This window comes from Tabrizicola oligotrophica (genome assembly GCF_011008935.1).
Classification (GTDB): Bacteria; Pseudomonadota; Alphaproteobacteria; order Rhodobacterales; family Rhodobacteraceae; genus Tabrizicola_A; species Tabrizicola_A oligotrophica.
Window position 1 is genome coordinate 1 of sequence record NZ_JAAIVJ010000003.1, and the last position, 54,174, is coordinate 54,174.

The following is a 54,174-nucleotide window of genomic DNA, read 5'->3' on the forward strand; positions in this document are numbered from 1 at the left end:
AACCCCGATCCTCGATCTGGGCCACGGCATCGCGCTTGAACTCGTCTGTGAATTTAGCTCCGGACATCTTGTCCTCCTTGCTTCCAAAATTACCAAGCAAGGCGTCTACAAATCTAGGGGCGATTCAACCTCTTGCCCCAGGGTCATCTGCGGCAGGGTAACGGTTGGTTCAATGCCACCTTCGCCGTCAAGCCCGAAGAGCGGCAGCGGCGCGGGGCCGCTCAGCCCCTTGGCGGCCCAGAGCGCCTCGCGGCGGTTGAGGCCAAGCGGGGTGAAGGCGTCGGCCTCGGCCAGCCGTTCCAGCGTCTCCGGCCCCACCCCGGCGCGGCGCCACAGGCTTTCGACATCGGGATAGCCATTGCCGCGCGCCGCCGCGATCCAGTCGGCATCTTCGGCCCGCATCCCCTTGATCTGCCGGAATCCGAGCCGCAGCGCCAGGGCGCCATCGGGTCGTGCCTCCAGCGTGCAGTCCCACTGCGAATGATCCACCGACACCGGGCGCACCTCGACCCCATGCTCGCGGGCATCACGGACCAGTTGGGCGGGGGCATAGAACCCCATCGGCTGGGCATTCAGCAGCGCGCAGGTGAAGACCGCCGGGTGGTGGCGCTTCAACCAGGCGGAAATATAGACCAGCCGGGCGAAGCTGGCGGCATGGCTTTCGGGGAAGCCATAGCTGCCGAAGCCCTCGATCTGGGCAAAGCAGCGGGCGGCGAAATCGGCCTGATAGCCGCGCGCCAGCATGCCGGAGACGAAACGGTCGCGGAACGAGCCGATGGTGCCCATGCGCTTGAAGGTGGCCAGAGACCGGCGCAGGCGGTCGGCTTCGGCGGGCGTGAACCCGGCCGCCACCACGGCGATCTGCATCGCCTGCTCCTGAAACAGCGGCACGCCATAGGTGCGGCCCAGCACCTCCATCATCGCCGGGCCAAGATCTTCGACCGGTTCCTTGCCCTGACGGCGGTTGATGAAGGGATGCACCATGCCGCCCTGAATCGGGCCGGGGCGGACGATGGCGACCTCGCAGACCAGATCGTAGAACTGGCGCGGGCGCATCCGGGGCAGGAAGTTGAGCTGCGCCCGGCTTTCCACCTGAAACACCCCGATGGCATCGGCACGGCACAGCATGTCATAGACCTGTTTCCGGGCAATGTTCCCGGGGCTGTCCCCGGACGGGTCGGCCTTGTCCGGATCTGGCGTCAGGGTCGCCAGATCCATCTGGATCCCGCGATGATCTTTCAGCAATTGAAATGACTTGCGGATGCATGTCAGCATCCCCAGCCCCAGCACATCCACCTTCAAGAGCCCCAGCGCGTCGATATCGTCCTTGTCCCATTCGATGACGGTGCGGTCCTCCATCGCGGCGTTCTCGATGGGGCAAAGCTCATCAAGGCGCCCCTGCGTGATGACAAAACCGCCGACGTGCTGGGAAAGGTGGCGGGGAAAGCCGATAAGATCCCCGATCAGCTGCAGGGCCAGTTGGGTTTTCCATCTCATGCGTCCTGCAAGACTGGTAAGGCTATCCGGGGACAATCCGCCCTTCGAGCCCGATCTCGATTATGCCGCCACACTATCAGATGGTCGACTGCAAATTCCGCCCGACACCATCAGCCGCCAGGCTATCCGAGCGAACTTGTTGGCCAGTGCCACCGCGACCAACTTCGGTGGTTTGCGCTCGAGCAGTGCCGCGAGCCAGTTTGTTGGCTTGTGGCGACCAGCCCTGATATGCCTAAGCAGTGCCGTGGCACCCACGATCAGAACGGATCGCAGGGCAGCGTCACCGGTCTTGGTGATGCCTCCGTGTCTCATACGCCCGCCTGTGGAATGATCCCGGGGTGTCAGACCGATCCAGGCTGCGAAGTCTCGGCCGGATCGGAAGCTCTCGGCCGGCGGTGCCTTCATGCTGAACAGCGTCGCCCCGATCGGTTCTATCCCAGGAATTGTCGCGATGCGTCGGCTGGCCTCATTCTCGCGGTGCCATTTCATGAGCCTGGCTTCGATCTCTTCCAGGCGTGCTTCGACCGCGGCATATTCCTTGGCCTGAAAGCGGAAGAGCTCCAGTGCCAGTTCAGGCAACGACTCATCCTCCAGAACGCGTTGTATCAGCGCATTGACGTTCTGCCGACCGGCGGCCCCAACAATGCCAAACTCGGCCGCATAGCTGCGGAACGCATTCGAGAGCTGTGATTTGACCGAGACCAGGGCTCGCGCACGGTCATCAGCATACACGCTGCCTGCTGTTCCTTCGACTTGATTGGCACGAAGCGCATGCTCGGTCGGGTGACTGCTTCACAAGGAGCCTCTGCATCGGCAGCATCGTTTTTGCCCCGCTTCACGTAGGGCTTTACATATTGCGACGGTATCAGCCTCACATCATGGCCAAGCGAAGTGAGCAACCGCGCCCAGTGATGCGAACTGCCGCAGGATTCGATGGCGATGAGCGCAGGCGGCAGCGTCTCGAAATAGTGGATCATCTCGGATCGCCGGAACGATCTGCGGACGACGACAACTTCGTCGGCGTCTCCCCCGTGCAACTGAAAGACGGACTTGGATGTATCCATGCCGATGCGGACTGGTGGGTTCTTCATCGCTCTCTCCTCCGTTTCGTGGCTGCGGTTCCAAAGACCATAGCGCAGGCGGGTGAGGAGCCGTCCACACCAGCACATGGGCGACTCCGGGGCGGCTCGGCAGAGTGTTTATCGGAACAATAGTGGAACAAATGCCCGGTTGCAAACTGCGCACCAAGCGTGAGGGAGGGGTGGCTCTCGGGCAAAGCCCCTCTCGCAAACCCGGCGCCGCACCGGGTTCGACCGGCTTTCCCGCCAACGTGACAGGGCCGGAGGCTTGCTCTATGCTGTTGCAAAACGGGCCGTTAAAGGTTGCAGGCAGGCATGAGCAAGACCCCCTTTGTCATCGTCACCCTGCCCCGCAGCGGGTCTTACCACCTGCGCGCGCTTCTGGATTCCGCCCCCGACATTCGCTGCTATGGCGAGATCTTCAAGGGCAGCGAGGTCGAGCTTCCGCCAGAAGACCTGGTGCTGGTCGGGCTTGGTAAGAAGGACACCCAGAAGCGCGACGAGATGGGCATGGCCGTACTGAACCGGCTGCGCAAGAAAACCGACGCGGCAGAGCAGATCCTTGGCTTCAAGGATTTCCGCTTCAACCTGACGCGGGCGAAGATCTACCAGCAGATCACCAACTCGAAAGGCTGGCGCAAGGTCTTCCTGTTCCGCAATCCGGTCGAGCGCTACATCTCGATGGAGCGCGCCGACCTGACCGGGGTTTTCGTGGTCACCGAACGGAACAAGGACGCCGGGCTGGATCTGAAACGCCCGATCCGCTTTGACGCCGAGCGGTTCGAGAAATCCATGGGCAGCCACCGCAACCTGACCCGGGACGCGCAGACGGCGCTGGAGAAAAGCGGCCCCGATCTGGTGCATGTGCTGGATTACGCCCAGCTCAACACCGTGGAAAGCCGCAAGGCGCTGATGGGTTTTCTCGGCTCGGCGGGGGACGGGGCGCTTCTGGCCTCGGATCATGTCAAGCAGTTCACCGCGCCTTTCGAAAGCGGGGTCGAGAACTGGCCCGAAATGGAAGCCTATCTGCAAGAGACCCGGCAGATGGACCTCTTGCCACCGCGCTGAGGCGACCTAGAGATCAAAGCTGGCAAAGACCGGCGCGTGGTCGGAAGGCTGCTCCCAGCCCCGCGCGGCGCGCAGGATGCGGCTGCCATGGGCGGCGGCGGCGATATCGGGCGTGGCCCAGACATGGTCCAGTCGGCGGCCCTTGTCGGCGGCGTTCCAGTCGGCGGCGCGGTAGGACCACCAGCTGTAAAGCCGGCCCGCGGGAATGTCGGCACGGGTCACGTCCACCCATTTGCCCGCGTCTTGCGTGTCTGCCAGATGCGCCACCTCGATGGGGGTGTGGCTGACGATCTTCAGCAGCGCCTTGTGGTCCCAGACATCATCCTCGCGCGGGGCGATGTTCAGGTCGCCGACCAGAATGGATTTCGCCGGCGCATCAGCCCGGAAGGCATCGCGCATCTCGGTCAGGAAATCGAGCTTCTGGCCGAATTTCTCGTTCTCGCTGCGATCGGGAATGTCGCCACCTGCCGGCACATAGAAGTTGTGGATCGTGACGCCGTTTTCCAGCCGGGCCGCGACATGGCGGGCGTGGCCGAGGCTGGCGTAATCCTGCCCGCCCGCGTCGGTGATCGGCAGCTTCGACAGGATCGCCACGCCGTTGTAGCCCTTTTGCCCGCGCGCGACCATGTGGCTATAGCCCAGCGCCCGGAACTGCTCGACCGGGATCTTCTCGACCGGGCTTTTGCATTCCTGCAGGCAAAGGATGTCGGGAGCTTCCTCGGCCATCAGCTTTGCCACCAGACCTTCGCGCAAGCGGACCGAATTGATGTTCCAGGTGGCGAGGGTGAAGGGCATGGGCGATCTCCTGTTCGGGTCGTCCCCTTATGCCGTCTTGGGCGGAAAAAGAAAGCCCGACCAAACGGGGCCGGGCGCAGTCCAACAGGGAGGTGGATTCTGTATATCACAGAATCAGCGTTCCGCGAATTGACCGAAATCAAAAGCACAGGCGTCATGGTTTTTCGGTCACAATCGAGGGTTGCGCCACAAGTTGACGCGGACGCAGCGGGCGGTCATGGTTCGGCCATGACCACAAGTCTTTGGAAAAGCCGCAATTATCGCCTGCTGTTTGCCTCAGCCGCGGCAACCAATATCGGCGACGGGCTGGCCGCGGTGGCAGTGCCATGGCTGGCCACCCTGCTGACCGGGGATCCGCTGCTGATCGGCCTTGTTGCCGCGGCCCGGCATCTGCCGTGGTTCCTGTTCGCCCTGCCCGCGGGCGTAGTGACCGACCGGTACGACCATCGCCACATCCTTATCGCCGCCGACACGCTGCGCGTGGGGCTGGTGACGGCCTTGGTCGCGCTGGCGCTGCTGGCTGGCCCCGGCACCGGCCCGGTCTTGCTGATGGCGGGTCTGACCTTCCTTCTGGGAACAGCCGAAGTGCTGCGCGACAACACTGCGCAGACCTTCCTGCCCTCGGTCGTCGCAAAGCCCCAGCTCGAGCGGGCGAATGGCACGCTCTGGGCGACCGAGCAACTGGCGGGGCAATTGTTGGGGCCTCCGCTGGCGGGGTTCCTGATCGGGCTGGCGGTGGCCCTGCCCTTTGGCATTCAGACCGGGCTTCTGGTGGCGGCCATCGGGTTGACCGCCGCGATGCGGCTCGGCCCGCGCGAGGGCGGGCAGGCGGTGCTGCCCCCGATCGCCGCGTTGAAGGAAGGCATCCTCTGGCTCTGGCGCGACCGCGAACTGCGGCGGCTGGCCTTTCTGCTCGGCGGGTTCAACTTTCTCGGCTACGGGTTCTGGGCGGTCTTTGTGCTTTATGGCCAAAGGGTGCTGCGGCTTGACGCCTTTGGCTATGGCACCCTGTTGACCGCCGCCGCCTGCGGCGGGCTGGCGGCAACCCTCATCGGCCCCTGGGTGTTGCGCCACATGGCGCCTGCCACGGCCATCGTGACCGGCATGGCGGGGTTTACCGTCGCCTCGGCCACGCTGGCCCTTGGCGCCCCCTTGTGGCTGGTCGCCGGGGTGCTTGTGCTGGACGGCTTCACCGGCATGCTGTGGAACATCGCGCAGGTCAGCTATCGCCAACGCCATATCCCCGGCCCGCTGCTGGGGCGCGTCAACAGCGCTTTCCGCTTCCTCGGCACCGGGCCGGCGGCCTTTGGCGCCTTTGTCTTCGGCGCGCTGATCGCCCTCGGCGAGGGGGCGGGCGCAGTGCTGCTGCCCTATGGGCTGGCTGCCCTTCTCGCCGCGGCGCTGACGCTCTATGCCGCCTTCCGCCTGCGGCTGGAATAAAAAAACCGGGCGACAAGCGCCCGGCCAGTTCCAACAGGGAGGGATGCCGTGTCATGACCCCGACACGGCGAGGGGAAGGAAGGCGGGATCAAGGGAGGAGGTCACCCGCTGATCCCAAGATAGGAAACGATCTGGGCAACAATAAGTCCCAGACCGTTAATTTTTCGCCAATTACGCCACCAGCTTGTATCCGCCGCTTTCCGTCAGCAGAAGGCGGGCGTTCGACGGGTCGGCTTCGATCTTCTGGCGCAGCCGGTAGATGTGGGTTTCCAGCGTATGCGTCGTCACCCCGGCATTGTAGCCCCAGACCTCGTGCAAGAGCACATCGCGCGCCACCACGCCCGATTGCGCCCGGTAAAGGAACTTCAGGATGTTGGTTTCCTTGTCGGTCAACCGCACCTTCTTGTCCTTGGCATCCACCAAGAGCTTCTGCGCCGGCTTGAACGTATAGGGGCCAAGCTGGAACACCGCGTCTTCCGACTGTTCATGCGTGCGCAGCTGCGCCCGGATGCGGGCCAGAAGGACCGGAAACTTGAAGGGCTTGGTCACATAGTCATTCGCCCCCGAATCCAGCCCCAGAATGGTGTCAGAGTCGGTGTCATGCCCCGTCAGCATCATGATCGGGCATTTGACGCCCGATTTGCGCATCCGCTTGCACAGCTCGCGCCCGTCGGTGTCAGGCAGGCCGACATCAAGGATCACCAGATCGTAAAGCCCCTGCTTCACCTTCTCCATGCCCTCGGCGCCGTTGCGCGCCTCGAACACGTCGAAATCCTCGGTCATTACCAGCTGTTCCGAAAGCGCCTCGCGCAGGTCGTCGTCGTCGTCCACCAGCAGGATTTTCCGCAGCGTTGCCATTCATGCCTCCATCGGGCGCCTGCCCTTGCGCCACAGATGCGCCCCGCTTCCCGGTCTGGCAAGAATTGCAACAAATCCCTCACGCGGTCGTGTCGGGATGCGGCCCTGTGTTTCAATTCCGTAACGTCCGGCCTATGTAATGGGCAAGGAGAACGACATGACCCTAGGCCCCAACCAGACCGAAACGCTGGCCCGCGCGCGCGGCGATTTGCGGCTGGGCCTGCCGGTCGTGCTGGTAGGCGCGGGACACGCCATGGCCGCCGTCGCCGTCGAGGCGCTGACGGCCGAGCGGCTGGCCCAGATGCGCGCGCTTGGGCCGTTGGATCTTGCCCTCACCGCCCGCCGGGCCGAGACGCTGAAAGCGCGCGCCTATGACGACGACCTGGCCCGCATCGCCGTGCCGGAGGGCGCCGATCTGCGCTGGATTCTGGCGGTGGCCGATCCGGCGGATGATCTGCGCTTGCCGATGAAGGGGCCGCTGGCCAGTCGGCGCGATGGCGATGCCGGGTTGCACCGTCTGGCGCTGGCGCTGGCGAAATCGGCGCAGCTCCTGCCGGCGGCAGTGTTGGTGCCGGTGCCGGACGGTCTGGCCTTTGCCGCCACCCATGGCCTGACGCTGGTCTCGACACAGGACAGCGCCGCGCTTGACCGGCTTGCGCCCTTTGCGCCGGTGATCTCGGCCCGCCTGCCGATGGTGGCCAGTCACGCGGGGCGGGTGCATGTCTTTCGCCCCGACGACGGCGGGGCCGAGCATTACGCCATCGAGATCGGCCGCCCCGACCGCGACAAGCCGGTGCTGGCGCGGCTGCATTCGGCCTGTTTCACCGGCGACGTGCTGGGCAGCCTGAAATGCGACTGCGGCCCGCAATTGCGCGCCGCGCTGGCACAGATGGGCGAGGAAGGCGCAGGGGTTCTGCTTTACCTCAATCAGGAAGGCCGGGGCATCGGCCTTGCCAACAAGATGCGCGCTTATTCTCTGCAGGATCAGGGCTTTGATACGGTCGAGGCCAATCACCGCCTTGGCTTCGAGGATGACGAACGCGACTTCCGCATCGGCGCCGAGATCCTGAAACGCATGGGCTTTTCGCAGGTGCGGCTTCTGACCAACAATCCGAAGAAGCTGGCGATGCTCTCGGCCTGCGGGCTGACCGTGGTAGAGCGGGTGCCGCTGAAAGTCGGCGAGACGCGCGAGAACGCCGCCTATCTCGCCACCAAGGCCGCCAAGTCCGGGCATCTGCTGTGACGCCCTTTGATCTGGTCGTCACCCCGATGGGTGTGCGCTTCATGGGCCGGGTATTTCCTTGCATGCTGGGGCGCGGCGGCATCGTCAAGGCAAGCGCCAAGCGCGAGGGCGATGGCGGCACCCCGACCGGCACCCATCGCATCACCGGCATGCTCTACCGCCCCGACCGCATCGCCCCGCCGCAGCCTTGGGCCGTGCCGATCGGGCCGATGGACCTTTGGTCGGATGACCCCGAGGACAGCGACTATAACCAGATGGTCCGCGCGCCGCATGGTTTCAGCCATGAGGCCCTGCGCCGCGCGGACCCGCTGTATGACCTCGTCCTGCTGACCGACTGGAACTGGCCCCATGCCGTGCCGGGTCGCGGCTCGGCGATCTTCCTGCACCGCTGGCGGCGCATGGGCTATCCCACGGCCGGCTGCGTGGCCTTCGCCCCGCGTGATTTGCGCTGGATTGCCAGCCGCATCACCCCCGGCACAAGGCTGATCGTACGCTGACCCCTCCTCGAGTACGTCGTACACTCGTCGGGAAAGCCCCGGCGAGGAGTGCATGACATGCTCGACGAGCGCCCCGTCAGACCCGTTCGATCAGCACCGCCGTCCCTTGCCCGACGCCCACGCACATGGTGGCAAGCGCGTAACGCCCGCCGGTCCGGACCAGTTCCAGCGCCGCCGTGCCGGTGATCCGCGCCCCGGTCATGCCGAGGGGATGCCCCAGCGCAATGGCCCCGCCGTTGGGGTTCACGCGCAGGTCGTCGTCGGCAATGCCAAGGCCGCGCAGCACCGCCAGCCCCTGCGCGGCAAAGGCCTCATTCAGCTCGATCACCGACAGATCGGCCACGCTCAGCCCATGCTGCGCCAGCAGCTTTTGCACCGCCGGCACCGGGCCATAGCCCATGACGCGCGGCGCAACCCCGGCGCTGGAGGCCCCCAGAATTCGTGCAATCGGCTTCAGCCCTTGGGCCTTGGCCACCTCTGCCGAAGCAATCAGCAGCGCCGCCGCCCCGTCATTGACGCCACTGGCGTTGCCCGCGGTGATGGTGCCATCGGCCCGGGTGATCGGCCGCAGCCTGGCCAGGTCTTCCGGTCGGGTGTCGCCGCGGGGGTGTTCGTCCTGCGTCACCTCCACCGTCTTGCCGCGCCCCAGATCCACTGTCACCGGCACGATCTCGGCGCCAAACCGTCCGTTGGCCTGCGCCGCCCCCGCCAGCCGCTGCGAACGCAGTGCAAAGGCATCCTGATCGGCGCGGGAAATGCCATACTCATCCGCCAGATTCTCGGCGGTTTCCGGCATCGAGTCGGTGCCATAGGCCGCCTGCATCTTCGGATTCACGAAGCGCCAGCCAATCGTGCTGTCGGCCACCTCGGCGGTGCGCGCGAACGCCGTGCTGGCCTTGGGCAGGATCATCGGCGCACGCGTCATGCTCTCGACCCCCCCGGCAATCGCCAGCCCGATCTCGCCGGCCTTGATCGCCCGGGCGGCGGCCGACACCGCCTCCATCCCCGAGCCGCAAAGCCGGTTGACCGTGGCACCCGGCACGGTTTCCGGCAGCCCGGCCAAGAGCAGCGCCATGCGCGCAACGTTGCGGTTGTCCTCGCCCGCCTGATTGGCACAGCCCAGCCAGACCTCCTCCACCGCCGCTGGGTTCAGGCTGGGATTGCGCGCCAGCAGCGCGGCCAGCGGGATTGCCGCCAGATCATCGGTGCGCACCTGCGCCAAGGCCCCGGCATAGCGGCCGATCGGCGTGCGGATGTAGTCGCAGATATAGGCGTCGGTCATGGCGGCCTCCTTCGGATTGGCCTATGGTCTTTCAAGTTTGAAGGAATTGCAAGCGCCTCACGCGGCAGCCTCGCGCAGGGCGGCAATCAGGGTTTCGGCGGCCGGGGACAGACGCGCACCCCGTCGGGTGGAAATGCCGATCGGACGGTGGGTTGCGGGCAGCGCCACGTCCAGGGCGGCCACCCGCCCCTGCGCCGCCTCGAACCGCGCCAGCTGCACCGGCCAGATCACCAGATAATCGGCCAGCAGCACCAAGGAGCGGTTGGTCAGGATCGACACTGACTCGACCGAGTTCGCCGGGGGCGGCAGACCTTCGGCGCGAAACGCCTCGTCAATCTGCCGCCGCATCGAGGTTTCCTGGCGCGGCAATATCCAGGGTTCGTCCAGCAGGTCCGCCAGTCGCAGCCCCCGACGCGACAGCAAGGGATGCCCGGCCCGCACGACGATCTGCGCATGGTCGTCGCACAGGGTTTCCTCGGCAATCCCGGCACCGCTGGAAAAGCCGGGCAAACGGCCGATCACAAGGTCCAGTTCCCCGGCGCGCAACAGGGGCATCAGCACGTCATTGGTGCCCTCGATCACCTTGACCGCCAGATTGGGCCGCGCTTTCCGAACCTGCGCAATGGCGCGGGGCAGCAGCGTGACCGCCGCCGACACCAGCACCCCCACCGCCACCCGCCCGCCAGAGCCCAGGCGCATGTCCTCCAGTTCCTGCCCGGCATGGCGCAATTGCGTCAGGACAAGGCGGGCATGGGCAACCAGCACCGCGCCGGCCTGCGTGGCGCGGACACCCCGGTTGGTGCGGTCAAACAGTCGGGTGCCGACGATGGCCTCGGCCTCTTGCAGCGCCTTGGTCACTGCCGATTGGGTAAGCCCAACCTCTTGCGCGGCGGCCAGCAGGCTACCCTCGCGGGCGATGGCGTCAACGAGGGTCAGAAGCCGCAGGCTGAGATGGGTTTCAAGGCGAAGCGGACGTGGGCGGGAGGCCATTTCAATATTCCATTCAGGAATAGTCAAAGCCTGATACTTCATTTGCCTTCAATATGCCAGTGCGGATTAATCGCGGCAGGCAACTGACAGGCCCCGCAATGACCGACTACCCCGAGCTTCAGCTTTTCATCGACAACCGCTGGCGCAAGGCGGCCGAGACACTGCCCGTCCTGAACCCGGCGACCGAACAGGAGATCGGCCGCCTGCCGATTGCGCGCCGGGCGGATCTGGACGATGCGCTGGAAGCCGCCGAGCGTGGCTTCAAGATCTGGAGCCGCACCGCCCCCCGCATCCGGGCGCAGATCATCCTGAAAGCGGCCAGTCTCATGCGGGAACGCGGGCCGCAAATCGCGCCGTCGATCACCCTGGAGAACGGCAAGCCGCTGGCGCAGGCCGGCATGGAAGTGGTCCGCGGGGCGGAGTTCTTCGAATGGGACGCGGGTGAGGCGCAGCGGCTTTATGGCCATGTGGTGCCCTCGGCCCCCGGCATCCGCTATTCGGTGATCCGCGAACCGGCCGGCATCGTGGCGGGGTTTGCGCCGTGGAACTTCCCGCTGAGCCAGCCCGCACGCAAGGTGGCCGGCGCACTGGCCTCGGGCTGTTCGATCATCCTGAAGGCGGCCGAGGAAACCCCGGCGGGCGCCATGCACATCGCGCGGGCCTTTCAGGATGCGGGGTTGCCTGCCGGGGTTCTGAACCTTGTGTTCGGCAACCCTGCCGAGATTTCCAGCTATCTGATCCCGCAGGACCGGGTGCGGGTGGTCGCCTTTACCGGCTCGACCTCGGTTGGCATCCACCTGACGGAAATGGCGGCACGGGCAATGACTCCGGTGCTGATGGAGCTGGGCGGCCACGCGCCGGTGATCGTCTGCGATGATGTCGATCCGGCGGCCGCAGGCACCATGTCGGCGGTGCGCAAGGCGCGGAATTCGGGGCAGGTCTGCACCTCTCCGACCCGGTTTTTCGTGATGGAGAAAAGCTATCAGGCCTTTGCCAAGGCCTTTGCCGACCGCGCCGCAGCGGTGCGGATGGGCAATGGGCTGGACCCGGCAACCGAGATGGGGCCGGTGGCCAACCATCGCCGGATCGCCGCGCTGGAGGCGCTGGTCGAGGATGCCCGCGCCAAGGGGGCAAAGGTTCTGGCCGGCGGCACGCGCCCGAACGGGCCGGGCTATTTCTTCCCCGTCACCGTGCTGGCCGAGGTGCCCGACGATGCCCGGGTGATGCGGGAAGAACCCTTCGGCCCACTGGCCATCATCAACCCGGTGCGCGACCTTGACGACGCCATCGCCCGCGCCAATTCCCTGCCCTTCGGCCTTGCCGCCTATGGCTTTACCCATTCGGCGGCCAATGTCGACCGGCTGACCCAGGGGATCGAGGCCGGCAACCTGTCGATCAACACGCTGGAGGCCAGCGTGGCCGAGGTGCCCTTTGGCGGGGTGAAATACTCAGGCCATGGCCGCGAAGGCGGGGCCGAGGGGCTGCACCATTACACCGTGACCAAGACCATCTCGCACAAGATGGAGCTTGACCATGAGCCAACAGTTTCAGGAGCCAAGCCGTGAAATACGCCCGCCACGACGCCAAGTCGCATGCCTTTGCCCATATGAAAGGCATCTGGGCCGCCGCGCTGATGCCCTTTCGTGACGATCTGTCGATCGACGAGGAAGGCTTTGCCGCAAATATGGATCACTGGATCCGGGATCTGGGGATCGACGGCTTCTTCATCGCCGGCAAGCAGGGCGAGTTCTTTGCGATGTCGCTGGAGGAGCGCAAGCGCGCCTTCGATCTGGCGGTGAAGGCGGCGGATGGCCGGGCGCAGACCATCATGTCCTGTTCGGATCAGAACATGGATGTGGTGATTGATCTGGCCAGACACGCCCAGTCTTGCGGCGCCGATTACATCGTGGTGCACGCCCCGGTGCTGCATTTCTACAAGGCGCAGGACGAGACCCTGATCCGCTATTACGAAACGATTGCCGGCAAGGTCGACATCGGCATTGCGCTCTGGTCGCATCCCGACAGCGGCTATCTGATGCCGCCTCAGCTCTGCAACCGGCTGGCCGATATCGAAACCGTTGTAGCGATCAAATATTCGGTTCCAAGGCCGATGTATGCAGAGCTTTCACGACTGGCTGGCGATCGGATGATCGTTTCTACGGCCTCGGAAGAGGAATGGCTGGAGAATATTCTGGAACTGAACTGGCGGCTCTATCTCTGTTCCTCGCCGCCCTACCTGCTCCAGACCGCCGCCGACAAACGGATGCGCGCCTATACCGATGCGGCTTTTGCGGGCCGCGTGGAAGAAGCGCGGGCCATTCGTGACAGTCTGGAGCCCGTGCGCCATGCGCTGAAATCCACGCGGCCCGCAGAAAAGCCCCATGCCCATCAGAAATACTGGCAGGAGCTTTTGGACCAGGTGGGCGGCCGGGTGCGCCCTCCCAGTCTGGAGCTGACCGAGGACGAAAAGACCCTGACCCGCAAAGCCTTTGAAACCTGCGGCCTGAAACTGGCCTGACGAGGGGAGAGCCACATGACCCGCCTGAGCGCCTTCAATTTCCAGACCTGGATCGACGAGCACAAACATCTCTTGAAACCCCCGGTGGGCAACCAACTGGTGTTCAAGGACGCCGACCTGATGGTCACCGTGGTCGGCGGCCCGAACGAGCGTTGCGACTATCACGACGACCCGGTGGAGGAGTTCTTCTACCAGCTCAAGGGCGACATGCTGTTGAAACTGCATGATACGGCGACGGGCGAATTCTATGACGTGCCGATCCGTGAGGGCGACATCTTCCTGCTTCCCGCCCATATGCGCCACTCGCCGCAGCGGCCGCAGGAAGGCTCCATCGGCCTTGTCATCGAACCCGCCCGCCCCGAGGGCGCTCTGGATGCGATCGAATGGTATTGCTTCGGCTGCAGCGCCCGCGTGCATCGTGCCGAGGTGGATCTGGAGTCGATCGTCGATGACCTGCCGCCGATCTATGTCGCCTTCTACGCCGACGAGGCGCTGCGCACCTGCCCGAATTGCGGCGAATTGCACCCCGGGAAAAAGCCTCCGGCGGGGTGGGTGAAGCTGTAGATATTTTAGACTTGAAATAATTTTCAAGCCTGTCACAGTGACGGCAACAACAAGAACAAGATTCCATCGTTAACCGGGAGAATGAGATGCAAAGACTTTTGACCACCGCCAGCCTTCTTGTCGCGCTGGCCGTGCCGGCCTATGCCGAAGGCACAAGGATTGGCGTCATCACCACACTGTCGGGCCCTGCGGGCTATTTGGGCGAACAGATCCGCGACGGGCTGACGCTGGGGCTGGAAGCCTCGGGCGCGGCGTTTGAGCTGGTGGTGGAAGACGACGGGCGCGACCCGAACACCGGGGTTCAGGTGGCCGACCGGATGCTGAACGAAGAGGGCATCAAGCTTTTGACCGGCATCGTGTTCTCGAATGTGTCGGGCGCGGTTGTGCCCGAGGCGCTGGATGCCGGTGCGATCTATGTCAGCCCGAATGCCGCCCCCTCGCCGCTGGCGGGTGAAAAGTGCCATCCGAACTATTTCGTCGTCAGCTGGCAGAACGACAGCCTGCACGAGGCTTCGGGCGCTGCGGCCAAGAAACTGGGCTATACCACGGCGGTCGCCCTCGCCCCGAACTATCAGGCCGGCAAGGACGCCATCGAGGGCTTCAAGCGCGAGTTTGGCGGCGAAGTGACCGAAATCTACACCGGCGTCGAGCAGTCCGATTTCGCTGGCGAAATGGCGCAGATCCGCGACAAGGCCCCGCAGGTGGTGTTCCAGTTCCACCCCGGCGGTCAGGGCATCGCCTTCCTCAAACAATATCAGCAGGCAGGGCTTCTGGGCACCGTTCCCATGGTGCTGTCCGAGCCCTCCTATGATGCGGTGATCCTCAAGGCCGTAGGCCCGGCGGCCGTCGGTGTGACCGGCACGACGCACTGGAATGCCGACTTCGACAACGAAGCCTCGAAGGCCATGGTCGCCGCTTGGGCCGCGGCCCACCCGGACGTGCCGCTGACCACCTATGGCCAGCAGGCCTATGACACCGGGCTGCTGATCGGTTCTGCGCTGGTCAAGGCAGGCGGCGACGGCGACGTGGCCGCGCTGCAAGCCGCGATCAAGGCGGCCGAGTTCGCCTCGACCCGCGGCAGCTTTGCCTTCGGCCCGAACCAGCATCCGGTGCAGGACTGGTACATGACTGCAATCGAGGCGGACGAAGCCGGCAATCCCAAGGTCGTGACCAAGGAAAAGATCCGCGAAGCGGTGGGCGACGTCTACGCTGCCAACTGCAAGATGTGATCTGTCGATCCTGGCCGGGCCGGAAGGGTGTCGCCTTCCGGCCCGTTTTCTCAACCTGAAAACATGACCGGCGCGGCCGGGAGCGGGGGCAGATGATCCTCTTGTTCGAGCAGCTTCTGAACGGGCTGCAATACGGTGTCACTCTGTTCCTGCTGGCCGCCGGGCTGACGCTGATCTTCGGGATCATGGGCGTCATCAACCTCGCGCACGGCGCACTTTACATGGTCGGCGCCTTTGCCGCGAGCTGGGTGGCGATCCAGACCGGCAGTTTCTGGGGCGGGTTGGTGGCTGGGCTGGTTGCCTCGGGCCTGATCGGGCTTGTGGTGGAAACCGCCGTGATCCGCCGGCTTTATGCCCGCGACCATCTCGATCAGGTGCTGGCAACTTTCGCGCTGATCCTGATCTTCAACCAGACCACCGTGCTGATCTTTGGCCGCCAACCCCTGTTCACCACCCTGCCCGAGATCTTCTCCGGCTCGGTCGAGATCATCCCCGGCCTGCCCTATCCAACCTACCGGCTGTTCGTCATCGCCGTGGGTCTCGCCGTGGCGCTGGGGCTGTATTTCCTCATCAACAAGACCCGTATCGGCATGCTGGTGCGCGCCGGTGCCACCAACCGCCAGATGGTGCGGGCGCTGGGGGTGAACATTCAGGGCCTTTACACCGCCGTCTTTGCGCTGGGGGCGCTTCTGGCCGGGCTGGCGGGCGTCATGGCCTCGCCCATCGTCTCGGTGCAGGTCGGCATGGGCGACGAGATCATCCTGGCCACCTTTGTCGTGGTGGTGATCGGCGGTGTCGGATCGGTCAAGGGCGCCTTTGTCGCCGGGATCGTGCTGGGCCTGTTCGACACCATGCTGCGCGCCTTTCTGCCCGCCACGCTGCAACAGGTCATGCCGGGGCCAGAAGCGCAGGCGCTGGGGGTGGGGATTTCATCGATGGGCATCTATCTGATGATGGCGCTTGTCCTGTTGGTCCGCCCGCGCGGCCTGTTCGCGGCACGGGGGTGAACCGATGAAACGCGACAACCTTGTCCTTCTGGCAGTCCTTATCCTGCTGGCGCTGGTGCCCTTCGCTGCCGAATTCACCGGGCAATCAAGCTGGACCAAACTTGTCGGCCAAGCGCTGATCTATGGCATGGCGGCGGCCAGCCTGAACTTCATCCTCGGCTATGGCGGCATGGTCAGCTTTGGCCATGCGGCGTTCTTCGGGATCGGCGGCTATGTGGTGGGCATCCTCTATCACCACTTCGACGCCGGCACCGCGTTCCTCGGGATCATCCCCGGCACCGACCAGATGCTTGTCACCCTGCCCGCCGCTGTCCTTGTCGCCGGCCTCGCGGCGGCACTGGTGGGCGCGCTGTCGCTGCGGACGGGGGGCGTGCAGTTCATCATGATCACGCTGGCCTTTGCCCAGATGTTCTTCTTCCTGTTCATCTCGCTGAAGACCTATGGCGGCGAGGATGGCATCATGGTGCGCCGCACCAATGCCCTGCCGGGGCTGAACATGAAGGACAAGGCCACGCTCTACTGGGTCGTGCTGGCCTTCGCTGCCGCCTATTACCTGTTCCTGCGCCGTCTTGTGCGATCGTCCTTCGGCCAGATCATCGCCGGCATCCGGCAGAACGAGCGGCGGATGGCCGCCATGGGCATCTCGACCCTGCGCTACAAGCTTTACGCCTTCATCCTGTCGGGCATGGGGGCGGGTCTTGCGGGCGCACTGATGGTCAACTTCCTGCGCTTCGCCTCGCCCGACATGATGCACTGGACCCGTTCGGGCGAGCTGATGGTCATGGTCATTCTGGGCGGGGTTGGCACTCTGGCCGGGCCGTTCATCGGCGCCGGTGCGCTGTTCACGCTGGAAACCACGCTGGCGCGCTATACCGAGCACTGGATGCTGCCGGTCGGCATCCTGCTGCTCGTCGTGGTCCTCACCTCGAAAGGCGGGTTGATGGCGCTGATCGCCAAGCTGAAGGGAGGCGCGAAATGAGTCCTGTGCTGGACATCGCGGGTCTGGTGAAAACCTTCGGCGGGCTGACCGCCACCGACCATGTGTCGCTGACTGTGGACACCGGCGAGATTCATGCCCTGATCGGCCCGAACGGCGCGGGCAAATCGACCCTCATCAACCAGATCTGCGGCGAGATCATTCCGAACGCCGGCCAGATCCACCTCGCCGGCCGCGACGTGACGCGCCTGCCCCCCGCCGGCCGGGTGGCATTGGGGCTGGGCCGGACCTTCCAGATCACCTCGCTGCTGGACGACATGACGGTGCGCGAAAATCTCGGCCTTGCCATTCAGGCCCGCGAGGGCGGAAATTTCCGCATCTTTGACCGGGCCGCCAAGCGCAACGAGGTTTGGGACGAGGCCGACAGCGTGCTTGCCGGCTCGGCGCTGAGCGCGCGGGCCGGGGTCAAGGTCGCCGATCTTGCCCATGGCGAGAAGAAGCAGCTGGAGCTGCTGATGGCCCTGTCGCAGCGTCCCCGGGTGCTGCTGCTCGATGAGCCGATGGCGGGCCTGGGGCATGTGGAAAGCCAGCAGATGATCGAAGCCTTGAACGCCGCGCGCGGCGAGTGCGCCATGCTGCTGGTCGAGCATGACATGGAGGCGGTCTTTGCGCTGGCCGACCGGATTTCGGTGCTGGTCTATGGCCGGATCATCGCCGCCGGCACGGCGGAGGAAATCCGCGCCAATCCGGCAGTGCGCGAAGCCTATCTGGGAGAGGAGGACGCCTGATGCTGTCGGTTCAGAATCTGCAAGCCGGCTATGGCGCCTCTCAGGTCTTGTTCGACATCTCGCTCGACATCCGGGAAGGCGAGGTTGTCACGCTGATGGGCCGCAACGGCATGGGCAAGACGACCACCGTGCGCACCATCATGGGGCTGCTTGGCCCGCGCGGCGGCGTGGTGGAATATGATGGCCGCGCCATCGGCGGCCTCGCGCCGGAAAAGGTGGCGCGGCTGGGCTTCGGACTGGTGCCCGAAGGCCGCCAGATCTTCCCGACGCTGACAGTGCGGGAAAATCTGGTCGCCACGGCGGCGAACCGGCTGGGGGCAAAAGGGCCCTGGACGCTGGCCCGGATCTACGATCTTTTCCCGCGGCTGGGCGAACGGGCCGGCCAGCTTGCCGGCACGCTGTCGGGGGGCGAGCAACAGATGCTGGCGGTCGGTCGCGCGCTGATGACCAACCCGCGCCTGCTGATCCTTGATGAGGCGACCGAAGGTCTGGCTCCGGTGATCCGCGCCGAAATCTGGCATGTGGTGGAGCGGCTGAAGGCTGACGGCCAATCCATCCTGCTGATCGACAAGACATTTTCGGTACTGAAGCGCCTTGCCGACCGGCATTTCATTCTGGAAAAGGGCCGCACGGTCTGGACCGGCACCGGCGCAGACCTGACCCGCGACCATGACCGCGTGCAGGGCTGGGTGGGGGTTTGATGCGGTTGGTGCTGGTTGGCTGGGGCGCCATCAGCGCCGAAGTGGCGCGGCTTCTGGCCGCCCGCAAGGCGCCGGTCAAGCTGGTCGGCGTCGGGCAGCGCACCCCCGTGCAGAACCTGCCCTATCCGGCAATCGCCACACCATCCGACCTCGCCGCCTTTCACCCCGATCTGGTGGTCGAGGCCGCGGGCCGCTCCGCCGTTCTGCCCTGGGGCGAAGCCGCGCTTCAGGCGGGCGCCGATTTTGCCCCGGCCTCGACTTCGGCCTTTGCCGAGGACGCGCCACTTGACCGCCTGCTCACCCTTGCCCGCTCCCGGGGGCGGCAGGTGCTGATTCCGTCCGGCGCCCTGGGGGGTCTGGATGCGCTTTCCGCCGCCGCACGACAGCCGCTTGCCTGTGTCATCCATGAAATCACCAAACCCGCCCTGGCATGGCGCGGCACCGAGGCCGAGGCGCTGTGCGATCTCTCCACCCTGACTCACCCGCACATCTTCTTTGAAGGCCCGGCACGCGAGGCCGCCCGGCGGTTCCCGCAGAATGCCAATGTCGCGTTGATTACCGCGCTGGCAGGCGTCGGCCCGGATGCAACCACCCTGCGGCTGGTCGCCGACCCGGCGGCGACAGGGAACCGCCACCGGCTGCTGGCAACCGGTGATTTCGGACGGATGGAGGTCACGCTCGACAATGCCCCCTTGCCCGGCAATCCGAAATCCTCGGCCCTGACCGCGCTGTCGCTGGTGCGGTTGATCGAGAACCGCGCAAGCCCTCTGGTGATCTGATGCTGCAAGACGAAGCCCTGCTGCCCCGCGCCGATCTGGACGCCGACTACACGGCCCGCGCGACGGTCACGGATGCCGAGTTCACCGCCATCATCGGACGTTATCAGCGCCTGACCGAAGCGGCGCAGGCCCAGTTGGCCGATTGGTCCGAGATCGAATTCAGCCGCGAGTCCGGCCTGAAACTCGACCTCTACGGCCGCAAGACCGGCGAGTTGCGCCCTTTGGTGGTGTTTATCCACGGCGGCTACTGGCGTGCGCTGGGGCGGGAACATTCGGGCTTTGCCGCGCCGATGCTCGCAGCCCACGGCATTGCCTGCGCGGTTCCCGATTACCGGCTAGCCCCTGCAGTTTCAATCACCCGGATCATCGCGGACTGTCGCCGCGCGATTGCCCATCTGTGGACGAACGCCGAAGCCCTTGGCATAGACCGCGACCGCATCGTGGTGACAGGCTCGTCGGCCGGGGGCCATCTGGCCGCCGCCATGGCGCAGCCCGGCTGGCAAGCGGCGCTTGGCCTGCCCGATCAGCCCTTGCATGGTTGCCTGCCGGTTTCCGGCCTGTTCGAGCTCGCCCCCCTCGCCGCCAGCCATGTGCAGGACTGGATGCGCTTTACCGCCGAGGAACTTGGTCAAAGCCCGATGCGACATCTGCCGCAAGGTCTGCGGGGCGTGGTGGCTCTCGCCGCCGACAGGGGCGAGAGCGCCGGGTTTCACCGCCAGTCCGAAGCCTTTGCCGCCCTGACCGGCTGGCCGCTCCTGCAGATCGCAGGGCGCAACCATTTCGACGTGATCCTTGACCTGGCCGATGCCGAGTCCGCGCTTTTCAAGGCGCTCGTCGGGCTGACCGCCTGACAATCTGCACCGCAAGACAAGCAGCCGGGGTTGCACTGGCATCATATAAATTCTACTTCGTGAATGTTTTTTGGGGCACCTGCCCCGCCGCCCCCGATCTGGTGACATGACCGATGCCGCATTTGCCGCCCTCCGTTCTTGACCGCGTTCTGCCAATCCGGAGCTGGGCGCGGGTCTATTCCCGGCAGGATCTGTCACGCGACGGGCTTGCCGCGGTGATCGTCACGGTCATGCTGATCCCGCAGTCGCTGGCCTATGCCATGCTGGCGGGCATGCCACCCGAGGCCGGGATCTATGCCTCGATCCTGCCGATCATCGCCTATGCGCTGTTCGGCTCCAGCCGGGTGCTGGCAGTGGGGCCGGTTGCCGTGGTGTCGCTGATGACCGCCGCCGCGCTGGGTGAGGTGGCGGAGGCCGGAACCGCCACCTACGCCAGCGCCGCCTTGACGCTGGCCGCGCTGTCCGGGGCGATGCTTCTGGCCATGGGTCTGATGCGCATGGGCTTCGTCGCCAACTTCCTGTCCCATCCGGTGATTGCAGGGTTCATCACCGCCTCGGGTATCCTGATCGCCATGGGCCAGCTTGGACCGCTTCTGGGGATAGGGGTCAAAGGAGCCTCTTTGCCCGAGTTGCTGGACGGTATCGGCGGCAAGATCACGGGCCTCAGTTGGCGCACCACCCTGATCGGGGGCCTGTCGCTGGCGTTCCTCACCTGGGTGCGGCGGCACATGAAGGCCACGCTGCGCGGGGCGGGCGCCGGACCGGTTCTCGCCGATGCCCTGGCCAAATCTGGCCCGGTCCTTGCGGTCGTCGCCTCTACCCTCGCCGTCTGGGCGCTGGAATGGCAGGACGCGGGCGTTGCCGTGGTGGGCCACGTTCCCGCCGCACTGCCCCCCTTCACCCTGCCCGGATTTTCCCTTGCCCTGATCCGCGAGCTTGCCCTGCCCGCGCTGCTGATTTCGGTGGTGGGGTTCGTCGAATCCGTTTCGGTGGCGCAAACCCTTGCAGCGCGCAAACGCCAGCGCATCCAGCCGGATCAGGAATTGATCGGCCTTGGCGCGGCCAATCTTGCCGCCGGCTTCTCGGGCGGATTTCCGGTGACAGGCGGCTTTGCGCGGTCGGTCGTCAATGCCGATGCGGGGGCCGTCACGCCGGCGGCGGGCATCTTCACCGCCCTCGGCCTGGCCTTTGCCGGGCTGGTGCTGACGCCACTGCTCCACTTCCTGCCCAAGGCCACACTGGCCGCCACCATCATCATCGCCGTTCTGGGTCTTGTGGACCTGTCGATCCTGCGCCGTGCCTTCGGCTATTCCCGCGCCGATTTCACCGCGGTTGCCGGAACCATCCTTGTCACCCTGCTTTTCGGCGTCGAGGCCGGAATTTCCGCCGGCGTCCTTCTGTCCATCGGGTTGCACCTGTGGCGCTCTTCGCGCCCGCATGTGGCCGAGGTCGGACTCGTCGCAGGCACCGAGCATTTCCGCAACATCCTGCGTCACCGGGTCATCACCGACCCCGCAGTCGTCACGCTGCGCATCGACGAAAGCCTGTATTTCGCCAACACCCGCTATCTGGAAGAGCTGATCCTGCAGCGCAGCGCCAATGCGCCTGGCCTGCGCCACGTCATCCTGATGTGTTCGGCGGTGAACGAAATCGACATGACTGCGCTGGACGCGCTGGAGGCGCTGAACCATCATCTCAGGGACCGGGGCATCTCGCTCAACCTGTCCGAGGTCAAGGGCCCGGTGATGGACCGGCTGCAACGCACCAGTTTCCTAGACCAGCTGACGGGGAGCGTGTTTCTCAGCCAGCATGAGGCCTTCCGGGTGCTGACCACCCGCGCCGGAGAGGGGCTGGACGCCCGGCCCGGCCCAAGGCAATCTGGCGGGGCAAGGGGGGCATGCGATGGACCTGAATTCCGATCTGGGCGAGGGCTTTGGCCCCTGGGCAATGGGCGATGATGCGGCGATGCTGGGCATCGTCACCTCGGCCAACATCGCCTGCGGCGGCCACGCGAGCGATCCTGACACCATGTTTGCCACGCTGCGCATGGCGGCGGAAAAGGGGGTCTGCATCGGGGCGCATCCGGGCTATGCCGACCGTCTGGGCTTTGGCCGCCGGGTGATCCCGATGGAGCCGGCCGAGATTGCCCGCATGGTCGCCGCGCAGGTTGGCGCGTTGCAGGGCGTGGCGGCCTTGGCCGGGGCGAAAGTGGCCTATGTCAAGGCCCACGGCGCCCTGGCCAATCTGGCCGCCGACCGGCGCGAGGTGGCCGATGCCATTGCAGGCGCCGTCAAGGCCTTGCCGGGCGGGCTGGCCATCCTTGCGATTTCCGGCACTGAACTGGAGGCTGCCGGCCGCGCCGCCGATTTGCCCACCTTCTCGGAAATCTTCGCTGACCGCGCCTATCTGCCCAACGGCCGCCTCGTGCCGCGATCGCGTCCCGACGCGATGATCCTTGGTGCGAAAGCCGCCGCAGACCGGCTGATCGACTTCCTGGACAGCGGTCGGATGCCGGTGATCGGGGGCGATCCGATACCCTTGGCCGCGCAATCAATCTGCGTGCATGGCGACAGTCCCGAGGCGGTGGCCATGGCCGCCGAGATCCGCGCCCGGCTGACGGCGGCGGGGGTGAAGCTGGCCCCGTTCCGGGCATGACGCAGGCTCCCCTGTTCCGCCCCGTGGCCGAACATGGCCTGCTGGTCGAATTTGGCGACCGGCTGGAGGAGGCCACACATGCCGCCGTGCTGCGGCTTGACCAGGCGCTGGCGGCCGACCCTTTCCCCGGATTTGCCGAGGCTATTCCGGCCTATGTCAACCTTCTGGTACGGTTTGACCCCTTGGTCACCGACCATGTCCGGGTCGCGGCCCACCTTCAAGCCCTGTTGCGCCAACCGGCGGGCGCGGCGCAGGCCGGCGCGCTTCGCACCGTGGATGTCGTCTATGACGGCCCTGATCTGGCCGAGGTCGCAGCGCTGAGCGGCCTGACCACCGGACAGGTGATTGCCACCCATCTTTCGGGCGCATATCGCGTCGCGCTTTACGGTTTTGCGCCGGGTTATGCCTACCTTTCCGGCCTGCCCGATCCGATCCGCCTGCCGCGGAAAGAGGCCGCCATCCGGGGAGTTCCCGCCGGGTCGGTCATCATTGCCGCGGGGCAATGCATCGTCACCACGCTGACCATGCCCACCGGCTGGTGGATCATCGGCCATTCGCCGACACCGATCCTTGATCCGAACGGCCCGCGACCTTTCCTGTTCGATGTCGGCGACCGGGTGCAATTCCGGCAGGTAACGGCATGACGGCGCGTCTGCAGATCCGCTTTGCCGGGCCGCATGTCTCGGTGCAGGACGGCGGGCGCCCCGGTCTTGCGCGCTTTGGCGTGCCGCAGTCGGGGCCGATGGACCGCACCGCACTGGCGGCGGCCAATCTTGCGCTCGGCAATCCGGCAGGGGCGGCCTGCATCGAGGTATCGCTGGGCGGCCTGACGCTGGAGTGCCGCGAAGGGCAGGTCAGCTTTGCCATCGCCGGAGGAGGATTCATCGTGGAGCATGCCGGGCGCAAGTCCGGTGCGTGGCAGGTCGCCACCCTGCGCGCGGGCGAGATCCTTACCCTGCGCCCCGGACCTTGGGGGGCGTGGTGTTATCTCGCCTTCGCCGGAGACTTGCAGGCCCCCACCTGGTTGAATTCCCGGGCCACCCATTCGCAATCGGGTTTCGGCGGCGGCAAACTGACGACCGGCGGCACGGTTGACATTGCTGCGCCCCGCCTCGTGCCCCACCTTGCGCCCGACGCCCCGCTGCCCTGCCCGCCGTTCGTCCGCCCGTTGCGGGAAATCCGCGCCACGCTTGGCCCGCAGGACCGGTTCTTCACCCCCGACCAGATCGCAGCCCTCGAAGGCGCGGTCTGGCGGATGTCGGGCGCCTATGACCGGATGGGCGTGCGCCTGTCGGGGCCGAAGCTGCCCCCCGATGCGCCTTTGGACATGCCCTCCGAACCCGTTGCGCGTGGCTCGGTACAGGTGGCCGGGGACGGCGTCGCAACCGTGCTTCTGGCCGACCACCAGACCACCGGAGGCTATCCGAAGATCGCCACTGTGCTGGATGCCGATCTTGACCGCTTCGCCCAGTTGCGCCCGGGCGAGGCGTTCCAGTTTCGTCTGGTTTCCCCCGCCGAGGCCGTTGCCCATGCCCGTCTCATGGCCCGCCTGCGGACAACCTGGCTCGCCTCGCTTGGCCGTCAGCGATAGAGCCCGGCCTGCGCCCCCTCTCGCGCCAGCTGCATCAAGAGATCCAACGCCGGCGACGTCGCCCCCGCCTGCCGCCGGGTGATGCCCACCGCTCCGGCGAGATAGCGGGCGTCGGTCGGCAGAACTGCAAGATCGCCGCGGTCAAGGTCTTCGGCCACCACCCCGCGCGAGATGAACCACAGCGCGTCGGACCCCAGCAGAACCCCGCGCGCCAAGGGCAGCGCGACGGCCTCGATCGCAGGCCGGACCAGACCTAGCCCGAGACTGACCAGATAGTCATCCACCGCCCCCCGGATGATCGCGCCTTCGGGCGGCAGGATCAGAGGGCAAGCGGCCAGCGCGGCGCGGGTGTCGCCGATCAACGGATGGCCGGAGCGGGCAACCAGCACGATCTCTTCGTCATAAAGATGTTCGAATGCCAGCCCCGCCACCTCGCGCGCACCGGGCAGACGGCCAAGCATCAGGTCGATGGTGCCATCGCGCAAAAGCCCGGTCAGATAGCTGTGCGGGCCGGTGATGACCGACAGCAGCACCTCGGGCGCCAGATCACGCAGGCGCAAGGCGATGCGGGGGAACAGCCTTGTCGCGGCGGTGGGCAGGACCCCCACCGTCAGCCGCCCCTGCCCTGCGCCGGGATGCAGCGACGCCGCCGCGGTCTCCAGCGCCTGCAAGGCAAGGCTCGCATGCTGGCGAAAGCGCCCGCCCTGTTCGGTCAACACCATCCGCCGGCTCTCGCGCCGAAACAGCGGCACACCCAGCAGCATCTCCGCCTCGGCAAGCGTCCGGGACAGCGCGGGCTGGGTGATGCCCTGAGCCCGGGCGACCTGCGACAGGCTTCCCGTTGCCGCAATATCCAGAACTGCACGGATATGGCGCAGTTTCAGGCCGGGGTGTATGCCCGTATGGTTATGCATATTTGCCAATTTTGCATTATCCCGCGCCAAGCTTGCTTGTTAGATTATGCATCAAGGGGAGAGACCCATGCAAGTTCTGACACGGCCCTGGGGGGCGATGCATTACCGGCTTGATGGCGCAGCCACGGGAAAGACTGTGGTGTTCGCCAATTCGCTTGGCACCGACCTGCGGCTGTGGGATGCGCTTGTGCCGCTTTTGCCAAAGGATTTGCGGCTGGTGCGCTATGACAAGCGCGGGCATGGGCTGTCTGATCTGGGCGGGCCGGTCTCGGCGGCGGACCTTGCCGACGACGCCGCCGCGCTGATCGACCATCTCGGCGGGCCGGTGGTGTTCGTCGGCCTGTCCATCGGCGGATTGATTGCGCAAGCCTTGGCGGCGCGGCGGCCTGACCTGCTGCACGCCGTGGTGATTTCCAATTCCGCGGCGAAACTGGGCACGCCGGACAGTTGGCGGGCGCGGATTGATGCCGTCCGCGCCCACGGCCTTGCCAGCATAGCCGATGCGGTGATGGAGCGCTGGTTCGCCCCTGCCTTCCGCAACAGCCCGGCCGTAATCCCTTGGCGCAACATGATGATCCGCACCCCGGCCGAGGGCTACATCGCCGCCTGCGGCGCCTTGGCAGCGGCCGACCAGACCGAGGCCACGCGCGCCCTGCGCCTGCCGGCGCTGGTGATTGCGGGGGCCGAAGATGGCTCCACCCCGCCCGATCTGGTACGGGCCACGGCAGCGTTGATCCCCGGCGCGGAATTCCACGTCATCCCCGGCACCGGGCATCTGCCCTGCGTCGAAAACCCCGCCGCCTATGCCGCGATCCTTACCCCCTTTCTCAAGGCCCACGCATGACCGCGCTTTCCGAAATGGCCATGAAGACCCGCCGCCGCGTTCTGGGCGATGCCCATGTCAATCGGGCCGAGGCCGCCAAGACCGCCTTTGACGCGCCGTTTCAGGCGCTCATCACCGATGCCGCCTGGGGCCATGTCTGGAGCCGCGACACCATTTCCCTGCGCGAACGCTCGATGCTGACGATTGCGCTGCTGGCCGGGCTGGGGAACGACCACGAGCTTGCCATGCACATCCGCGCCACGGCCAACACCGGGGCATCCGAGGCCGATGTGATGGAGGCCCTGTTGCACGTCGCCATTTACGCCGGCGTGCCGCGCGCCAATCATGCCATCAAGATCGCCAAGGAAACCTTTGCCGCCATGAGGGAGGCCCCATGAAACCCGCCCCGAAGCCCGCCGAGTTCTACCAGCGTGACCGGCTCTGGCAGCCCCCCGCCCATGCGCCGAACTACAAGACCTCGGTGCCGCGCAGCCCGCGGCAGGCGCTGCTTTCCCTGCAAGGCTCGATGTCGGAAATCACCGGGCCGGTCTTTGGCCATGACGACATCGCGCCCTTGGACAATGATCTCCTCAAGAACTACGCCAAGACCGGCGATCCGGTGGGCGAACGGATCATCGTTCATGGCCGGGTGCTGGACGAAAACGGCCGCCCGGTGCCGAAGACGCTGGTGGAAATCTGGCAGGCCAACGCCGGCGGGCGCTATCGGCACAAGAAGGACAGCTACCTTGCCCCCATCGACCCGAATTTCGGCGGCTGCGGGCGGACGCTGACGGACGAGAACGGGTTCTACTATTTCCGCACGGTCAAACCCGGCGCTTACCCGTGGCGCAACTGGGTGAACAACTGGCGCCCGGCGCATATCCATGTCTCGGTGTTTGGCACCGCCTTTGCCCAGCGGCTCATCACCCAGATGTATTTCGAAGGCGACCCGCTGATTGCCAGATGCCCGATTGTGCAGACCATCCCCGACCCCAAAGCGATTGAACAACTCATCGCGCCCCTCGATATGAACGCGGCGATCCCCTTGGACAGCCTCGCCTATAAATTCGACATCGTGCTGCGGGGCCGTCGGTCGACGCTGTTCGAAAACCGGCTGGAGGGGAACTGAGATGCCGCAGCCATTGAACTATCTGAAAGAAACCCCCTCACAGACCGCAGGGCCTTACGTTCATATCGGCCTTGCCCCCGGCGCGGCCGGATTCCAGATCTTTGAACGCGAGCTTGGTTGGGACATTGCCGGGCCGGATGCGCCCGGAGAGCGTATCCGCGTCGAAGGCGTGGTGCTGGATGGCACCGGCGCGCCGGTCAAGGATGTGATGCTGGAAGTCTGGCAGGCCGACGCCAATGGCATCTACCCCCACCCCGAAGACCCGCGCGCGGCCGAGGTGGCCAAGGGCTTTCGCGGCTGGGGCCGGGTGATTACCGATTTCGAGACCGGGGTTTGGGGCTTTGACACCATCAAGCCCGGCGCGGTGACGGGCCGCAACGGCCGGATCATGTCGCCGCATCTGAACCTGTGGATCGTGGCGCGCGGCATCAACATCGGCCTCAACACCCGGATGTATTTCGAGGATGAGGACAACGCCGCCGACCCGGTGATGAACCTCATCGAACAGGCCCACCGCCGCGAAACCCTTCTGGCGCGCAAGGTGGCCCCCGGTCAGTACCGCTTTGACATCTGCCTGCAGGGTGACGGAGAAACCGTGTTCATGGATATCTAAATGGCTGATGTAAAAGGCAAACCCTGCGTCATCTGCGTGGCGATCACCGGCTCCTTGCCGACCAAGGCCAACAACCCCGCGGTGCCGATCACCGTGGCCGAGCAGGTCGAAAGCACGCATGAGGCCTTCGAGGCCGGCGCGAGCATCGCCCATTGCCATGTGCGCGACGACGAGGGCAAACCCACCTCGGACCCCGAGCGGTTTGCCCGGCTGAAGGAAGGGATCGAGGCGCATTGCCCCGGCATGATCGTGCAACTGTCCACCGGGGGACGGTCGGGCGCGGGGCAGGCGCGCGGCGGCATGCTGCCGCTGCGTCCCGACATGGCGAGCCTGTCGGTCGGGTCGAACAACTTTCCGACCCGGGTTTATGAAAACCCGCCGGATCTGGTGGACTGGCTCGCCGCCGAGATGCTGCGCCATGGCGTCAAGCCCGAGATCGAGGCGTTCGACCTGTCCCATATCCTCAGGGCGCATGAGATGCAGCAAAAGGGCCAGCTTGCCGGCACGCCCTATGTGCAGTTCGTCATGGGCGTGAAAAATGCCATGCCCGCCGACCGCGATGTGTTCGACTACTATATCCGCACTGTTGAACGGCTGTTCGGAAAAGACGCGCCCTGGTGCGCGGCGGGCATCGGGCCGGCGCAGATCGTGCTGAACGACTGGGCGGTATCTTCGGGCGGCCATGCCCGCACCGGGCTGGAAGACAATGTGCGGCTGGACCGCGACAGGCTGGCGCCTTCGAACGCAGCCCTTGTGGCCCGGGTGGTGGCGCTTTGCGAGAAATACGAACGCCCGGTTGCGGATTGGCGGCAGGCGCGGCAGATACTCGGCCTTGCCGCCCCCATGTAAGGACCGCCCATGCCCGCCGCCCCCGCCGACAGCCCGCTTTACGCCCGCCTTTTCGGCGATGACGAGGCCGCGCGGCTGTTCTCCGACAGCGCCGAGGTGCGGGCGATGCTGCTGGTCGAGGGCGCCTTGGCCAAGGTGCAGGGTGAGCTTGGGGTGATCCCGGCGGAAAGTGCCGCCTTCCTGCACCGCTCCTCCTTTGAGGTGCAGATCGACCCTTCGGCGCTGGCGGCGGAGACGGCGGTGAATGGGGTGCCGGTTCCGGCGCTGGTGACCGCGTTCCGCAAGGCCTGCAACGCGCCGGACCATGCCGCCTTTGCGCATTGGGGCGCGACCAGTCAGGACATCATGGACACCGCCTTGGCACTACGGCTGAAACGCCTGATCGAGCTGTGGGAAACCCGGCTGGAGGCGCTGCTGTCGGCGCTGGCAACGCTGGCGGACACCCATGCCACCTTGCCCATGGCCGCCCGCACCTATGGTCAGGCGGCCACGCCCACCAGTTTCGGCGCGGTTGTGGCGGGATGGGGCTGGCCTCTCGTGGCCCAGCGGCAGGCGCTGGCCCTTCTGCGGCCCGCGCTTTTGCGCGTCTCGCTTTCCGGCGCGGCCGGCACGCTTTCGGCGATGGGCGACAAGGGGCCAGAGGTCCGGGCGGAGCTGGCAAAGGCGCTGGGACTGGCCGACCCCGTCCACAGCTGGCACAGCGACCGCACCGGGATCGGCGCGCTGGCGGGCTGGATGGCGACCACGTCTGCCGCGCTGGGCAAGCTGGGCGAGGATCTGATCCTGATGACGCAGTCCGGGATCGGTGAGGTTCAGATTTCAGGCGCGGGTGGGTCGTCGACCATGCCGCAAAAGCAGAACCCGGTCGGCCCATCGGTGCTGGTGGCGCTGGCGCGGCAGGTCACGGGACTGGCGGCAACCTTGCAAGGCGCGGGCGCACACCGCCAGCAGCGCGACGGGGCGGCGTGGTTCACCGAGTGGCTGACCCTGCCGCAGATGGCCATTTCGACCAGCCGGGGGGTCGGGCTGGCCTTGGATCTGGCGGGACGCATCGCGCCTGATCCCGCCGCGATGTCCCGCAACCTGAACGATGGCGGCGGGCTGATCCATGCCGAGGCCTTGAGCTTTGCCCTGGCCGAAACCCTGCCCCGTCCCGAGGCGCAGGCGGCCGTCAAGCGGCTCTGCCAAGAGGTGATGGAAACCGGCACGCCGCTGGCGAGCCTTGCCATCCGCGACTTTCCCGGCACCGACTGGGCGGCGCGGCTGGCCTCAGCCGGGCTGGGTCAAGCGCCCATCGAGGCGCGCGCCTTTGCCTACAGCGTCGCCGCCAGCCGCGCCCCCTGATCAATCGCGCGCTTGGCGTCCAGTTCCGCCGCCACATCGGCCCCACCGATCACATGGGCCGTGACGCCCGCCGCGATGAGCCGGTCATAAAGTCCGCGCTCGGGCAACTGGCCGGCGCACAGCACCACGTCATCGACCGGCAAAAGCTGCGCGGTGCCGTCGCGGGTGATCCACAGCCCTTCGGCTGTGATCCGGTCATAGCTGACCCCGCCGAGCATCTTCACCCCCTTGGCCTGCAGGGCGGCGCGGTGAATCCAGCCCGTCGTCTTGCCCAGACCCCGCCCAGGCCTTTCCGCCTTGCGCTGCAACAGCCAGACCTCGCGCGCCGGCGGTTCGGGCAAGGGGCCAGCCAGCCCGCCGGGAGTGATCGCCGGATCACCGACGCCCCATTCGCGCCGCCACTCCTGCGGATGCAGCGTGGCGGAATGGCCGCCCGCCACCAGATATTCTGCCACGTCAAACCCGATGCCGCCTGCGCCAATCACAGCCACCCGCTTGCCAACTGCGGCGCCTTTCAGCACGTCGACATAGCCCAAGGCCCGGGCCTGTCCCAGAATCTGCGGATCGCGCGGCGTGATGCCGGTGGCCACGATCACTTGGTCAAAACCCGTCAGATCAGCGACATCGACCGGGCGGCCAAGCCGGGTTTCAATTTGCAATCGTCTGATTTCATTTAAAAACCATGCCACAAGCCCGTCAAACTCCTCCTTGCCCGGCACCTGCCGCGCAAGGTTCAACTGCCCGCCAAGCGCATCCGCCCGATCGAATAGCACCACCTTGTGCCCGCGCTCTGCCGCGACCTTGGCTGCCATGAGTCCGGCCGGCCCCGCACCGACGACCGCAAGGCGGATCGGGGTTTCAGCGGGCGGATAGCGCAGAACCGTTTCGTGACAGGCGCGCGGGTTCACGAGGCACGAAGTCAGCCTGCCAGCGAAGGTATGGTCAAGACAGGCCTGATTGCAGGCGATGCAGGGCGCGATCTCGGCCGCGCGGCCCGCCGCCGCCTTGGCGACAAAGTCCGGGTCAGCAAGGAAAGGCCGCGCCATGCTGACCATGTCGGCCAGGCCGCGGGCCAGCAGGTCTTCGGCAACATCAGGCGTGTTGATCCGGTTCGAGGCGATGACCGGAATCGTCACCGCATGCCGCAACCTTGCCGTCAGGTGGGCAAAGGCAGCCCGCGGAACGCTCGTCGCAATCGTTGGCACCCGCGCCTCGTGCCAGCCGATGCCGGTGTTGAGAAGGCTGGCCCCCGCCGCCTCAATCGCGCGGGCCAGTTGTTCCACCTCGTCCCAGGTAGAGCCGTTGGGGATGAGATCAATCAGCGAAATCCGGTAGATCAACAGCGCCTCTGGCCCCATCGCAGCCCGCACGCGGGCCACCACCTCGACCGGCAGGCGCATGCGGTTTTCATAAGACCTGCCCCAGCGGTCGGTGCGGCGGTTGACATGGGTGACAAGGAACTGGTTGAGGAAATAGCCCTCGGACCCCATCACCTCCACCCCGTCGTAGCCGGCCTCGCGGGCTCGTGTTGCGGCGGTGACGATGTCGGAAATTTGCTTCTCGATGCCCGCTTCGTCCAACTCCTGCGGCACGAAAGGCGAGATCGGCGATTTCACGGCGCTGGCCGAGACGCAGTCCTTGCCATAGGCATAGCGGCCCGCGTGCAGGATCTGCATGGCAATCTTGCCGCCGGCCTCATGCACCCGGTCTGTGACAAGCCGATGGTTTTCAATGTCTTTGCCGCTGAACAACCCCGCCGCACCGGGAAACACGCCGCCTTCGCGGTTCGGCGCCATGCCGCCCGTCACCATCAGCCCCACCCCGCCGCGTGCGCGGGTAGCGTAGAACTCGGCCACCCGGTTCCAGTCGCCGGTTTCCTCCAGCCCGGTATGCATCGACCCCATCAGCACCCGGTTCTTCAGGGTGACAGGGCCAAGGGTCAGCGGCGCAAGCAGGTTCGGATATGCGGTCATGGGTGTCTCCTCAGGCGCCCAAGATGCAACGCGGCCGGCCCCCTGTCACGCTCAACGCCGCGTCACGCCCAGCGCCGCGTCACGCGGTTGACCGCATCCGCGCATCCCCCTATCCAAGCGGCGAACTCCGGGGGACCGATGCCAGACCTTTTCGCCTATACTGACGGTGCCTGCTCGGGCAATCCCGGCCCCGGTGGCTGGGGCGTGCTGATGATTGCCCGCGAAGGCGGCGCGGTGGTCAAGGAACGCGAATTGTCTGGGGGCGAGCCTGCCACCACCAACAACCGCATGGAGCTGATGGCGGCAATCTCGGCGCTTGAAGCCCTGAGCCGCCCGGTCGACATCACCATCGTCACCGACAGCGCCTATGTGAAGAACGGCGTGACCGAATGGATCCATGGCTGGAAGCGCAACGGCTGGCGCACGGCGGGCAGGGACCCGGTGAAGAACGCCGAGCTGTGGCAGCGGCTGGATGCGGCACAGGCCCGGCACAAGGTGGTGTGGAAGTGGATCAAGGGCCACGCCGGGCATGCCGAGAACGAACGCGCCGATGCCCTGGCCCGCGCCGGAATGGCGCCATTCAAACCCTGAACCTCCTCGAGCATGTCATGCACTCGTCGGGTCGCCCCGCGAGGAGGGCATGACATGTTCGACGAGCGATCGGTTCAGATCCGGAAGATGGGCTGCAACAGGCGCGGCAGCAGCGAGATGAAGCGCAAGGGCGCGTCGGTGGCGGCAAGGCAGATGCAAGCGTCGCCAGTCTCGGCCACGGGGGTATGCTCGTCCGACTCATCGGCAATTTCCACGTCGCCCGGCCCGAACCGCGCCCTGGCATCGTGGAACGCCCCTTGCAGTACCAGCGTCAACTCAAGACCGCGATGGCCATGGTCTGGCACGCCTTGCCCGGCGGGGATGTAGAGCAACCGCGCCGAGGCCCCCTTGGCTGTCGGCAGGATCGCCTGCCGCACGCCCATGCCGAGCGACCTCCAGCGCACCTTGTCCAGATCGCCACCGACATAATCCGCCAGAGGCGACGGCAACAGCCCCCGGCGCGGGGCGGGTCTGTGCGGGGTATCGGGCTGGCCAAGTCGGGCAAGACAAGCCTCCAGGCTGGCCTCGCCCATCTCGGCGGTCTCGGTTTCCAGCACGGCGCCGCCGATCGCCTCATAGGCTTCGATCCGGATGCGGCAGTCGTCACACAGCGAGACATGGGTGGCGGCCACCAGCGAGAAGGCTTCGGGCAAGCTGCCTGCCGCGTAGGCGATCAGGAGTTGGTCGGAAAGGTGATGTGTGATCGTCATGGTCTCAGCTCATCTTCATCCGCAGCCGGTCAATCGCCAGCCGGATTCGCGATTTTATGGTGCCCAGGGGAAGGCCGGTCTCCGAGGCGATCTCGCGGTGCGAAAGCTCGCCATAGAAGGCCCGCGCCACCAGCGCGCGTTGCGCCTCGGGCAGGGATTGCAGGGCCGCGGTCAGGCGCGCGGCGTCTTGCGCGGCCTCATAAAGATCCGCCTGATCGGGTTCGTGGACATCGCCGCCCCACTCCAGCACCTCGGGCTCGGGGCGGCGGTCGCGGCGGGCAATGTCGATGCGGCGGTTGCGGGCGATGGTGAAAACCCATGTGCCGACAGAGGCCCGCGCAGGATCAAAGAGATGCGCCTTCTGCCAGACAGTTGCCAGCACATCCTGCGCGCAATCCTCGGCCAGCGCCGCTTCGGTGCCGGATTTCATCAGAAAGGCCTTCACCCGCGGTGCGAAATGGCGAAACAGCATGGCGAAGGCGGCCCGGTCCTGCCGGTCCCGCACCGCAACCATCAATGCCGCCCAGTCGGTTTCGTCCGTTGCCGCCAATCGCCTGCCCTGCACCGCCTGCTTTGGCCCAGCATAGGCCCTAGGCAGGTCTGCCGCATCGGGATTTTGCAGGGCGATGGCATGGCTCATCATGCAGATCTTACGCCAGCCAAGCCAATCCGGATCACCGCGCCGGTGATCCAAATTCAACTTGCCTTCGCAAGACCTGAAACTCCGACCCGGGGGGCAGACCATGCCGTTCGAGGCTTTCGGCCCTTCGCCGCGTCGCAGTGCCATTGGTGGCGCGGGCACGGCCCGGCTTTGGCGCCGGGATCCGCCCGAAGTCGCCAGTCGTCGCCATCCGGTGCGCGGCCAGGGGGGTGATGCTGCGGGCAAAGGCGGGGGCGGGCGTGCAGAAGATCGCCTGCCGCTCACCCCTTCAGCCGCTTGGTCCCGCCCGCTTACCCCACTTGCAGGCAGGCCATGAAGAACCCGTCCATCCCGCCCTTTTCCGCCCAGTGATCAGGCCGCAGCCGCAGCCCGCCCTCGGAGGTGATCCATGCCGGGTCGAGCCCCTGAACCGTAGGCGCGATCACCCGCAGGCCGGGATTGCGGGCCAGGGCAGCGGCAAGCTGGGCCTCGCCTTCTTCGGGCAGAAGCGAGCAGGTGCAATAGACCAGCCGCCCGCCCGGGCGCAGCCAGCCCAGGGCGCGGTCCAGCAATTTCGCCTGCAGCTCCACCAGCCCGGCGATTTCCGAGCCATCCTTCACGAAGGGCAGGTCGGGATGGCGGCGGATGGTGCCGGTGGCCGAACAGGGCGCGTCCAGCACGATGGCATCGAACGGCGTAGCGGGGGCCCATTGCAGCGCATCGGCCACGACGCAGTCCGCCGCAAGCCCGGTGCGGCCAAGGTTCTCCTGCACCCGTGTCATGCGGGGGCCAGAGATGTCCAGCGCCGTCACCTGCGCGCCGGCAGCGGCAAGCTGCAGGGTCTTGCCACCGGGGGCCGCGCAAAGGTCCAGCACCCTGAGACCCTGCACCTTGCCCAGCAGCGGCACCGCCAAGGCTGCGGCAGCATCCTGCACCCACCAGCCGCCTGCCTCGTACCCCGGCAGGGTTGAGACCTGCGCCCGGTCGGCCAGGCGCAGACTGCCCGTCGGCAGGGCCTCACCCTCGGGAGGTTCGGCACCTGTGCGCAGCGTCAGATCCAGCGGCGGTGCCATGGCCTGCACCGCCTCGATCGCGGTCACGATCTCGCGCCCATAGGCATGCACCAACGGTTGCCGCAGCCAGCGCGGCATTTTCTGCACCGGGGTCAGGGCAAGCTCTTCGGGCAGCTGCCGCAACACCGCGTTGACCAGCCCGGACAGATGACCCGTCTTGCGGCTGGACCGCGCCAGCCCGACGGCTTCGTTCACCACGCCATGCGGGGCGGCGCCCCCGGCAAGTTCCACCACGGCAAGGCGCAGGATGTTCAGCACCGGCAAAGGCGGGGCCTTGCGCAACAGGGGTTTCAACACCTTGTCAGCCGGTTCGATGGCGCGCAGGGTCTCGGTTGCAAGCCGCTGGGCGCGGGCGCGGTCGGCCGGCGAAAGCCCAGCAAAGCCCGGCTCGTCCAGAGCTTGCGCCAGAAGCCGGCCCTCGCCCAGAACGGCGTTCAACAGCGCCACCGCCCCTGCCCGTGCAGAACCCGGTCGTGCCGATCCGGTCTTTCCCTGCGCCATTACATGTCCTTGCCGCAATCCCTGACCCGACCTATATCACCGGAACCGCCCGAAGGGATAGACCATGTCCGAAGCCCCCGAACTGCCGCCCGCCGCCCAGCGCGCCCTGGCCGAGGCCGAGGCCCGCCGCAAGGCCGCCAAAGCCGCCGAGATGCCGCCCGAACTTGGCGGCCGCGACGGGCCGGAGCCGGTGCGCTTTGGCGATTGGGAGAAAAAGGGGCTGGCGGTGGATTTCTGATCCGCAGCTCACAGACCCAGAACATCCATCATGTCATAGCGCCCGGGCTTCTGCCCCTGCCCCCACAGCGCGGCGCGCAGTGCGCCACGGGCAAAGATGGTGCGGTCGGTCGCCACATGGCGCAGGATGATCCGCTCGCCTTCGCCCGCGAACAGCACGTCATGCTCGCCCACGATATCCCCGCCGCGCACCGCCGAAAACCCGATGCTGCCGCGTTCGCGCGCGCCGGTGATGCCATCGCGGCCCGAAACCTTCGCCGCCTCCAGCGCCACGCCGCGCCCCTCGGCCGCAGCCTGCCCCAGCATCAGCGCTGTGCCCGAGGGCGCGTCGACCTTCATCCGGTGATGCGCCTCGATCACCTCGATGTCCCAATCGGCATCAAGCGCCGCCGCCACCTTCTGCGTCATGCGCGCCAGCAGGTTCACCCCGAGGCTCATGTTGCCGGCCTGGATGATCACGGCGTGACGGGCGGCGGCATCCAGCCGCGCATGATGCGCGGGCTCCAGCCCGGTGGTGCCGACCACATGCACCGCGCGGGCCTGCGCGGCAAGCGCCGCGAATTCCACTGTCGCGGCGGGGGCGGTAAAGTCGATCACGGCCTGCGCCCGGGCAAAGGCCGGCAGCGGATCATCGGTCACGGTCACGCCTAGGGCAGCCCCTCCCATCGCCTCTCCCACATCCCGGCCAAGCCAGGGATTTCCGGCGCGCTCCACGCAGCCCACCAGCCGCGCTTTGCCCGAGGCGGTGATGGTCTTGACCAACATTTGCCCCATCCGGCCCGAGGCCCCGGTGACGACGATTCCCGGCAGGTTTTCCATGGCGCACCCCTTTGTTCCAACGCCCGTTTAGCGCCCTTCGGCGCATGCGGAAAGCCCGGCGTTGCGGGCAGGGCCAAAAGGGCTTACATGGCGCTCATGTCCAACAAGCGCTTCCATTCGGCCAATGGCCCCTCGCAACGCCAACTTCGCGTCGGTGAACTCATCCGCCGCACGCTGTCTGACGTGTTGAACCGGGCCGAGATCCACGACCCCGAGCTGAACGCGATGTCGATCACCGTGGGCGAGGTGTCCTGCTCGCCCGACCTGAAGGTGGCGACGGTCTATGTCATGCCGCTGATGGGGTCGGTCCCGGTCGAAAATGCCATCGCCGCGCTGGCCCGCAACAAGGCCGAATTGCGCCACCGGGTCGCGCAGGAAATGACGCTGAAATACGCCCCGGACCTGCGGTTCCGCCCGGATGAAACCTTTGATCGGCTGGACGAGACGCGGCGGATGTTCTCCGACCCCTCGGTGCTGCGCGATCTTGGGTCCGAGACCGACGGCGATGAGGATTGAGGCAGTCCTTCTTGCGCTGTGCCTGCCGGGCATGGCGCAGGCGGTGACCTGCCGGGACGACAGCTTTGAGGGTGCGTCCTATTCGGTCTGCGCAGTCAGCCCCGAGGAAGATCTGCGCCTGTTCCTGAACGGGCCGGAAGGCCCCTATGGCAGCTTCGCGGCGGTGGAGACCGCGCTTGCGGCCAAGGGGCAAAAGCTGGCCTTTGCCATGAATGCCGGCATGTTCCACAGCGATCTGTCACCGGCCGGGCTTTATATCGAGAACCGCCAGCAGAAGATGCGGCTTATCACCTCCGAAGGGCCGGGGAATTTCGGCCTCTTGCCGAACGGCGTATTCTGCGCGGGCGAGGGTTTTGCGATCATCGAAAGCCGCGCCTTCAAGGCGTCCCCGCCGGAGTGTCGCTATGCCACGCAATCCGGCCCGCTGCTGGTGATCGACGGCGCGTTGCATCCCATGTTCGTGCCGGGGTCAGACAGCTTCAACTACCGCAATGGCGTCGGGGTGGCCGAGGATGGCCGGGCGCTGTTTGCCATTTCGAACGACGCGGTCAACTTCCACGCCTTCGCCCGCTATTTCCGCGATGTGCTGGGGGTGAAGAACGCGCTTTTCCTTGATGGTTCGATCTCGCGGCTGTATGCGCCCGAGCTTGACCGCGACGATATGGGCTTTCCGATGGGGCCGATCGTCGGCGTTGTGACGGCAAGGGATTAGGATGGCACGCGGCAAGAAGGGGCGGCCGGTCAATGGCTGGCTGGTGGTGGACAAGCCTGCGGGGGTTGGCTCTACCACTGTGGTAAACAAGGTGAAATGGGCGTTTGGCGCCCAGAAGGCGGGCCATGCCGGCACGCTTGACCCGGCGGCGACCGGGGTGCTGGCGGTGGCCCTGGGCGAAGCGACCAAGACGGTGCCCTATATCACCGACGCGCTGAAATGCTACCGCTTCCGGGTGACGCTGGGGGCCTCGACCACCACCGATGACGCCGAAGGCGAGGTGCTGGACACCCGCGAGAACCGCCCGTCAGACGCCGAAATTGAGGCCGCCCTAGTGGCGTTCCGCGGCGACATCGCCCAGGTGCCGCCGCAGTTCTCGGCCGTGAAGGTGGATGGCGAGCGGGCCTATGACCTTGCCCGCGAGGGCGAGCTGATGGACCTTGCCGCCCGTCCGCTCTGGGTCGAGCGGCTGGAGGTTCTCGGTCGCCCCGACGCCGATCACGTCGATCTGGAGATGGTTTGCGGCAAGGGCGGTTATGTCCGCTCCATCGCCCGCGATCTGGGCCGCGCCTTGGGCTGCCTTGGCCATGTGCAATGGCTGCGCCGCGAATGGTCGGGGCCGTTCAACGCGTGCGATGGCGTGTCGCTGGAGGAGATCGACCGGCTGGCCAAGACGCCCGAGATCGACGCCCTGCTGCGCCCTCTGACACTGGGCCTTGCCGATTTGCCGGAGCTGCCCTGCACGCCGGAAGGCGCCGCGCGGCTGCGCAATGGCAATCCCGGCATGGTGCTGGCCTCGTCCGTTCACTATGGCGATGAGGCCTGGGCCAGCTATCAGGGTCACCCGGTGGCCGTCGGCATCTACAAGGCGGGCGAGCTGCACCCCTCCCGCGTGTTCAACCTCGACTAGGATGGTCCGGCGATGATCCGGCGCACGCATCAAAAGCACGATGCGACCAGCGAGGCGGTCTATTCCGATTGCACGGCCTATCGCTATGCGCTGACCCGTCAATGGGCGGCGGGGCGACGGTTGCTGTGGGTGATGCTGAACCCCTCGACCGCCAGCGAGCAGGCCAATGACCCGACCGTCGAGCGCTGCGAGCGCCGGGCGCGGGCCATGGGGTTTGGCGGGTTTCGGGTGGTGAACCTCTTCGCCTTTCGCGCCACCGATCCCCGCGCGCTGGGCCGCGTGGCAGATCCGGTCGGGCCGGGCAATGACGCGGCCGTGGCCGAAGCGGCCGACTGGGCCGATGCAGTGGTTTGCGGCTGGGGCGGGCATGGCGCGATGGGCGGTCGGGATCTGGCCGTCACCGCGCTGTTGCGGCGCTCCGGCAAGCCGTTGTCGCACCTTGGTCTGACGCGGGGCGGACAGCCGAAACATCCGCTTTACATCGGATACGCGGTCCAGCCCGTGGCATGGAGCGCCTGACACCGGTTCCGGGTATGTCCCGCCCTCTCAGGCTGCCTGCAATCGCACCATTGCCAGATCCAGCGCCGCACCATTGGTCAGACTTGCCAGCGGCACGCCATCCAGCATGAGGAGCGTCGCCCCGCCCCCCAACCCAAGCGTCAACTGCGGGTCCGGGTGCAAGGCGGCATCATAAATCACCACCAGCTGGTCTTCGGCCGGATCGAAATCGGTGATCTGCACCACGGGCTCCCCCGGCGCGAAATCCTGCAGGGTGAAGGCATCGGCGCCCTGACCGCCGTTGCCATAATCGCCCGCACCGAGATGCAGCGCGTCGTCCCCCCGGCCGCCGTTCAGGAAGTCCGGCTCGGCATCCGGCCCGCCGTCGCCGTCGCCGTCGCCGTCGCCCCAAAGCGTGTCATTCCCCGCCCCGCCTTCAAGTTCGTCCACGCCATCGCCACCGAACAGGGCATCGTGGCCGGTCCCGCCATCGACCAGATCATCGCCGGACTGACCGGCGAGACTGTCATCGCCGGTGCCGCCGATCACGCTGTCATCGCCTTGATCACCCCGGGCGCTGTCGTCGCCTTCGCAGCCGGCAACCAGATCATCCCCGGCATCGCCGGTCAGCGCATCCCCCCCTGCATCGCCCCAAAGGCCATCGTCGCCATCGCCGCCGGCCAGCACATCCTGCCCCTCGCCGCCATAAAGCTGATCCTGCCCCTCGGCCCCGATGAGCGCGTCCGCTCCCCCGCGCCCTTGCAGGACATCATCCCCCTTGCCGCCGGAAAGCGACAGGTCGGGCTCGGGCGGGTCCGGAACGTCGTCGGAAACCGGCTGACCGTCTGGGTCCGTGCCGCCGGTATCGGCGGGGTCGGCATCCATGAAGGCTGTCGAGACTGCCCAGTCCGCATCTTCGGGGGGCGAATCTTCCGCCTCGCGGCCGCCGTCCTGTTCGACAGAGAGGCTGTCCATCGACATGCCGGCAATCAGCACGCCCAGAAGACCGACCAAACCAAGCATCATGCAACCTTGAGCTGCTTTCCGGTCGCGCGGTGGCCCGGAAAATTAACCATATGCCGCGGGGATCACGGCAGAATTCCCCCGGCCCCCACCACCATAGCACGAACCCGGACCTGCCTCTACCAACGGATCCTGACAAGTCGATCAATCTGGGCAGATGGTTAACGGCCCGGCCGCATCTCCGGCACGATGGCCGCGCCCCGGCGATTCCGGGCTTTCAATTTCGAAGCATCTCGTCTATACGCCGCCATCCGCAGCAAACTGCGGGCGCCCGAAAGGGCATCAAGGGCCTTGCTGGACGACATCCCGGCTTGTGCCGTCACCGCCAACCCAAGGAGAAATCCGATGTCGATCACCGTCGAAGAAAAAGCCCGCCTGATCAAGGAATATGCGACCAAGGAAGGCGACACCGGTTCGCCCGAAGTTCAGGTTGCGATCCTGTCGTCGCGCATCGCCACCCTGACCGAGCATTTCAAGGGCCACAAGAACGACAACCACTCGCGTCGGGGTCTCCTGATGCTGGTTGCCCAGCGCCGCAAGCTCCTGGACTACCTCAAGGGCAAGGACGAAGGCCGCTACAGCTCGCTGATCCAGCGTCTGGGCCTGCGCCGCTAAGCCGGGGCACATGGAATAGCGAAGCGCCCGGGGGGAAACCTCCGGGCGTTTTGCTGTGTCGCGGGACGGGGCCAAAGGGTCGCACCCGCGTAAGGGCAGCGACACATCCCGCGCAAGGATCGCGTCATGACTGCCCTGCGTCCCTCTCTTCCCGTGTTTCTCGGACTGGCGCTTGCCCTGCTCGTCGCCTGGTCGTCGGGATTTGTCGGTATCCGGTTCACCCATGAGGTCGCCACGGTGCCGCAGATCCTGTTTGCCCGCAGCCTGTGTTCCGGGCTGGGCCTGCTGCCCTTTCTGATCGGTCCTTGGGCCAAGGGGCCGAAGATCGGCGCGCGGGACGTGACCGAACAGGGGCTTTACGCCTTCCTCGGCATGTTCCTGTACCTTGGGGGCTTCGCCATGGGCATCGGCGCGGGCGTGCCGACCGGTCTGGTGGCGCTGATGGCCGATCTGGTGCCCCTGGGCATTGCCGCCCTTTCGGCACCGCTCTTGGGCCAGAGACTGACGCCGCGGCAATGGCTTGGCACGGCCATCGCCTGCGCGGGTGTGCTGGCGGTTTCCGCCGATGCGCTGGCTTTGGGTGCGGCGCCGGTCTGGGCCTATGCCCTGCCCATTCTGGGCATGCTGGCCTTCGCCGTCTCGACTGTGCTGCAAGAGCGCCGCGGCGGCAGCCGGTTGACCATTCCACAGCGGCTGGGCCTGCAATGCCTGTGGGCGGCGGTATTCTTCGCGCCTTTTGCCGCTGCGGGTGGCGGGCTTTTTCCCGCCATCACCCCGGATTATGTGTTGGGCATCGGCTGGCTCGTGGTTCTGGCGACCTACGGCGGGTGGCTGATCTACTATCTGTTCCTCAGACTTTACCCGCCTGCGATGGTCTCTGCCGTCGTCTACCTGTCGCCGCCCGTCACCATGGTCTGGGCCTTCGCGCTGTTTGGCGAACCCCTGACCTGGCGCATGGCGCTTGGCCTGCTGGTAACGCTTTGCGGCGTGGCGCTGGTGGCCGGGCGCAAGACGTAGCGGCGCTCCTAGACCTGCCGTGCCTCGGCAAAGGACAGAAGGCGGCCGGATTGCTCATCCCACAACTGCAACTGCACGGTGCGCAGGCTTTCGCGGATCGACATGCGGTTCATCCCCGCCAGCTCTGCATGGTCGCGCAGCACCTGCGGCAGGCGGTAAAACGGAATCCGGCTGTAAAGATGGTGGACATGGTGAATGCCGATATTGGCGCTCAGCCATTGCAGGACCGGCGGCAAGACGTAATAGGAGCTGCCCTTCAGCGCGGCGGTGTGCAGATCCCAATCCTGCTCCTCGGACCAGTGGGTGGATTCGAACTGGTGCTGAACATAGAACAGCCAGACCCCGGTGGTCGCCGCCAGAAGGCTGGTCGGCAGGAAGATCAACAGGATCGGCGCCCAGCCGCCGAAATACAGGATCAGGCCCAGCGCCGCCAGAATGGCGGCATTGGTGGTCATGGCACTGATCCAGTATTTCATATGGCCCGTCAGCCCGAGCGGCACGCGGTTCTGCAGCAGGAAGATGTAACCCGGCCCGATGCCGAACAACACCACCGGGTTGCGATACAGCCGGTAAAGCACCCGCCGCACGACCGGCAGCGCCCGGTATTCGGCAACGGTCAGCGTGGTGATGTCGCCGATCCCGCGCCGCCCGAGATTGCCGGCGCTGGCATGGTGAATGGAATGTGAGCGCCGCCAGACGTCATAGGGCGTCAGCGTCAGCACCCCCAGAACCCGCCCCAGCCAGTCGCTTACCGTGCGGCTTTCGAAAAAGGCGCCATGGCCGCAATCGTGCTGGATGGTGAAAAGCCGCAGGAGGAAGGCCGCGTTGACGCAGGAAATCGCCAGCGTCAGCCAATAGCTGATGCCCATCGCCCACCATGCCAGCGCCCAGAACAGCACGAATGGTCCGATGGTCACGCTCAGCTCAAACAGGCTGCGCGCGGTATCGGGTTGGCGATACTTCGCCAGAACCTTTACCCAGTCCCGGGCGGCCGTCACCCCTTGCGCCATGGGCCCGGCCCCGCTTGCGTCCAACATCACAGCTTCTCTTGTTGTTTGCGCCTGCATACTGCACGGCAGAAACTTCGCAACAGTTAATGATGCCCCGAGCCGGATCGCCGCAGGGCCGGCGCGGTGCCGCCTCCCGCCAAAGCCCTTCCCAAACCCCGGCTTTTCCTGTATGCGCCCGCCCATCTGCGACGTGAGGCCCCACCCCCGGGCCCGTGCATCAGGATTGGGGGCGGCGGCAATGGGGCCGCCATATATGCGGGATGACAGGCCAGGGGGCCGGTCCCGGAGGAAACGACAGATGTTCAATGTGACAAAGAAATCCATCCAGTGGGGCGGTGAGACGCTGACGCTGGAAACCGGGAAGGTTGCGCGTCAGGCCGATGGGTCGGTGATCGCAACGCTCGGCGAAACCTCGGTCATGGCCAACGTGACCTTCGCCAAGGCACCGAAGCCGGGACAGGACTTTTTCCCGCTGACCGTGCATTATCAGGAAAAATACTATGCGGCCGGCAAGATCCCCGGCGGCTTCTTCAAGCGTGAAGCGCGCCCGTCGGAAAAGGAAACGCTGGTTTCCCGCCTGATCGACCGGCCCTGCCGTCCGCTCTTCGTCGAAGGCTTCAAGCATGAAGTCCTCGTCATGGCCACCGTGCTGTCGTGTGACCTGCACAACGACCCCGACATCGTGGCGATGATCGCCGCCTCGGCTGCGCTGACCATTTCGGGCGTGCCGTTCATGGGCCCGATCGGCGCCGCGCGCGTCGGCTTCGTCAACGGCGGCTATGTGCTGAACCCGGCCATGGACGACATGACCCAGCTCCGCCTCAAGCCCGAACAGCGGCTTGATCTGGTGGTTGCCGGCACCAAAGACGCCGTGATGATGGTGGAATCGGAAGCCTACGAGCTGACCGAAGAGGAAATGCTGGGCGCCGTGGTCTTTGGCCACGAGGCGATGCAGCCGGTCATCGACCTGATCCTCGATCTGGCGGAAGACGCCGCGAAAGAGCCCTTCGACTTCACGCCGCCCGATCTGTCGGAAATCTTCGGCAAGGTGAAAGCCGCGGGCGAAGCGCAGATGCGCGCCGCCTTTGCCATCAAGGACAAGCAGGACCGCACCAACGCCATCGGCGCTGCGGTTGACGCGATCAAGGCCGCGCTGTCGGAAGATGACCAGAAGGACATCAACCTCGGCTCGGCAATCAAGAAGCTGGAAAGCTCGATCCTGCGCGGGGACGTGGTGTCGAACGGCGTCCGCATCGACGGCCGGGATACCAAGACCGTTCGCCCGATCGTCGCGGAAACCGGCATCCTGCCGCGCACCCACGGCTCGGCCCTGTTCACCCGCGGCGAGACCCAGGGCCTTGTGGTCACCACCCTCGGCACCGGCGAAGATGAGCAGATCATCGACGCGCTGAACGGCAACACCCGCTCGAACTTCCTGCTGCACTACAACTTCCCGCCCTATTCGGTTGGCGAAGTGGGTCGCGTTGGCTCGCCCGGTCGTCGTGAGATCGGCCACGGCAAACTGGCATGGCGTGCGCTGCAGGCCGTGCTGCCTGCCCCGACCGATTTCCCCTACACCATCCGCGTGGTGTCGGAGATCACCGAATCGAACGGCTCGTCGTCCATGGCTTCGGTCTGTGGTGGCTCCTTGTCGATGATGGATGCCGGCGTGCCGCTGAAGGCTCCGGTGGCCGGTGTGGCCATGGGCCTGATCCTGGAAGATGACGGCAAATGGGCCGTGCTGACCGACATCCTTGGCGACGAGGACCACCTCGGCGACATGGACTTCAAGGTGGCCGGCACCGCTTCGGGTATCACCTCCTTGCAGATGGACATCAAGATTGCCGGGATCACCCCGGAAATCATGAAGCAGGCTCTGGCGCAGGCCAAGGACGGCCGTCTGCATATCCTCGGCGAGATGAACAAGTCGCTTTCCGCGCCGCAAGGCTTCTCGGAATATGCGCCGAAGATCGAAACCCTGCAGATCCCGACCGACAAGATCCGTGAAGTGATCGGCTCGGGCGGCAAGGTGATCCGCGAGATCGTGGAAACCTCGGGCGCCAAGGTCGACATCAACGACGACGGCATCATCAAGATCGCCTCGTCGGACGCTGCCGCCATCAAGAAGGCCTATGACATGATCTGGTCGATCGTGGCAGAGCCGGAAGAAGGCCAGATCTACACCGGCAAGGTGGTGAAACTGGTCGACTTCGGCGCCTTCGTGAACTTCTTCGGTAAGCGCGATGGTCTGGTGCATGTGAGCCAGATCGCCAACAAGCGCCTGAACCACCCGAATGAACTGCTGAAGGAAGGTCAGGAAGTGAAGGTCAAGCTGCTGGGCTTTGACGACCGCGGCAAGGTGCGCCTTGGCATGAAGATGGTCGATCAGGAGACCGGGGCCGAGATCGTGGCCGAAAAGAAAGAAGAAGGCGCCGAGGCCTGAGGGCTGGCACTCTGAAACAGACAAAGCCCCGGCGATGCGCCGGGGCTTTTTTCTTCGCTGAAATTTTCAGGCCTCGACTAGATATTCTTGTTAAATGTAGTTTTATCGAATATTATTCGATAAACTGTCGAAATCATGCCAAACTTACCCAAATCCTTTCTCGCAGATGCCGTATTTTGCCGGCAAATCTGCGAACAGGAGAATCCCATGCGTGTCGTCGTCCTTGGTGCTGGTGTCATCGGTGTGACCTCGGCTTATTACCTCGCCAAAGCCGGGCATGAGGTGACGGTGATCGACCGCCAGCCCGGCCCGGCGCTGGAGACCTCGTTTGCGAACGCGGGCGAGATCAGCCCCGGTTATGCCTCGCCCTGGGCTGCGCCGGGCATTCCGGCCAAGGCGGTGAAGTGGCTGTTCATGAAGCACGCCCCGCTCATCATTCAGGCCCGCCCGGATCTGGCCAAGATCGAATGGGTCGGGCGGATGCTGTTGAACTGCACCTCCTCGGCCTATGCGGTAAACAAGTCGCGCATGGTGCGGCTGGCGGAATATTCGCGCGACTGCCTGATCGAGCTGCGCCGCGACACCGGCATTTCCTATGACGAACGCACGCAGGGCACGCTGCAACTGTTCCGCACCGAAAAGCAGGTCGAGGCGGCCGAGAAGGACATCAAGGTTCTCAAGGCCGATGGCGTGCCGTTCGAGGTGCTGGATGCCGCTGCCTGCGTGGCCGCCGAGCCCGGCCTTGCGCCGAACATCGGCAAGATCGCCGGCGGCCTGCGCCTGCCGGGCGACGAGACCGGCGACTGCTTCAAGTTCACCAATTCGCTGGCCGAGATGGCCGCCGCCGCGGGCGTGACCTTCCGCTGGGGCGTGACCATTCAGGCGCTGGAATCAGACGGCAGCCGCATCACCTCGGCGCAGACCAGCGCCGGCCGCTTTGGCGCCGATGCCTTCGTGCTGGCGATGGGCAGCTATTCCCCGGCGCTGGCGCGGCCCTTCGGCATGCGCCTGCCGGTCTATCCGGTGAAGGGCTATTCGATCACGGTTCCGATCGTGAACGAGGACCGCGCCCCGGTCTCGACGGTGATGGACGAAAGCCACAAGATCGCCATCACCCGTCTGGGCGACCGTATCCGGGTTGGTGGCATGGCGGAAATCTCGGGCTTCAACAACCACCTGCACCCCAAGCGGCAGGCGACGCTGACCCATTCGGTCGAGGATCTGTTCGGCGGGGCGGGCGACCAGTCGAAGGCGATCTTCTGGTCGGGCCTGCGGCCGATGACGCCGGACGGCACGCCGCTGGTGGGCCGCTCGACCGTGCCGAACCTGTTCCTGAACACCGGCCACGGCACGCTGGGCTGGACCATGGCCGCCGGCTCGGGCCGGGTGATCGCCGATATGGTGTCGGGCCGAGTGGCCGAGATCGACACCGCGGGTCTGGGCTATGCCCGCTACCAGCGGCGATCGAAAGCCGCGGCGCCCGTGTCGCAAGCCATTGCCGCAGAATGAAGAAACGGGGCCGTGAGGCCCCGTTTTCCTGTGTGGCGCCGATGGCGAAGCCGGATGGTCAGACCGGCCGCTTGGCAAAGCGCAGATAGGGCAGCTTGATGTCCAGCTCGCCAAAGCGCGCCTTGGCATCGTCGGTCGAAACCGCCAGCGCCACGATCACATCCTGCCCCGGCACCCAGTTGGCCGGCGTGGCGAAGGGCACGCCGTCGGTGGCCTGCACCGCATCCAGCGCCCGCAGGATCTCGGCAAAGTTGCGGCCCACGCTCATCGGATAGGTCATGGTCAGCCGCACCTTCTTGTCCGGCCCGATGATGTAGACCGTGCGCACCGTCGCCGAATTCGCCGGCGTACGGCCCTCGGCCGGCAGGTAGTAATCGGCCGGCAGCATGTCATAGGCCTTCGACACGGTCAGCGACACATCGTCGATGATCGGGAAATCGGCCGCCACGCCGGAAAACGCCTCGATGTCGCGCTTCCATTTCTCATGGTCGGCCACCGAATCGACCGAGACGCCGATCACCTTGGTATTGCGCTTTTTCCATTCGGCGGCGAGTTGCGCCACGGCGCCGAATTCGGTGGTGCAGACCGGCGTGAAATCACGCGGATGGCTGAACAGGATGGCATAGCCGTCGCCCAGCCAGTCGTGAAAGTTGATGGTCCCCGCGGTGCTTTCGGCGGTGAAATCGGGGGCGGTGTCGTTGATACGGACGGCCATGGCAAACTCCGGTGTTGTCTTTGGATGACATTAGCGCAATGCGCGGGAAATGCACCCCCTCGGGCGGCGGGGGCGGCAGTTAAGAACCGTTCGGCTGCGGGGGCGGGGCGCGGCGAAACCGGCGTCCTCAATCCGGGCGGTTCTCGGAACATCTGTTCTCCGCTGGCGAAAAATTTGATCAAATTATGACCTCCACCCCTTGCCGGCAGCCGCGCGCGCTGGCACCTTGCCGCCAGACCGAAGGAGGGTGACATGCTCATCAAACGCGATTTCTACATCAACGGCCGCTGGGTGGCCCCGATCGCGGGCCGCGACTGCGAGGTCATCAACCCCTCGACCGAAGAGCCGGTGGCGGTGATCTCGCTCGGCTCCGAGGCCGATTGCGATGCCGCTGTTGCCGCCGCCAAGGCCGCATTTCCCGCATGGGCCGCGACCCCGCCCGCGTTGCGCCGCGCCGCCGTGGTGCGGATTCTGGAGCAATACGAGGCGCGCAAGGAGGAACTGGCCCGCGCCATGAGCCTGGAAATGGGCTCTCCCCTGAAACACGCGCGCGAGCAGCAGGCGCCCTGCCTGCCCTGGCATGCCGGCAACTTCCTGACCGCCTTCGACACGCTGCACTGGGACCGGCCCCTGGGCGACCATGCGCCGAACGACCGGATCCTTCTGGAGCCGATCGGAGTTGTCGGCCTGATCACGCCGTGGAACTGGCCGATGAACCAGATCGCGCTGAAGGCGATTCCGGCGATTCTGGCGGGATGCACCTGCGTGCTGAAACCGTCCGAGGAAAGCCCGCTGAACGCGATGATCTTCGCCGAATTCTGCCATGACGCCGGGTTGCCGCCGGGGGTGTTCAATCTGGTGAACGGCGATGGCGCGGGGGTGGGCAGCCGGCTGTCCAGCCACCCCGATGTCGAGATGATCTCCTTCACCGGCTCGACCCGCGCCGGGCGGGCGATCTCCAAGGCCGCCGCCGAGACGCTAAAGCGGGTGACGCTGGAACTGGGCGGCAAGGGCGCGAATGTGATCTTCGCCGATGCCGACGAGCGCGCGGTGGAGCGCGGGGTGCGGCACATGATGGACAACACCGGCCAGTCCTGCAACGCGCCTTCGCGGATGCTGGTTGAGCGCGGCATCTATGACAAGGCCGTTGAAATCGCTGCGAAAGTGGCCGGCGAAATCAAGACCGGCAATGCGCTGGAGGAGGGCTCGCATATCGGCCCGGTGGTGAACCGGCGCCAGTGGGACCAGATTCAGGGCTATATCCGGAAGGGTCTGGACGAGGGCGCGCGTCTGGCCGCCGGTGGTCCCGGCCTGCCGGAGGGCGTCAACCGCGGCTATTTCGTCAAGCCCACGGTCTTTGCCGATGTGGTGCCCGGCATGACCATCGAGCGCGAGGAAATCTTCGGGCCGGTGCTGTGCATGATCCCTTTCGAGGATGAGGCCGACGCCATCCGCATCGCCAATGACTCGCCCTATGGCCTGACCCATTACGTCCAGTCGCAGGACGGCGCGCGCCGCAACCGGATGGCGCGGGCGCTGAAGGCCGGGATGGTGCAGATGAATGGCAAGAGCCGCGCCGCCGGCTCGCCCTTTGGCGGGGTGAAATCCTCGGGCCGGGCGCGCGAGGGCGGCGTCTGGGGGCTGGAGGAGTTCCTAGAGGTCAAGGCGGTCTCGGCCTGGGATCCGGCGCAGGACTGAGTGCGAAAGCCCCGGCGGCCCCGGGGCTTTTTTGCCTGCGAAGAAAACTTGACACATGTGTCGATTTAGCATTCCCTTGGCCCATCAGCCGAGGAACCGACCATGAGCCAGCATTCCCGCCTTCTCTCCCCCGTCAAACTGCGCGGCCAGACTCTGCGCAACCGCATCGTCTTTGGCGCCCATACCAACAACATGGCCGAGGGCGGGTTGCCGCTGGCGCGGCAGGGGGCCTATTGGCTCGAGCGGGCCTTGGGTGGGGCGGGCATGATTGTGACCGAGCCGGTGCCGGCGCATCGCACCGGGGTGCTGACGCAGGGCAATCTGGCCCATGAAAGCGACGCGGTGATCCCGCATTTCCGCGCCATCACCGAACAGGTGAAGGCGGCCGGCGCGGTGATCATCCAGCAGATCTACCACGTCGGCGCCCATGGCGATTCGGACCTGTCGTTCCAGCCGCATTGGTCGCCCTCGGGCGGGCCGTCCTACCATGACAGCGACGGCAGTCATAAGATGACCGAGGCCGAGATCGAGGAGATATTCGAGGCGCATGCCGCCGCCGCCCGCCGGGCGCAGGCCTGCGGCTTTCAAGGGGTGGAGGTCTGGGCGGCCTATCACTCGCTCGTCGACCAGTTCTGGACGCCGTGGTCGAACACTCGTGATGACAAATGGGGCGGATCCTTGGAAAACCGCACCCGGTTCTCGCGCGAGCTGATCGCCCGCATCCGCCGCGACTGCGGGCCCGAGTTCATCATCGGCCTCGCCATCAGCTATTCGCCCGCCTATTCGGTTTCGCTTTCCGCCGATGAGCTGTGCGAGATTGTCGCGCTGCATGACGCGACGGGGGAGGTCGACTATTTCACCTGCGGCTATGGCAGCTATCTGGAGTTCGAAGGCATCATCCCCGCCTTCACCGAGGGCGAAAAGCTGACAACGCCGATGACGGCGCGGCTGAAGGCGGTGGTAAGCCACGCGCTCATCACGTCAGAGGCCGGGGTGCGCACGCCGGACAATGCCGAAACCATCCTGTCGGCGGGCGAGGCGGACATGGTGTCGATCGTGCGCGGGCAGATTGCCGATCCGCATCTGGCGCGCAAGGTGACGGAAGGCCGGGCCGAGGACATTCGGGGCTGCATCTCGTGCAACCAGATGTGCTGGGGTCGCCGGTCGCGCGATTACTGGATTTCCTGCCTCATCAACCCTTCGGTCGGGCGGGAATGGGAATGGGGGGGCGACCGTTTCACGCCCGCCGGAACCCCGAAATCGGTGCTGGTCGTCGGCGCCGGGCCAGCGGGGCTTGAAGCAGCGCGGGTGGCGGCGGAACGCGGGCACCGGGTGGAAATCGTCGAGGCGCTGCCGGTGATCGGCGGGCAGTTCCGGCTGGCGGGCATGCAGCCGCGCCGGGCGCAGATCCTTGACCTGATGGAGTGGTATGAGCGGCAGTTCGACAAGCTGGGCGTGACGCTGCGGCTGAACAGCTTTCTTGATGACGACGAGATTGCCGCCCATCCGGCGGAGGTGGTGGTGCTGGCCACCGGCTCTTTGCCCGACGAGACCGGCTTCCAGCGCTGGCAACCGCATCTGGCCAGCCTGCCGGGGGTCGAGCTGGGCGGGGTCTGGTCGCCCGAGGCGGCGATGCGGCGCGAGGCGCGGCTGGGCGATGCGGTGGTGCTTTATGACGAAGGGTCGAACTGGCGCGGGGTCGGCACGGCATGGGCGCTGGCCGAGCGTGGGCATCAGGTGACCATCGTCACGCCCGAGCCCTTTGTCGGCAAGGAGATTGCCCGCACCTCGGCGGATGGCTCGGCGCGGCGCAAGCTGGCCAAGTTGGGGGTAAAGTTCCTGACCGAGCATTGCCTGACGCGCTGGCATGGCAACGGCGTGACAGTGAAGAATTTCCTGACCGGCGAGGAGGAAACCCTGCCGGCCAGCGGGCTGGTGATGGCGACCACCAACCGCAGCTTCGACCCCTGGCCCGAAGGCTTTGCCGGCAAGGCGACCCACCGGATCGGCGATTGCGCCGCGCCGCGGCTGGCGGCCTATGCCTTCCACGAGGGGCGGAAGCTGGCGCTGGGTCTGTGACCCGGCGCTAGAACGGGCAGGGGGCAGTGAACTCTACCCAGGCGCCGGTTCCGGGGTGATGCAGACCCAGCGTTTCGGCATGCAGCATCAGCCGGGGATAATCCGTCGCCGCGCCCGTGGCATAGATCGGGTCGCCCAGGATCGGATGGCCCAGCGCCAGCATATGCACCCGGAGCTGGTGGCTGCGGCCGGTTTTCGGGAACAGCCGCACCCGGGTTTCGCCGGACGCGCGGCCGATCACCTGCCAGTCGGTCTGCGCCGGCCGGCCATGCTCATGGCTGACCATCTGGCGCGGCCGGTTCGGCCAGTCGGCGCAAAGCGGCAGGTCCACATGCCCAGCGTCGCCGACGATCTCGCCCGCCACCCGCGCGACATAGGTCTTCTTCGCCCGGCGCTGCTCGAACTCCTGCCCGAGAAACCCCTGCGCCGGTTTGGTCTTGGCAAAGATCATCACGCCCGAGGTGTCGCAATCCAGCCGATGCACCAGCAGCGTGTTCCACTGCGCGGCCTGCAGGCGGGAAATCAGGCAATCCGCCCGCCCCTCCAGCTTTCCGGGCACCGACAGCAAGCCCGCCGGCTTGTTCGCTACCAGAACCAGATCGTCCTGATAGAGGATGTCCAGCGGCACATCCGGCGGCTGATAATCGAACTCGGGCCTCATGCGATGCCGTGGCCCGCGGCCCGCAGCGCCGCCCCAAGGTGGCGGATATGGGCCGGGCCAACCTCGCAGCAGCCGCCGACAATGGTCGCGCCCATGTCCACCCAGCGCAGGGCGAAGGCGGCGTATTTCTCGGGCGTCAGGTCGTGGCGGGCGCAATAGTCCGGGGCGTCGTCGGTTTCGGGTAGCGGCAGGCTGGAGATTTCCGAGAACCCGTTGGCATAGGCGCCGAAAGGCCGGCCCATACCGGCAAGGACCGCCAGCGCGGCCTCCATCGCCTCGGGCATCGAGCAATTGGCCAGCACGGCGGCAGTCGGATGTTCGGCAATCACCCCTGCCAGCCCGGCCACCGGCTCGCCCGAGCGCAGGCGCGACCCGTCACGGTCATCGACCGAGACCGAAAGCCAGACCGGCCTGCCGGCCGCCTGCGCCCCGGCAAGCGCCCCCCGGCAGAGATCGAGCGAGGACATGGTTTCGCACAGGATCACATCGACATGCGGCGCCATCAGCGCCGCCTTCTCGGCATAAAGCGCGGTCGAGACCGCGACGGGCGGCGTCAGATCGGGCCGGTAGCTTTCGCCCAACGGCCCCATCGACCCCGCGATGATCCCCCGGCCCGCCTCGGCCCGCGCTTCATGCGCTTCCATCAGGGCGCGCAGGTGCAGCGCATGATAGTAATGGTCCAGCCCGACGCCGATCAGCCGGTCGTGCAGGATGTTGTAGGTGTTGGTGGTGGCCACCGTCGCCCCGGCGGCGAAGTAATCTGCATGGATGGCCTTCACCAGCCCCGGGTGGTCGATCATCACGCGGGTGGCCCAGAGCGGCGTCGGCTCGTCACCGGAACGCGCGACAAGCTCCTGCCCCATGCCGCCGTCAAGCAGGGTAATCAGCGCCATGGTCAGTCCTTCAGCATCCGCAGCGCCATCAGGCCAAAGACCCCGGCGGCAAGTTTGTTCATCCCGCCCATGCGGGCCGAAAATGCCGCGCCCGCCCAACCGGCCAGCGCGCCGTATCCGGCGGTAACGCACATGCCGGTCAGGGTAAAGACTGCGCCGAGGATCAGAATCTGCTGCCAGACCGGCCCGCGCGCCGGGTCGGTGAACTGCGGCAGGAAGGCCAGCACGAACAGTGCAACCTTGGGGTTCAGCGCATTGGTGACGAACCCCCGCCAGAAGGCCCGGGACAGGCTGGCGACACCGGTGCCCGCCGGCGCGGGACCGGCGGTCCAGGCGCCCCAGGCCAGATAAAGCAGATAGCCCGCGCCGAACCAGCGCAGGCCCGTCATGGCGGCGGGATGCGCGGCCAGCAGCGCCGCAACGCCCAGCGCCGCCAGCCCGACATGCCAGAAGCCGCCAAGCCCGACGCCCGCGCCGGCCGCCATTCCGGCGCGCGGCCCACCTGCCATGCCGCTTGCAGTGGCGAACATCACGTCTGCCCCCGGCGTCAGGTTCAGCAAGATACCAGCCGAGGTGAAGGCCAGCAGGGTTTCCAGAGGAACAAGATCGAACATGGCCGCAGCATCGGGGCGAAGATCGGGAAGATCAAGAGAGGTGATTTGACCTTTCGCGCCCGCCGGGCCAGCCTTGGCCCCGGAGGTGCCGCCATGGAGTACGAAACCGTTCCCGCCCGTGACTTCGGCCATGCGCTCCGCGCGACCAGCGTCAATCTGTTGTGCCGGGATGTTCCCGCCGAGGTGGCCTTTCTGACCACGGTGTTCGGCATGACCGCCCACCGGGTGAGCCGCGACTTCGCCATTCTCTTGCACGCGGACCAACCCCTGCAACTGCATTCCGACGCCGCCTATGCCAGCCACCCGCTGCCGTCCCTTCTGCCGGAAGCCGGGCCACGCGGTGCCGGTGTCGAGATTCGCCTGCACGAGGCCGACCCCGACAAGGCCGCGGCGCGGACCGAAGAGGCCGGGGGCGTGGTGCTGCAGCCCCCCACCGACAAACCGGGCCACGGGCTGCGCGAGGCGGTGATCCTGTCGCCCTCGGGCTATGCCTTCGTGCCCTCGCGCCGGATCTGACACAGGCAGGAAATCGGCTCTGCATGGTCGCGGATCACCTCTGCCGGCCCGGCAAGACGGTCCATCCGGCGCGCAAGGTCGATGTCCAGCGTCGACAGCCCCTCGCAATCATGGGTGGTGAGCGTGACATCGACGATGTTGAACCGGTTGGTCCATTCCG

54 protein-coding genes and 2 pseudogenes (1 of these 56 only partly in view) are annotated in these 54,174 nt (G+C 66.2%); 37 read left to right on the plus strand and 19 right to left on the minus strand.

Going from position 1 to position 54,174, the window contains the following annotated elements; genetic code table 11:
* Positions 1 to 126 precede the first annotated feature (126 nt).
* Both G4Z14_RS06485 and G4Z14_RS06490 read right to left on the minus strand, forming a co-directional pair.
* Positions 127 to 1,473: pseudogene (locus G4Z14_RS06485) on the minus strand (helix-hairpin-helix domain-containing protein); the annotation flags it as partial.
* Between the two features lie 84 nt (positions 1,474 to 1,557).
* A pseudogene (locus G4Z14_RS06490) lies at positions 1,558 to 2,588 on the minus strand (IS110 family RNA-guided transposase).
* Positions 2,589 to 2,891: 303 nt separating this feature from the next.
* Between G4Z14_RS06490 and G4Z14_RS06495 the strand changes: the two are divergent.
* A complete protein-coding gene (locus G4Z14_RS06495) occupies positions 2,892 to 3,644 on the plus strand; it encodes a sulfotransferase (protein WP_164623990.1) in 753 nt (250 codons plus the stop codon).
* A 6-nt stretch (positions 3,645 to 3,650) separates the two neighbouring features.
* Here G4Z14_RS06495 and G4Z14_RS06500 read toward each other — a convergent pair whose 3' ends face one another.
* Complete coding sequence (locus tag G4Z14_RS06500) at positions 3,651 to 4,439, minus strand: exodeoxyribonuclease III (protein ID WP_164623991.1); 789 nt, start codon at positions 4,437 to 4,439, stop codon at positions 3,651 to 3,653.
* A gap of 228 nt (positions 4,440 to 4,667) precedes the next feature.
* Between G4Z14_RS06500 and G4Z14_RS06505 the strand changes: the two genes are divergently transcribed.
* Complete coding sequence (locus tag G4Z14_RS06505; RefSeq protein WP_164623992.1) at positions 4,668 to 5,879, plus strand: MFS transporter; 1,212 nt, start codon at positions 4,668 to 4,670, stop codon at positions 5,877 to 5,879.
* Positions 5,880 to 6,050: 171 nt separating this feature from the next.
* Here G4Z14_RS06505 and G4Z14_RS06510 read toward each other — a convergent pair whose 3' ends face one another.
* Complete coding sequence (locus G4Z14_RS06510) at positions 6,051 to 6,737, minus strand: response regulator transcription factor (RefSeq protein WP_164623993.1); 687 nt, start codon at positions 6,735 to 6,737, stop codon at positions 6,051 to 6,053.
* A gap of 157 nt (positions 6,738 to 6,894) precedes the next feature.
* On the opposite strand from G4Z14_RS06510, the gene ribA reads away from it, so the two are divergent.
* A complete protein-coding gene (gene ribA, locus G4Z14_RS06515; protein ID WP_164623994.1) occupies positions 6,895 to 7,980 on the plus strand; it encodes a GTP cyclohydrolase II in 1,086 nt (361 codons plus the stop codon).
* Positions 7,977 to 8,477: a L,D-transpeptidase family protein gene (locus tag G4Z14_RS06520; RefSeq protein ID WP_164623995.1), complete on the plus strand. Its 501-nt coding sequence runs from the start codon at positions 7,977 to 7,979 to the stop codon at positions 8,475 to 8,477. Before ribA ends, G4Z14_RS06520 begins: the two co-directional genes overlap by 4 nt.
* 76 nt (positions 8,478 to 8,553) lie before the next feature.
* Here the strand turns inward: G4Z14_RS06520 and pcaF are convergent, their stop codons facing one another.
* Complete coding sequence (gene pcaF / locus G4Z14_RS06525; RefSeq protein ID WP_164623996.1) at positions 8,554 to 9,759, minus strand: 3-oxoadipyl-CoA thiolase; 1,206 nt, start codon at positions 9,757 to 9,759, stop codon at positions 8,554 to 8,556.
* A gap of 57 nt (positions 9,760 to 9,816) precedes the next feature.
* Positions 9,817 to 10,749 carry a LysR substrate-binding domain-containing protein gene (locus tag G4Z14_RS06530; protein WP_164623997.1) on the minus strand — a complete coding sequence of 311 codons (933 nt, stop codon included), beginning with the start codon at positions 10,747 to 10,749 and terminating at the stop codon, positions 9,817 to 9,819.
* Positions 10,750 to 10,847: 98 nt separating this feature from the next.
* On the opposite strand from G4Z14_RS06530, the gene G4Z14_RS06535 reads away from it, so the two are divergent.
* The 14 genes from G4Z14_RS06535 (at position 10,848) to G4Z14_RS06600 (ending at position 24,369) form a co-directional block, all read left to right on the plus strand.
* The gene (locus G4Z14_RS06535; RefSeq protein WP_164623998.1) at positions 10,848 to 12,314 is read left to right on the plus strand and encodes an NAD-dependent succinate-semialdehyde dehydrogenase; all 1,467 of its coding nucleotides are present in this window, start codon (positions 10,848 to 10,850) and stop codon (positions 12,312 to 12,314) included.
* Positions 12,311 to 13,267: a dihydrodipicolinate synthase family protein gene (locus G4Z14_RS06540; protein ID WP_164623999.1), complete on the plus strand. Its 957-nt coding sequence runs from the start codon at positions 12,311 to 12,313 to the stop codon at positions 13,265 to 13,267. The genes G4Z14_RS06535 and G4Z14_RS06540 overlap by 4 nt, the downstream gene beginning before the upstream one ends.
* 15 nt (positions 13,268 to 13,282) lie before the next feature.
* On the plus strand, positions 13,283 to 13,831 hold the full coding sequence (locus G4Z14_RS06545) for a 3-hydroxyanthranilate 3,4-dioxygenase (protein WP_164624000.1): 549 nt from the start codon (positions 13,283 to 13,285) through the stop codon (positions 13,829 to 13,831).
* Positions 13,832 to 13,917: 86 nt separating this feature from the next.
* Entirely contained in the window at positions 13,918 to 15,060 is a 1,143-nt protein-coding gene (locus tag G4Z14_RS06550) for an ABC transporter substrate-binding protein (RefSeq protein ID WP_164624001.1), read from the plus strand.
* A gap of 92 nt (positions 15,061 to 15,152) precedes the next feature.
* A complete protein-coding gene (locus G4Z14_RS06555; protein WP_164624002.1) occupies positions 15,153 to 16,067 on the plus strand; it encodes a branched-chain amino acid ABC transporter permease in 915 nt (304 codons plus the stop codon).
* 4 nt (positions 16,068 to 16,071) lie between these two features.
* On the plus strand, positions 16,072 to 17,046 hold the full coding sequence (locus G4Z14_RS06560) for a branched-chain amino acid ABC transporter permease (RefSeq protein ID WP_164624003.1): 975 nt from the start codon (positions 16,072 to 16,074) through the stop codon (positions 17,044 to 17,046).
* On the plus strand, positions 17,043 to 17,792 hold the full coding sequence (locus tag G4Z14_RS06565) for an ABC transporter ATP-binding protein (RefSeq protein ID WP_164624004.1): 750 nt from the start codon (positions 17,043 to 17,045) through the stop codon (positions 17,790 to 17,792). Before G4Z14_RS06560 ends, G4Z14_RS06565 begins: the two co-directional genes overlap by 4 nt.
* Complete coding sequence (locus G4Z14_RS06570) at positions 17,792 to 18,493, plus strand: ABC transporter ATP-binding protein (RefSeq protein WP_164624005.1); 702 nt, start codon at positions 17,792 to 17,794, stop codon at positions 18,491 to 18,493. The genes G4Z14_RS06565 and G4Z14_RS06570 overlap by 1 nt, the downstream gene beginning before the upstream one ends.
* Positions 18,493 to 19,272 (plus strand): aspartate dehydrogenase, encoded by a 780-nt coding sequence (locus G4Z14_RS06575; protein WP_164624006.1) that lies wholly within the window; start codon positions 18,493 to 18,495, stop codon positions 19,270 to 19,272. Before G4Z14_RS06570 ends, G4Z14_RS06575 begins: the two co-directional genes overlap by 1 nt.
* Entirely contained in the window at positions 19,272 to 20,123 is an 852-nt protein-coding gene (locus G4Z14_RS06580; protein WP_164624007.1) for an alpha/beta hydrolase, read from the plus strand. The genes G4Z14_RS06575 and G4Z14_RS06580 overlap by 1 nt, the downstream gene beginning before the upstream one ends.
* 113 nt (positions 20,124 to 20,236) lie before the next feature.
* On the plus strand, positions 20,237 to 22,081 hold the full coding sequence (locus tag G4Z14_RS06585) for a SulP family inorganic anion transporter (protein WP_164624008.1): 1,845 nt from the start codon (positions 20,237 to 20,239) through the stop codon (positions 22,079 to 22,081).
* Positions 22,026 to 22,778, plus strand: a complete 753-nt coding sequence (locus tag G4Z14_RS06590; protein ID WP_164624009.1) for a LamB/YcsF family protein — start codon at positions 22,026 to 22,028, stop codon at positions 22,776 to 22,778. The genes G4Z14_RS06585 and G4Z14_RS06590 overlap by 56 nt, the downstream gene beginning before the upstream one ends.
* Entirely contained in the window at positions 22,775 to 23,422 is a 648-nt protein-coding gene (locus G4Z14_RS06595) for a 5-oxoprolinase subunit B family protein (RefSeq protein WP_164624010.1), read from the plus strand. The genes G4Z14_RS06590 and G4Z14_RS06595 overlap by 4 nt, the downstream gene beginning before the upstream one ends.
* Positions 23,419 to 24,369: a 5-oxoprolinase subunit C family protein gene (locus G4Z14_RS06600; protein ID WP_164624011.1), complete on the plus strand. Its 951-nt coding sequence runs from the start codon at positions 23,419 to 23,421 to the stop codon at positions 24,367 to 24,369. Before G4Z14_RS06595 ends, G4Z14_RS06600 begins: the two co-directional genes overlap by 4 nt.
* Here G4Z14_RS06600 and G4Z14_RS06605 read toward each other — a convergent pair.
* Positions 24,360 to 25,283: a LysR substrate-binding domain-containing protein gene (locus G4Z14_RS06605; RefSeq protein WP_164624012.1), complete on the minus strand. Its 924-nt coding sequence runs from the start codon at positions 25,281 to 25,283 to the stop codon at positions 24,360 to 24,362. The genes G4Z14_RS06600 and G4Z14_RS06605 overlap by 10 nt on opposite strands.
* A 67-nt stretch (positions 25,284 to 25,350) precedes the next feature.
* On the opposite strand from G4Z14_RS06605, the gene pcaD reads away from it, so the two are divergent.
* From pcaD to G4Z14_RS06635, 6 genes are read left to right on the plus strand one after another with little or no spacing between them, the layout of a single operon-like run.
* Positions 25,351 to 26,127 carry a 3-oxoadipate enol-lactonase gene (pcaD, locus tag G4Z14_RS06610; protein WP_164624013.1) on the plus strand — a complete coding sequence of 259 codons (777 nt, stop codon included), beginning with the start codon at positions 25,351 to 25,353 and terminating at the stop codon, positions 26,125 to 26,127.
* Complete coding sequence (pcaC, locus tag G4Z14_RS06615; protein ID WP_164624014.1) at positions 26,124 to 26,504, plus strand: 4-carboxymuconolactone decarboxylase; 381 nt, start codon at positions 26,124 to 26,126, stop codon at positions 26,502 to 26,504. Before pcaD ends, pcaC begins: the two co-directional genes overlap by 4 nt.
* Positions 26,501 to 27,235: a protocatechuate 3,4-dioxygenase subunit beta gene (gene pcaH / locus G4Z14_RS06620; RefSeq protein ID WP_164624015.1), complete on the plus strand. Its 735-nt coding sequence runs from the start codon at positions 26,501 to 26,503 to the stop codon at positions 27,233 to 27,235. The genes pcaC and pcaH overlap by 4 nt, the downstream gene beginning before the upstream one ends.
* 1 nt (position 27,236) lies before the next feature.
* Complete coding sequence (gene pcaG, locus G4Z14_RS06625) at positions 27,237 to 27,848, plus strand: protocatechuate 3,4-dioxygenase subunit alpha (RefSeq protein ID WP_164624016.1); 612 nt, start codon at positions 27,237 to 27,239, stop codon at positions 27,846 to 27,848.
* Positions 27,849 to 28,697, plus strand: a complete 849-nt coding sequence (locus tag G4Z14_RS06630) for a BKACE family enzyme (protein ID WP_164624017.1) — start codon at positions 27,849 to 27,851, stop codon at positions 28,695 to 28,697.
* Between the two features lie 9 nt (positions 28,698 to 28,706).
* The gene (locus tag G4Z14_RS06635) at positions 28,707 to 30,041 is read left to right on the plus strand and encodes a lyase family protein (protein WP_164624018.1); all 1,335 of its coding nucleotides are present in this window, start codon (positions 28,707 to 28,709) and stop codon (positions 30,039 to 30,041) included.
* On the opposite strand, the gene G4Z14_RS06640 is transcribed toward G4Z14_RS06635, so the two are convergent.
* On the minus strand, positions 30,011 to 32,014 hold the full coding sequence (locus tag G4Z14_RS06640) for an NADPH-dependent 2,4-dienoyl-CoA reductase (RefSeq protein ID WP_164624019.1): 2,004 nt from the start codon (positions 32,012 to 32,014) through the stop codon (positions 30,011 to 30,013). The two genes, G4Z14_RS06635 and G4Z14_RS06640, sit on opposite strands and share 31 nt — an antisense overlap.
* A gap of 138 nt (positions 32,015 to 32,152) precedes the next feature.
* Between G4Z14_RS06640 and rnhA the strand changes: the two genes are divergently transcribed.
* Positions 32,153 to 32,605: a ribonuclease HI gene (rnhA, locus tag G4Z14_RS06645; protein ID WP_164624020.1), complete on the plus strand. Its 453-nt coding sequence runs from the start codon at positions 32,153 to 32,155 to the stop codon at positions 32,603 to 32,605.
* Positions 32,606 to 32,679: 74 nt separating this feature from the next.
* Here rnhA and G4Z14_RS06650 read toward each other — a convergent pair whose 3' ends face one another.
* The 3 genes from G4Z14_RS06650 to G4Z14_RS06660 form a co-directional block, all read right to left on the minus strand.
* Positions 32,680 to 33,315: a ChrR family anti-sigma-E factor gene (locus G4Z14_RS06650; protein ID WP_164624021.1), complete on the minus strand. Its 636-nt coding sequence runs from the start codon at positions 33,313 to 33,315 to the stop codon at positions 32,680 to 32,682.
* Positions 33,316 to 33,319: 4 nt separating this feature from the next.
* On the minus strand, positions 33,320 to 33,829 hold the full coding sequence (locus G4Z14_RS06655; protein WP_164624677.1) for a sigma-70 family RNA polymerase sigma factor: 510 nt from the start codon (positions 33,827 to 33,829) through the stop codon (positions 33,320 to 33,322).
* 437 nt (positions 33,830 to 34,266) lie between these two features.
* Positions 34,267 to 35,529: an RsmB/NOP family class I SAM-dependent RNA methyltransferase gene (locus G4Z14_RS06660; RefSeq protein WP_164624022.1), complete on the minus strand. Its 1,263-nt coding sequence runs from the start codon at positions 35,527 to 35,529 to the stop codon at positions 34,267 to 34,269.
* A gap of 64 nt (positions 35,530 to 35,593) precedes the next feature.
* On the opposite strand from G4Z14_RS06660, the gene G4Z14_RS06665 reads away from it, so the two are divergent.
* The gene (locus tag G4Z14_RS06665; protein WP_164624023.1) at positions 35,594 to 35,767 is read left to right on the plus strand and encodes a DUF1674 domain-containing protein; all 174 of its coding nucleotides are present in this window, start codon (positions 35,594 to 35,596) and stop codon (positions 35,765 to 35,767) included.
* A gap of 8 nt (positions 35,768 to 35,775) precedes the next feature.
* Here the strand turns inward: G4Z14_RS06665 and dapB are convergent, their stop codons facing one another.
* On the minus strand, positions 35,776 to 36,585 hold the full coding sequence (gene dapB, locus G4Z14_RS06670; RefSeq protein ID WP_164624024.1) for a 4-hydroxy-tetrahydrodipicolinate reductase: 810 nt from the start codon (positions 36,583 to 36,585) through the stop codon (positions 35,776 to 35,778).
* A 96-nt stretch (positions 36,586 to 36,681) separates the two neighbouring features.
* Between dapB and rbfA the strand changes: the two genes are divergently transcribed.
* From rbfA to G4Z14_RS06690, 4 genes are read left to right on the plus strand one after another with little or no spacing between them, the layout of a single operon-like run.
* The gene (gene rbfA / locus G4Z14_RS06675) at positions 36,682 to 37,101 is read left to right on the plus strand and encodes a 30S ribosome-binding factor RbfA (protein WP_407703813.1); all 420 of its coding nucleotides are present in this window, start codon (positions 36,682 to 36,684) and stop codon (positions 37,099 to 37,101) included.
* Positions 37,091 to 37,813: a phosphodiester glycosidase family protein gene (locus G4Z14_RS06680; protein WP_164624026.1), complete on the plus strand. Its 723-nt coding sequence runs from the start codon at positions 37,091 to 37,093 to the stop codon at positions 37,811 to 37,813. Before rbfA ends, G4Z14_RS06680 begins: the two co-directional genes overlap by 11 nt.
* Before the next feature lies 1 nt (position 37,814).
* Positions 37,815 to 38,723, plus strand: coding sequence for a tRNA pseudouridine(55) synthase TruB (truB, locus tag G4Z14_RS06685; protein WP_164624027.1), 909 nt, complete (start codon positions 37,815 to 37,817; stop codon positions 38,721 to 38,723).
* A gap of 12 nt (positions 38,724 to 38,735) precedes the next feature.
* Positions 38,736 to 39,242 carry a DUF1643 domain-containing protein gene (locus tag G4Z14_RS06690; protein WP_164624028.1) on the plus strand — a complete coding sequence of 169 codons (507 nt, stop codon included), beginning with the start codon at positions 38,736 to 38,738 and terminating at the stop codon, positions 39,240 to 39,242.
* Between the two features lie 27 nt (positions 39,243 to 39,269).
* On the opposite strand, the gene G4Z14_RS06695 is transcribed toward G4Z14_RS06690, so the two are convergent.
* The gene (locus tag G4Z14_RS06695) at positions 39,270 to 40,244 is read right to left on the minus strand and encodes a calcium-binding protein (protein ID WP_164624029.1); all 975 of its coding nucleotides are present in this window, start codon (positions 40,242 to 40,244) and stop codon (positions 39,270 to 39,272) included.
* A 345-nt stretch (positions 40,245 to 40,589) separates the two neighbouring features.
* On the opposite strand from G4Z14_RS06695, the gene rpsO reads away from it, so the two are divergent.
* Entirely contained in the window at positions 40,590 to 40,859 is a 270-nt protein-coding gene (gene rpsO / locus G4Z14_RS06700) for a 30S ribosomal protein S15 (protein ID WP_164624030.1), read from the plus strand.
* 126 nt (positions 40,860 to 40,985) lie between these two features.
* A complete protein-coding gene (locus G4Z14_RS06705) occupies positions 40,986 to 41,876 on the plus strand; it encodes a DMT family transporter (RefSeq protein ID WP_164624031.1) in 891 nt (296 codons plus the stop codon).
* 8 nt (positions 41,877 to 41,884) lie between these two features.
* Here G4Z14_RS06705 and G4Z14_RS06710 read toward each other — a convergent pair whose 3' ends face one another.
* Positions 41,885 to 42,913, minus strand: coding sequence for a fatty acid desaturase (locus G4Z14_RS06710; protein WP_227751577.1), 1,029 nt, complete (start codon positions 42,911 to 42,913; stop codon positions 41,885 to 41,887).
* A 271-nt stretch (positions 42,914 to 43,184) separates the two neighbouring features.
* Between G4Z14_RS06710 and pnp the strand changes: the two genes are divergently transcribed.
* Together pnp and G4Z14_RS06720 are read left to right on the plus strand one after the other, a co-directional pair.
* Positions 43,185 to 45,329: a polyribonucleotide nucleotidyltransferase gene (pnp, locus tag G4Z14_RS06715; protein ID WP_164624032.1), complete on the plus strand. Its 2,145-nt coding sequence runs from the start codon at positions 43,185 to 43,187 to the stop codon at positions 45,327 to 45,329.
* A 135-nt stretch (positions 45,330 to 45,464) separates the two neighbouring features.
* Positions 45,465 to 46,838, plus strand: coding sequence for a D-amino acid dehydrogenase (locus G4Z14_RS06720; RefSeq protein ID WP_164624033.1), 1,374 nt, complete (start codon positions 45,465 to 45,467; stop codon positions 46,836 to 46,838).
* A gap of 58 nt (positions 46,839 to 46,896) precedes the next feature.
* Here G4Z14_RS06720 and G4Z14_RS06725 read toward each other — a convergent pair whose 3' ends face one another.
* The gene (locus G4Z14_RS06725) at positions 46,897 to 47,553 is read right to left on the minus strand and encodes a peroxiredoxin (protein ID WP_164624034.1); all 657 of its coding nucleotides are present in this window, start codon (positions 47,551 to 47,553) and stop codon (positions 46,897 to 46,899) included.
* Positions 47,554 to 47,805: 252 nt separating this feature from the next.
* Here G4Z14_RS06725 and G4Z14_RS06730 point away from each other — a divergent pair, with 252 nt between their 5' ends.
* Positions 47,806 to 49,251 (plus strand): aldehyde dehydrogenase family protein, encoded by a 1,446-nt coding sequence (locus tag G4Z14_RS06730; protein WP_164624035.1) that lies wholly within the window; start codon positions 47,806 to 47,808, stop codon positions 49,249 to 49,251.
* 102 nt (positions 49,252 to 49,353) lie between these two features.
* Positions 49,354 to 51,330: an oxidoreductase gene (locus G4Z14_RS06735; protein WP_164624036.1), complete on the plus strand. Its 1,977-nt coding sequence runs from the start codon at positions 49,354 to 49,356 to the stop codon at positions 51,328 to 51,330.
* A gap of 7 nt (positions 51,331 to 51,337) precedes the next feature.
* Here the strand turns inward: G4Z14_RS06735 and G4Z14_RS06740 are convergent, their stop codons facing one another.
* From G4Z14_RS06740 to G4Z14_RS06750, 3 genes are read right to left on the minus strand one after another with little or no spacing between them, the layout of a single operon-like run.
* The gene (locus tag G4Z14_RS06740; RefSeq protein WP_164624037.1) at positions 51,338 to 51,991 is read right to left on the minus strand and encodes a pseudouridine synthase; all 654 of its coding nucleotides are present in this window, start codon (positions 51,989 to 51,991) and stop codon (positions 51,338 to 51,340) included.
* The gene (locus tag G4Z14_RS06745; RefSeq protein ID WP_164624038.1) at positions 51,988 to 52,884 is read right to left on the minus strand and encodes a homocysteine S-methyltransferase family protein; all 897 of its coding nucleotides are present in this window, start codon (positions 52,882 to 52,884) and stop codon (positions 51,988 to 51,990) included. Before G4Z14_RS06745 ends, G4Z14_RS06740 begins: the two co-directional genes overlap by 4 nt.
* A 2-nt stretch (positions 52,885 to 52,886) precedes the next feature.
* Positions 52,887 to 53,498, minus strand: coding sequence for a LysE family translocator (locus G4Z14_RS06750; RefSeq protein WP_164624039.1), 612 nt, complete (start codon positions 53,496 to 53,498; stop codon positions 52,887 to 52,889).
* Positions 53,499 to 53,591: 93 nt separating this feature from the next.
* Here G4Z14_RS06750 and G4Z14_RS06755 point away from each other — a divergent pair, with 93 nt between their 5' ends.
* The gene (locus G4Z14_RS06755; RefSeq protein ID WP_164624040.1) at positions 53,592 to 54,014 is read left to right on the plus strand and encodes a VOC family protein; all 423 of its coding nucleotides are present in this window, start codon (positions 53,592 to 53,594) and stop codon (positions 54,012 to 54,014) included.
* Here G4Z14_RS06755 and G4Z14_RS06760 read toward each other — a convergent pair.
* On the minus strand, positions 53,984 to 54,174 hold the 3' portion of the coding sequence (locus G4Z14_RS06760; protein WP_321573011.1) for a 4a-hydroxytetrahydrobiopterin dehydratase. The gene runs 178 nt beyond the window's last position; the window shows 191 of its 369 coding nt (coding positions 179–369); its start codon lies off the right edge, out of view — the gene reads right to left on this strand; it ends in the stop codon at positions 53,984 to 53,986. The two genes, G4Z14_RS06755 and G4Z14_RS06760, sit on opposite strands and share 31 nt — an antisense overlap.

What these genes read in the sequence shown, in the direction of transcription:
- G4Z14_RS06590 (WP_164624009.1), top strand. Translation starts at nt 22,026, where the DNA reads ATGGACCTGAATTCCGATCTGGGCGAGGGCTTTGGCCCCTGGGCAATG.
- G4Z14_RS06635 (WP_164624018.1), top strand. Translation starts at nt 28,707, where the DNA reads ATGCCCGCCGCCCCCGCCGACAGCCCGCTTTACGCCCGCCTTTTCGGC.
- G4Z14_RS06720 (WP_164624033.1), top strand. Translation starts at nt 45,465, where the DNA reads ATGCCAAACTTACCCAAATCCTTTCTCGCAGATGCCGTATTTTGCCGG.
- G4Z14_RS06650 (WP_164624021.1), bottom strand. Translation starts at nt 33,315, where the DNA reads ATGACGATCACACATCACCTTTCCGACCAACTCCTGATCGCCTACGCG.
- G4Z14_RS06500 (WP_164623991.1), bottom strand. Translation starts at nt 4,439, where the DNA reads ATGCCCTTCACCCTCGCCACCTGGAACATCAATTCGGTCCGCTTGCGC.
- G4Z14_RS06495 (WP_164623990.1), top strand. Translation starts at nt 2,892, where the DNA reads ATGAGCAAGACCCCCTTTGTCATCGTCACCCTGCCCCGCAGCGGGTCT.
- G4Z14_RS06510 (WP_164623993.1), bottom strand. Translation starts at nt 6,737, where the DNA reads ATGGCAACGCTGCGGAAAATCCTGCTGGTGGACGACGACGACGACCTG.
- rbfA (WP_407703813.1), top strand. Translation starts at nt 36,682, where the DNA reads ATGTCCAACAAGCGCTTCCATTCGGCCAATGGCCCCTCGCAACGCCAA.
- G4Z14_RS06740 (WP_164624037.1), bottom strand. Translation starts at nt 51,991, where the DNA reads ATGAGGCCCGAGTTCGATTATCAGCCGCCGGATGTGCCGCTGGACATC.
- G4Z14_RS06705 (WP_164624031.1), top strand. Translation starts at nt 40,986, where the DNA reads ATGACTGCCCTGCGTCCCTCTCTTCCCGTGTTTCTCGGACTGGCGCTT.
- G4Z14_RS06585 (WP_164624008.1), top strand. Translation starts at nt 20,237, where the DNA reads ATGCCGCATTTGCCGCCCTCCGTTCTTGACCGCGTTCTGCCAATCCGG.
- G4Z14_RS06680 (WP_164624026.1), top strand. Translation starts at nt 37,091, where the DNA reads ATGAGGATTGAGGCAGTCCTTCTTGCGCTGTGCCTGCCGGGCATGGCG.
- G4Z14_RS06710 (WP_227751577.1), bottom strand. Translation starts at nt 42,913, where the DNA reads ATGTTGGACGCAAGCGGGGCCGGGCCCATGGCGCAAGGGGTGACGGCC.
- pcaF (WP_164623996.1), bottom strand. Translation starts at nt 9,759, where the DNA reads ATGACCGACGCCTATATCTGCGACTACATCCGCACGCCGATCGGCCGC.
- G4Z14_RS06550 (WP_164624001.1), top strand. Translation starts at nt 13,918, where the DNA reads ATGCAAAGACTTTTGACCACCGCCAGCCTTCTTGTCGCGCTGGCCGTG.
- G4Z14_RS06575 (WP_164624006.1), top strand. Translation starts at nt 18,493, where the DNA reads ATGCGGTTGGTGCTGGTTGGCTGGGGCGCCATCAGCGCCGAAGTGGCG.
- pcaH (WP_164624015.1), top strand. Translation starts at nt 26,501, where the DNA reads ATGAAACCCGCCCCGAAGCCCGCCGAGTTCTACCAGCGTGACCGGCTC.
- G4Z14_RS06735 (WP_164624036.1), top strand. Translation starts at nt 49,354, where the DNA reads ATGAGCCAGCATTCCCGCCTTCTCTCCCCCGTCAAACTGCGCGGCCAG.
- G4Z14_RS06595 (WP_164624010.1), top strand. Translation starts at nt 22,775, where the DNA reads ATGACGCAGGCTCCCCTGTTCCGCCCCGTGGCCGAACATGGCCTGCTG.
- G4Z14_RS06565 (WP_164624004.1), top strand. Translation starts at nt 17,043, where the DNA reads ATGAGTCCTGTGCTGGACATCGCGGGTCTGGTGAAAACCTTCGGCGGG.
- pcaC (WP_164624014.1), top strand. Translation starts at nt 26,124, where the DNA reads ATGACCGCGCTTTCCGAAATGGCCATGAAGACCCGCCGCCGCGTTCTG.
- G4Z14_RS06530 (WP_164623997.1), bottom strand. Translation starts at nt 10,749, where the DNA reads ATGGCCTCCCGCCCACGTCCGCTTCGCCTTGAAACCCATCTCAGCCTG.
- G4Z14_RS06600 (WP_164624011.1), top strand. Translation starts at nt 23,419, where the DNA reads ATGACGGCGCGTCTGCAGATCCGCTTTGCCGGGCCGCATGTCTCGGTG.
- G4Z14_RS06545 (WP_164624000.1), top strand. Translation starts at nt 13,283, where the DNA reads ATGACCCGCCTGAGCGCCTTCAATTTCCAGACCTGGATCGACGAGCAC.
- G4Z14_RS06745 (WP_164624038.1), bottom strand. Translation starts at nt 52,884, where the DNA reads ATGGCGCTGATTACCCTGCTTGACGGCGGCATGGGGCAGGAGCTTGTC.
- G4Z14_RS06690 (WP_164624028.1), top strand. Translation starts at nt 38,736, where the DNA reads ATGATCCGGCGCACGCATCAAAAGCACGATGCGACCAGCGAGGCGGTC.
- pcaG (WP_164624016.1), top strand. Translation starts at nt 27,237, where the DNA reads ATGCCGCAGCCATTGAACTATCTGAAAGAAACCCCCTCACAGACCGCA.
- G4Z14_RS06730 (WP_164624035.1), top strand. Translation starts at nt 47,806, where the DNA reads ATGCTCATCAAACGCGATTTCTACATCAACGGCCGCTGGGTGGCCCCG.
- G4Z14_RS06570 (WP_164624005.1), top strand. Translation starts at nt 17,792, where the DNA reads ATGCTGTCGGTTCAGAATCTGCAAGCCGGCTATGGCGCCTCTCAGGTC.
- G4Z14_RS06560 (WP_164624003.1), top strand. Translation starts at nt 16,072, where the DNA reads ATGAAACGCGACAACCTTGTCCTTCTGGCAGTCCTTATCCTGCTGGCG.
- G4Z14_RS06630 (WP_164624017.1), top strand. Translation starts at nt 27,849, where the DNA reads ATGGCTGATGTAAAAGGCAAACCCTGCGTCATCTGCGTGGCGATCACC.
- pcaD (WP_164624013.1), top strand. Translation starts at nt 25,351, where the DNA reads ATGCAAGTTCTGACACGGCCCTGGGGGGCGATGCATTACCGGCTTGAT.
- G4Z14_RS06750 (WP_164624039.1), bottom strand. Translation starts at nt 53,498, where the DNA reads ATGTTCGATCTTGTTCCTCTGGAAACCCTGCTGGCCTTCACCTCGGCT.
- G4Z14_RS06665 (WP_164624023.1), top strand. Translation starts at nt 35,594, where the DNA reads ATGTCCGAAGCCCCCGAACTGCCGCCCGCCGCCCAGCGCGCCCTGGCC.
- rnhA (WP_164624020.1), top strand. Translation starts at nt 32,153, where the DNA reads ATGCCAGACCTTTTCGCCTATACTGACGGTGCCTGCTCGGGCAATCCC.
- G4Z14_RS06755 (WP_164624040.1), top strand. Translation starts at nt 53,592, where the DNA reads ATGGAGTACGAAACCGTTCCCGCCCGTGACTTCGGCCATGCGCTCCGC.
- G4Z14_RS06640 (WP_164624019.1), bottom strand. Translation starts at nt 32,014, where the DNA reads ATGACCGCATATCCGAACCTGCTTGCGCCGCTGACCCTTGGCCCTGTC.
- G4Z14_RS06535 (WP_164623998.1), top strand. Translation starts at nt 10,848, where the DNA reads ATGACCGACTACCCCGAGCTTCAGCTTTTCATCGACAACCGCTGGCGC.
- G4Z14_RS06605 (WP_164624012.1), bottom strand. Translation starts at nt 25,283, where the DNA reads ATGCATAACCATACGGGCATACACCCCGGCCTGAAACTGCGCCATATC.
- G4Z14_RS06505 (WP_164623992.1), top strand. Translation starts at nt 4,668, where the DNA reads ATGACCACAAGTCTTTGGAAAAGCCGCAATTATCGCCTGCTGTTTGCC.
- truB (WP_164624027.1), top strand. Translation starts at nt 37,815, where the DNA reads ATGGCACGCGGCAAGAAGGGGCGGCCGGTCAATGGCTGGCTGGTGGTG.
- G4Z14_RS06555 (WP_164624002.1), top strand. Translation starts at nt 15,153, where the DNA reads ATGATCCTCTTGTTCGAGCAGCTTCTGAACGGGCTGCAATACGGTGTC.
- G4Z14_RS06580 (WP_164624007.1), top strand. Translation starts at nt 19,272, where the DNA reads ATGCTGCAAGACGAAGCCCTGCTGCCCCGCGCCGATCTGGACGCCGAC.
- G4Z14_RS06695 (WP_164624029.1), bottom strand. Translation starts at nt 40,244, where the DNA reads ATGCTTGGTTTGGTCGGTCTTCTGGGCGTGCTGATTGCCGGCATGTCG.
- G4Z14_RS06660 (WP_164624022.1), bottom strand. Translation starts at nt 35,529, where the DNA reads ATGGCGCAGGGAAAGACCGGATCGGCACGACCGGGTTCTGCACGGGCA.
- G4Z14_RS06655 (WP_164624677.1), bottom strand. Translation starts at nt 33,829, where the DNA reads ATGGTTGCGGTGCGGGACCGGCAGGACCGGGCCGCCTTCGCCATGCTG.
- dapB (WP_164624024.1), bottom strand. Translation starts at nt 36,585, where the DNA reads ATGGAAAACCTGCCGGGAATCGTCGTCACCGGGGCCTCGGGCCGGATG.
- ribA (WP_164623994.1), top strand. Translation starts at nt 6,895, where the DNA reads ATGACCCTAGGCCCCAACCAGACCGAAACGCTGGCCCGCGCGCGCGGC.
- pnp (WP_164624032.1), top strand. Translation starts at nt 43,185, where the DNA reads ATGTTCAATGTGACAAAGAAATCCATCCAGTGGGGCGGTGAGACGCTG.
- rpsO (WP_164624030.1), top strand. Translation starts at nt 40,590, where the DNA reads ATGTCGATCACCGTCGAAGAAAAAGCCCGCCTGATCAAGGAATATGCG.
- G4Z14_RS06725 (WP_164624034.1), bottom strand. Translation starts at nt 47,553, where the DNA reads ATGGCCGTCCGTATCAACGACACCGCCCCCGATTTCACCGCCGAAAGC.